Genomic DNA, 57,671 nt, shown 5'->3' on the forward strand with positions numbered 1-57,671 from the left:
ATTACTCGTGAATTTAGCTGTTTTACTCGTGAGATTGAGCACATTACTCGTGAATTCGCACATTACTGATGAGATCGAGCACTTTACTCGTGAATTTAGCTGCTTTACTTGTGAGATTGGTCAATTTACTCGTGAATTTAGCTGTTTTACTCGTGAATTTGCACATTACTCGTGAGATTGGACACTTTACTCGTGAATTTAGCTGCTTTACTCGTGAGATTGAGCGCTTTACTCGTGAATTTAGCTGTTTTACTCGTAAGATTGAGCAATTTACTCGTGAATTCGCACATTACTCGAGAGATTGAACACTTTACTCGTGAGATTGGTCACTTTACTCGTGAATTTAGCTGTTTTACTAGTGAGATTGAGCAATATACTCGTGAATTTAGCTGTTTTACTCGTGAATACGCACATTACTGATGAGATTGAACACTTTACTCGTGAGATTGGTCACTTTACTCGTGAATTCGCACATTACTCATGAATTTGAGCACTTACTTTTGAAATGGTGAGCCCATCACCGATTGGAATTAGCATGGATTCCAGTTGAGGGTGATTGGCCACAGTTTCATTGAATGCCTTCATGAATGCAGTGTAATGTTTAGGTTCAGCATCCGGATCTGCGACACTGCCCCTCGCAAGTACGTTATCCATGACGATTAGAGCATCCGGTTCTGCCAGCTTAATGCAATATTGCAGGTAATTTTCATAATTGTCCTTGTCTGCATCTATAAAGAAAAAATCAAATTTCTTGTTATCACGAACGAGTTTTTCAAGGCTTTGCAGAGCTGCTCCGGTCATATATGATACTTGATCGCCGAAGCCCGCTTTTGATAGATTGCCATAAGCTAACTTTGCGTACTCCTCCTTTAATTCAAGGGAGGTTAATTTTCCTTCGTTGCCGAATCCCCTGGCAAGGCAAATCCCGCTGTAGCCCCCAAGAGCCCCTATTTCCAAAACATTTTTAGCTCCTGAAATGGATATAAGCATTGTAAGAAGTTTCCCAGATGAGGGGGATACCGATATGGACGGCATTCCGTTTTCTTGTATGGACGTAATGACTTCTTCCAAAAGGGCATCTTTGGTATAAAACACTGAATCGATATAACTGTTAATTTGTTTCATTCATTTCCATTCCTTTCTCACCATTATTGGAAGTTTCCTTTTCTTCACTTTTCTTATCGGCTGCTTCATTTTCTTGTATTTCAAATAATTGAATGAATTCGTTGATTAACATATCAATGGCTTTTAATTCACCGACTAAGATTTGATTAATGGATTGAAACTCTGGTTTATCTAACTGTTCCTTAATGGTTGAACGTTTAACATTCATCATTTCTAAAAAAGCAATGGCCCTTCCGCGGCGAAACGTTTTTGGGCCACGATGGTGTGAACCATGGTCTTTTCCTTTGTGATGGCCTTCTTTTTTGAGTTTTTCATTTCTCATGTTAAAACCTCTTTCCGTGTATACATATGTATACGCTTCTTTCTTGTGTTAAATGTATACATATGTATACAAGATGTCAACTGATAATAGAATAGAAAAATCAAATACCGTTTATAAAAAGTTTGTCTAAATTGTGAATTCGTTATTTAGAGAGGCAAAAAAGTACTTACATCCAAAGAATTTTTTTTGTTATAGTAACAAATAGACCGGTTGGTATAGTGGGGGTGTGCTACGGAAATGGATACAAAATCGTTGATAATCGAAAAAGCAACGATTCTTTTCCAGCAAAAAGGATATAAAGGTGTTGGACTAAGCGAAATCTTAAAGGTATGTAATGTTACGAAAGGTTCGCTGTATCACCATTTTCCTAATGGAAAAGAGGAATTATTAATCGCTTGCCTTCATTCTTTGAATGAAGTAATTACGACGGATATAGTGGATATTTTTGAACGGTATCCGACAACGTTAGAAGCGACAAATTACATGATTGAAAAGTTAATCGTCAATTTAGAAAGGGAAGGGACGATTACGGGTTACACATTTAGCAGCATGGTAAGTGAAATGGCCACATTATGTGATCCTGTACGAAGTGCTTGCGCCGAACTATATGTGAAAATTCAAGGGATTTATTTTAATAAGCTTATGGAAGATGGATTTTCAAAAGAGTTGGCTTCCAATATTGCATTGATGATGACAGCCTCTATCGAAGGGGCAATGATGCTTTGTTTGGCCGAAACATCGGCAAAGCCGCTAAAAGTAATTTTGCAATTGTTACCCAATATATTGAAGGAGTTTTAACAAGTGGATAATAAAAATATTAAAACAGGACCGATAATGGCTGCTCTTTTGGTAGCAGGCTTTGTTGGGCTATTTAGTGAAACCGCATTGAACATCGCCTTAGGTGAATTGAGCCATATTTTTGGCGTGGATGCGACGACGATACAGTGGCTTGCAACAGGCTACTTTTTAACGCTTGGTATTTTAGTGCCAGTAACAGGAATTTTAATGCAAAAATTCACAACACGGCAAATGTTCATGGCGTCTTTATTTTTTTCGATCATCGGAACGGTCATCGCTGCAGTAGCACCGGTTTTTAGCGTGTTATTGACGGCCCGTGTCATTCAGGCAGCTGGACTGGCGATCATTTTGCCATTGACGCAAAATGTCATTTTCACGATTTTCCCACCGAATAAACGCGGCGGGGCAATGGGTGTGATGGGCTTAGTCATCTTGGCGGGTCCAGCATTCGGTCCTACATTGGCAGGAATGATTTTAGATACGTTATCATGGCCTTGGATATTCTGGTTTACGATTCCATTCTTGTTATTCTCGCTTATCTTCGGCTATATCTATATTCCGAATGTCAATGAAACTCGACAAGTATCAATCGATATCTTGTCAGTTGTATTATCGACGATTGGCTTTGGTGGAGTTGTATACGGTGTAAGTGTAGGCGGGGATCATGGTTGGACGAGCATGACGGTAATTGGCACGATCATTGTTGGATTAATCGCCCTAATCCTTTTTGCAATCCGTCAGACAAAGATGGAAAACCCGATGTTGAATTTAAAAGCATTCAAATACCCACTATTTGTGCTAGGTCTTGCGATGAACGTGATTACATTCCTTAACATGTTATCGATGCTGGTTGTGTTACCAATGTATATGCAAATGGCGTTATTGGTTTCTGCGTTCGCCACTGGGCTGATCATGCTGCCAGGCAGTCTATTGAACTGCGTTTTTGCCCCGATCATCGGCCGGCTGTTCGATAAATATGGACCTCGTGCCGTAATTACACCAGGAACGATTCTGGTTGTCATTGGCTACGGGCTATATGCAATGTATGGAACGGACACAGCACTATGGATCATGGTTGTTACGCATATCGTGATGATGCTTGGCATTGGCATGGTACTCGCTTCAGTACAAACGAATACATTGAATGCATTGCCAAAACAATTCTATCCGGATGGCATCGCGATTACGCAAACATCACAGCAAGTATCAGGGGCAATTGGGATAGCGGTCATGGTTTCGCTATTCTCTGCGAAGCAAAATGGCTACTTGACTGATGTGGCAAATGATTTACCGGCAGCCGCTGCCTCAGGTTCATCACTTGTATTTAAAATTAGTTTGATTTTCGCCATCGTGAATGTGGTGCTTTCATTGTTCATGAAAAAGCCGAAGTAACAAAGATAAAAAAACAGATCACCATTCTAGCAGGTGATCTGTTTTCATTTTTGAACTTTACTAAGTAAGTCCAAAAGCTGTTGTTTTTCCGTCTCATTCAAGTTGGCAAATTGTGATGCCTGAAAATGCTCTTGTTTTGGAACAACTTCATTAAAAAATTCTTTTCCTTCCTCAGTCAATGAAAGGTATTTTGTTTTCCATTCCTGTTCCCGTTTAATCAATCCCAACTCTTCCATTTTCCTTAATAGTTGAGTGATATTGCCTTTTGTCACAAAAAGCTTGTTTGCCAGTTCTTGCTGAGACAATCGTTCATGGGAACCCACTTGGACCAAGATATCGAATTGGGCTGCCGATAGATTCCATTTCTTTAAATGTTGATTGGACTCCCGGATACTTTGGTTATATATTCGTGTTATTCGGAACCATAACATTAAACCTAGTCGTTCCTCATTATTAGATGCGGAGGGATTCGCTGTGTTTTCTTTCATGAATGTCACCCCATTCTTTCTTCGTCACAATCAGTTTATGAATAAACCAATATGGTGTCAAATGCAAAAACTTCCATCTTCGAATTAAAGAAACCAGTATTATCTATATGATACTGGTTTCTTTGATTCCTTTATTATGTGGTCGTTAGTTTAGCAAAGATGATAAAAAACAGTGTTAATTCGCCTATTATCACAATATTCGGTACCACGACAAACAAATTAAAAATAAAAAAGAATGCTAAAATCCCTAAAAATAGTCCTAAATGATATATTTGCAACCGCTGGTGCTTATGTCTATATTGATGGAAAACAAAAGTGGCCGACATGAAATAGAGCAATACAGAACCGAAAACAAAATATAGGATAAATGTATAATGGACCTCATGTAAAAACAATAATCTGATGGCTGCTGCAATCATGCTTATAGACATTAAAATAAACAGATGACCGTAAATGATGATTTGGCCGGAAGATTGTACAGACTTGTCGACTTTTTTCTCCATGTTATCGAAATATTGCCACCACATGGCTATTATCAGGGCAAATGAAATGATGGAAAAGGCTATCGAATCCCAATTTCCTTGTTTAGGTTGAATGACCGCAAGAGTGCTTACAAGAGCTTCCCCAAAGAGAATGATGGTAAATAGACCAAAGCGCTCCAACAAGTGGGCCGTATTTGTAGGAACCTTTTCTAAGCACTTTCTTCCAAGGATTGGGATAATGATATCGATGAGGATGCCCAAATACAGCACTGCATATCGAAGCCAGGAATCAAAAAGGACGGAGAATAATGAAATGGCGATTCCAATCCAAAAATACCTTCCCAAAAAGAGTGCTGCCTTTTTTCGAACTCCCTCTTCTATCCGCTGTACAACAAGATATTGGATGGCGGTCACGGCTCTTAAGCCAATATAACCAATTAAAAAAGAAAGATAATAAGGATCAAAATCAACAGATAAGCTTGATGTCATAATGAGGACAAAAAACATTTGCAGTATCAAAAATAGCCGTTGATGAAAAACATCCTTTCCAAACCGGTTAATAAATATGGTTTGCCCTACCCAAGCCCACCAGATAGGAATAAAAATCAACACGAACTTTAATAAATATTCTGGATGGATATATCCATCTTCAACATGCAGTAAAACATGAGTGGCGCCCGCAACGGCCGCCACAAATAACAAATCATAAAAGAGCTCTAGCCATGTAACTTTCTTTTCATCCATTTCCGCACTCCTCCCAATCGCCTTATAGTTTATAGTATGTTGTAAATATTCAGAAAATGGAAGGGGGACTTTGGTGCATGCAATTTAGAATTCATGATCCATTTTAGGAAGTTCTTTTTACCCAGCTATTATGTTTTTCCATATTTAGTGATTAGGAATAACGTCACTTTTTTGATATTGGTAGATTATGGTACTATAGGAGATGATTTCAAACAGGGAGGGAAGTAGATGACCAGAACCATCGGCCTTATTTGCGGCAGTTTACGGGAAAATTCTTATAATCGAATCATTGCTCAATCATTGACAGATATGGTTGATTCTTATCAATTTCGCTGGATCGAAATTAATGATCTTCCGTTGTTTAATGAAGACTTGGAAATAAGTGGCATTCCAGAAACAGTGACGTCATTTAAATCCGACATTCAGGACGTTGACGGGATCATTATCGTGAGCCCAGAGTACAATTCTGGAATACCAGGCGTATTAAAAAATGCATTGGACTGGGCATCAAGACCTCGGGAGTCCGCTGTTCTTACCAAAAAACCAGTTGGCCTGATCGGAGCTACTCCTGGGGGAATGGGCACTGCATTTGCTCAAATGCAAATCAGGCAAATACTGGAGGCCATGCAAGTTCATGTTCTTCCATTTCAAAAAATGCTGATATCGCAAGTACATAAAAAGATTGATTCTGATCGGAAAGTGCTTACTGATGAACAAACAAAACGTTATCTTGAGCGTTATTTACAACAATTCATTCATTGGATCGATCACACTCCAGTTCTAGATTAATTAGCCATAATCAATGAATCTTATTATATATATGATTGACAGGCTATAAGTTTATAGATAAACTTATAAATAACAGTCAGTTAAGTTATAAACTGATTGCAACCAACGAAGGGGTTGGGGGAATTTCCCTACATATGAACTTTCTTCGATAGCTTTAATAAAAGGAGGACTTTAAAAATGTCTGATCTCTATTCTCGTATTTCCAAAGATGATGCTGCCGTTCTACTAGTGGATCATCAAACCGGTCTTATTTCAGGGCTAGTGCGTGATTATGGTGTTGATGAATTCAAGAACAATGTTATGGCTCTTGCCAACACGGCAAAGTTTTTTGATTTGCCAGTCATTTTAACAACGAGCTTTGAAAACGGACCAAACGGACCGCTCATGCAGGAATTGGAAGAACTCTTTCCGCACGCACCCAAAATAGCTCGGCCTGGACAAATTAACGCATGGGATAATGAAGATTTTGTTAAAGCAATCGAAGAAACTGGAAAAAAACAACTAATCATCGCGGGCGTGGTTACGGATGTCTGCGTTGCTTTCCCGGCACTTTCCGCTTTGAACGCTGGTTATGAAGTATTTGCTGTCACGGATGCTTCTGGAACTGTCAGCAAACAGGTAGCTGATGCGGCTTTAGCGCGTATGGCCCATGGCGGTGTGCAGCTTATGAACTGGTTTAGCGTAGCGTGCGAATTACAACGTGATTGGCGCAACGATGTCGAAGGTTTTGGTGCTTTACTTTCCAGCCAGCTTCCTGGTTATCAAAATATAATCGGAAGCTATAGGGGAGCTCAGCGCGATTTCAGCAAGATATAAAGATAACGCACTGATTGAATGAAGGAGGGGACATTTGTCCTTTCTAGTTTGTAGACAAAAAGGTTTCGGAATGTTATCATTCCGAAACCTTTTTAATTTTTTACCGGATTTGAGGCAAGACTGGTTGTCCTACCCGTTCGTAATCGCAGGTGTTTAATAAGCTGCAGCATTCAAACAAAAATGAATGTACCATTCAAAATCTCATTTGAATAGTTAGAGGATCACCTTTGTAAAGTCTTCTTTTTGTTTATCGTTCTTTGAACCACTTTCTTGTCATTATGCATTCTCCAATTAATAAACCTACTAGAACACAAGTAATACCTATAAAATAATCTGGGTTTTCAAATAGAATTTCGGCAAGTATTGTACCAATAAAAATCCCTAAAAGAATAATAATATATGATTTATATCTAAACCTTAGGTAATTAAACATGAAAATACAATTCTTTACTTTTTTATTTTGTATATTACATATTATAGTCAAAATATTTTGAATTTACAAATAAAAAGAGGTGGTTTTACCTATGGTAAAAAAGATTTTTAGTCTATTGGTTGCCTTTTTCATTATTTTCAAGTAGTACTATAGTATTTGGTTCTCAAGAACATGAAAAGCAAGAAGTATTGTTTGAAGGAACTAGCGAGGAGCCTCACTTTAATAGTGTTGAAAACGATAACTTCATCATTTCAACAGTTACAGATGCAGAAGGGAATCAGATTACTGAAGTAAAGATTAATAAAATAACAAATCAGTTAGAAATTGATGGTATGAATTTGTCTGAAGAAGAACAGGTAGAACTTAATAATTATGTTGAATTTGTTAATAATGAATATATTTCAAATAGTGAATACTTCGTTTCAGCAGAAAATGAGGTTCCAGTTATAGAAATGGCCTCAGCTAATGCGTGTAAGTATAAAAGTATGGGGACGTATTATGGTAGCTCAGCTGTACCTAAAATAGGTGTTTCAGCATTTGCAGCATATCTATCTACTATTACGAAAGCTCCATACAGTTCAGCATTAGCAGCTGCAAGTGTTGTTGTTGGTGCTGTTCCAAATATATATTACTCTTTGAATGATGCTCAATGCACATCTGGTAAGTACTTATACAACAAAAGAACTGTGAAATTTTTCAAAGACAAGGCACGTAAAATACAAATAGGAAAAACAAGTGTTAGTTATCAAAAAAGAGCTAAGTAAATTAGTAATCTGGAACTTTACTTGTGATTTATAAACAGGCCCTGTTAGCATATTTCTTAATAGTTTATAAAAAAGTGGTGGACGTTTAATCTCAAAACTTTCACCACTTTTTTTGTTTGTTTTAAAGAGTGTGTGCAATTTCATTTTAATACTGCATAATGCACTTTTAATTCACCCGCTTTTCTACAAGGCAGAATGGTAATTGACCTAGCAAGGATGCGGTATTGTGCACAAATGTTTAAAGAGTATATTATTGTGCAGTACCTATGACAACATTCGGACTGAGAAACGCTACATTTTTAATAAGAAGTGAGATATCGTAGAAGCAGGGAGAGGGATTGAGAATGTTTTTAGATGAAAGAAGCGCCAATTTACTAAAACTATTACAGCATTCGCCCATTTCAAAAATGAAAGAACTTGAAGCCCAAACAGGTCTGACGAGAAGGCAAATCCAATATGGTCTGAGCAAAGCGAATGACTGGCTCCAATTTCATGGATATCAACCGATTCAATATAATCGTGAAATGGGCTACTCCTTTTCTGAAACGATCAGGGATGAAGAATTGAATGTAAAACTGACAAAACGCAATTATATATTTTCAGAGACAGATAGGGAAAAAGTTTTTTACCTCATGATCTTGTTAAGCCCAGAAGAATTGTCCGTCTATCATTTCCAGACGATCACCGGGCTTTCACGTAATACGGTGTTGAAGGATTTAAAAAGACTTAAAGAGAAAAACAGGGACATATCGCTCAAAATCCAGTATTCCAAACAAGATGGCTATGTGGTGATTGGGGAAACCCGAGTAAAGAGATATATCATTGAACGTCTCGTGCATGATGTACTGAACAGTCCCAATAGTGAATTGATCATGGAGTGCATATGGGGAAAACATGAAAAGCAAATCAGCTCGATCCGGTTACAGCTTGAAAGGATCGAACGTAAATTAGGCATCACCTTTACGGATGAACGGCTTCATGAACTGAGCTATTTATTTCTATGTACTGATCAGCTCATAGGAAAAGGGGAAGAGTTACAGGCAGACCAGAGCTGGGCGCCGTTTGTTGCGACGGAAGAATACAAAATGGTTGAGGAAATGACCAGAACGAATGCCTTTCAATCAGTATGGAGCGAAACGGAAAACTTATACGCCACCTTACATTTACTGAGCATGAATCGAACGAAGGATATTTCGCCTCTTAAGGATGATGAAGCCATTCAGCACCTTTTGCAGGAAATCGTGGCAGAGTTCGAGAGGCTGGCATTTGTTCACCTGAAAGACAAAGAACAGCTATGCCAACAATTATACGTTCATTTTAAACCGGCATATCATCGCCTGCGGTATGGTCTCCCGCAAATGAACCCGATGACGGGACGGGTGCAGAAGGTCTATCCTGAATTGCATCATTTGACAAAAAAATCCCTATGGGTGTTGGAGAAAGAAATTGGCTGTCCGGTATCAGAAGAGGAAGTCGCATACTTCACGGTCTATTTTGGCGGATGGCTGCGCAGGCAAGGGACGACATTGGATGATCGAAAACGGGCAATTGTCGTATGCCCGAATGGCATTGGCATCAGCAATATCCTCATTTATACATTGAGGGAATTATTTCCGGATATATTGTTCCTGGACGTTCTGTCCGTAAGAAATGCGGCTGAATACCCACTGTCGTACGATCTTGTTTTTTCAACGGTGCATATGAGAACAAAAGCGGCATTATTCGTTGTACCGCCCATTTTGGAAATGCAGGACAAACATACATTGCGCCAGCAGGTCATGCAGGAATTGTATGGATATACGACGGAAAGTGTGGATGTTGCTGCTTTATTAAAGATCATTTCCAAGTATGCAACCATCCATGAACAGGATCAGCTTGAAAAGGCTTTGAAGTCGAATGTGTATACCCATACACCAAAAATAACCCAATTTTCTTTAAAGGAGGCAGAGAAGCCTGTGTTAGAAGAACTCCTCAATATGCAAACGATTCAATTACAGCCGCATGTTTCCGATTGGAAAGAAGGCATTCAAGTCGCGGCCAAGCCTCTCGTGGACTTAGGAACCGTAGAGGAACGATATGTGGATGCCATGATCGAGGCGATAGAAACGAATGGACCATATGTAGTGATTACGCCTGGAGTGGCGATTCCCCATGCACGTCCGGAGCAGGGGGTCAGGTCTTTATCCATGAGTTTGCTGAAATTGGATGAAGCCGTGGACTTTGCGCCGGATAAACCGGTACGGCTGATTATCATTTTGGCGGCAGTGGATAACGATTCGCATCTGCGGGCATTGATCCAGCTCACTCAATTATTGAATGAACCAGCCAATATAGAAGAAATTTTAAGCACTTCAGATAAATCGGTCCTTATGGAGTACGTTCATAAATATTCGAAGGAGGAAGCGGAATGAAAATCATGGTAGTATGCGGGAACGGATTGGGAAGCAGCTTCATCATGGAGATGAATGTGAAGAAAGCATTGACGGAAATGGGGAAGACGGCCGAGGTGGATCATACGGATCTGGCATCCGCAAAAACGGTTCAGGCGGATATTTACCTGGGAGCGGCGGATATTGTCGGTCAGCTGGGTGATGGAACCCGGACGATTGTCACATTGGAGAACATGATGAGCATCCCTGAAATCAAATCTAAATTGGAAATGCATGTAGGATAAAAAAAGGAGAGATTGATATGAAGAAAATCATGGTAGTATGCGGAAACGGATTGGGAAGCAGCTTCATCATGGAGATGAATGTGAAGAAAGCGTTGACGGAAATGGGTAAGACAGCCGAGGTGGATCATACGGATCTGGCATCCGCAAAAACGGTTCAGGCAGATATTTACCTGGGAGCGGCTGATATTGTCGGTCAGCTGGATGATGGAACCCGGACGATCGTCACACTGGAAAACATGATGAGCATTCCTGAAATCACATCGAAATTGGCTTCACATCTATAAGAAGGAAACATAAAGAAGAGGGGGAGAGGCAATGCTGGAACTTATCATGAATGACATCTTGGGTACACCTTCCATACTTGTGGGGCTGTTTGCCCTCATTGGACTGCTGTTACAGCGGAAATCCAGTGCGGATGTTGTATCTGGAACGCTAAAAACCGTCATGGGCTTCATTATCATTGGAGCGGGAGCGGCAGTGCTCATTGGCGCCCTTGATATATTCAGTAAAATGTTCGATCATGCATTCAATGTACAAGGCGTCATACCGAATAACGAAGCCATTGTCGCAGCCGCCCAAAGTGATTTTGGGACTTCGACTGCACTAATCATGGTTTTTGGTATGGTTGTCAATGTTTTGCTGGCTCGTTTCACGCCATTTAAATATATATTCTTAACGGGACACCATACCTTATTCATGGCTTGTTTACTTGCAGTCACGCTATCGGTCGGCGGGCTCAACGGATTTCCGCTTATCTTGGTCGGTTCCATTCTATTGGGAGTATGCATGGTGATGTTCCCAGCCCTCCTTCAGCCATACGTACGGAAGATTACCGGAAGCGATGATTTTGCCATCGGCCATTTCGGGACAATCGGATATTTTGTATCCGCGACAGTTGGAAAATGGTTTGGAAATAAGGAAAAAACGACGGAGCAAATCAAGGTTCCTAAATCTTTAGGATTCCTGAGGGACACATCAGTTGCTGTATCGCTTACGATGACGATGTTCTTCGTGATCGTCGCATTGTTTGCCGGACAGAACTATATTGAAACGGAATTATCCGGCGGTTCGAACTTCATCGTATTCTCTTTCATCCAGGCGATAACATTTGCTGCAGGAGTCTACATCATTCTTGCAGGGGTACGGATGTTAATTGCTGAAATCGTCCCTGCATTCAAAGGGATTGCCGATAAAGTGGCGCCGAATACAAAACCTGCATTGGACTGTCCGACTATCTTTCCATTCGCTCCAAATGCAGTGATCATCGGGTTCCTATTCAGTTTCTTAGCTGGACTATTATCCATGTTCCTCCTTCCGGTACTTGGATTGAAAGTAATCGTTCCGGGGCTCGTACCGCATTTCTTCACCGGAGCTGCAGCAGGTGTATTCGGAAATGCCACAGGAGGCAGACGCGGAGCGATGCTTGGATCCTTTGCCAACGGGCTCATCATTAGTTTCCTGCCGGCAATACTCCTGGTCTTCTTGGGGGATGTAGGGTTTGAAGGTACCACATTTGGTGATTCGGACTTCGGTGTGGTCGGTCTCTTGATCCTAAGCGTCATGAAACTTTTAGGATTATCCTGAACCGTTATACTGATAAGGTAAAGAAACAAAAATAAATGAATGAAACCAACAGCCTAAGATCTTTATAGATAATGGGCTGTTGGCATTTTCATCATCATTTGGATTTTTGAGGTGATTTGCATGAACAACAAAGCAATTGTGCTCGATTTGGATGGCACGACATTGAACGAAAGAAATACTGTGAATGAAACGCTGGAACAATACATAGGCGAACTTAGGAAAAGTGGTAAGCTGATTTTCATTGCGACAGGAAGAACACTGGAAGAAGTGAGGGACGTTTTACCGTCCGGCATGGAAGCCGATGGAATGGTGACCGCCAATGGAATGTCCGTTTTTATCGGAAAGAAACAGATTGTCGAACACGCCCTGTCGACGGAACTTGTGGAGGAATTGGTCGCCAAAGCAGGAGCGGAAGAGATTTTTTACGAAGTTCATCCGAACGATGGAACACGGATGGCATTACTAAAAGATAAAGACTATATGGTTAAACAAGGTTTGATTCCAAAGCCTGAGACAGTCGATGAAAATGAATGGCTATCAAGACAGGATGCAGTGGAAGACAAAATAAGATGGTCAGAACAACTGGATATAAGCAGCGTAGCCAAAATTTACTTCTTCAGCAATGAAATGAATACGATTCGAAAATGGAAAGCGGAATTGGAGAAAATCAAGCAGTACAATGCCTTTACCACAGCTTCCTCCACCCATCATAATGTAGAAGTGACCGTGGAAGGCATCACAAAAGCAACAGGCGTTCAACTGCTGCTGAAGCATTTCCAGCTAGCACCGGAAAATATCCTGGCAGTAGGCGATGGCGAAAATGACCTCCCGCTATTCCAACTCGCCGGACATTGCGTTGCCATGAAAAACGCCACGGACCTGGTCAAAGAACAGGCGGATGAAGTGACGGATCATTCATATAGAGAAGATGGACTGTATCGCTTTTTAAAGGGAATGTTTCACTAAAATAACCTGGAAGGCACGAAGATCCAATCTTGTTTGTGAAATTTGAACGTTGAATGGAAGAAATTTGCGACACTCCTGCCGAATAACTGGCTAGCCGAGACCCCACAGACGCTTGCTTCGAGGAGGCTTGGCAGACAGTCGGCGGAAAGGGAGCGGATTTCGAAATCAACAACGAACTTTTTTAAAATTGTATGCATGTATACAGTCTGGAGCCCACTTTAGAGATGGGCTCTTCTTTCTATAGGAAGCTAAGATAGGCAACAAACGCTGTTTCATTCAATTTAAATCCTCCCATTTTGGGAAAAGAGCATGCTGACGCAACTCAAAACCCAAAACAGTTCCATAACTGGAAGTAAAATTTTAAATATTATGATATATTAAAGGGAAATCATAATGTTTATATTGATATAAATACGTTATTTTAGTTTCTTAGGATAACAATTTCTAGACGTAGAAAGGATTAATGAAGCATGAAGAGAGTGACGACAGAAGATGTGGCAAAAATAGCGGGTGTTTCGCAATCAACAGTTTCCAGGGTTTTAAATGATTACCCCTATATTAAGAAAAATACGCGTGACAAGGTTCTTGCTGTAATTAATGAGCTGGGATTTACAAGGGATGAAATTGCCAGAAGCCTCGTAGAAAAAAGAACCAAATCAATAGGTTTAATTTTAGGGAGCATTTCAAATCCATTCTTTGCCGAAACGGCGGAAGTCATCATAGAAAGGGCACAAGAATTAAAATATGATGTCATCGTTTACAACACTGGGCATAAAGATGAAAACTTGGAACAAGCCATTAATTTGCTGATTGGCAAAAGGGTAGAGGGAATCATCCTTACAAGCGTTAGTAAAAATTATACTGATAAAATCAAAAGGCTACATGATAATGGATTTCCCGTATTATTATATAATAGTTTCCTCGATATCAAGGACGTTAACTTTATCGTAATGGACAATAATAAAGGTGCCAGGCTCGCTGTTCAGCACTTAATAAAATTAGGACATAAAAAAATAGCGAAAATATCCGGACCATCCAAATACTTGGCGACTTATGAGCGAACGGTTGGTTATAAAGAAGAGCTGATGGAGAACGGATATGAAATTGATGAAGGTTTGATTTTCAACAGCGAATTTTCCTATGACAAGATTTATTCATTTACAAAAAAACTGCTGAAGAAGAAGGACAGGCCCACTGCAATCATAGCCGCATCCGATCAGATGGCTCTCGCAGTCCTAGATGCAGCTTCAAGCCTGAATTTGAAAATCCCTGCTGATTTATCCGTTGTTGGGTTTGATAATATAAGATTGTCCGCTAATGAATTTATAGGACTGACCACAATATCTCAACAAATGGATCAAATGTCTTTAACAGCATTGGAAAAATTAATCTATCTCATAGAAAATAGAGAAACAACATCTTCATCGATACAAATTTTCCTTAAGCCTGAACTGATGGTCCGTAAAACAACAGGGCCAGCTCCCATAGAAGAATAAGGGTAAAGGCCGGTTTTGGATTGGACCTTAAGTGTTTTAACACTCCTTTAAAAAAATCGGTCATTTTTAAAATTTTTAGGCTTATTATTATTTTTACTATTTACAAAAGTCAGAAAGTTGTTTATATTTTAATTTGTAAACGCCAACAAGCATTTTGTTCCATTTTGAATACGTATTCAAAATAAAAATGCAAAATGCCTGAATGTAAAAAAATCGCCTCGATGAGGTAAAGATAGGTGATAGATTGGATATAAATCATTTATTTAATTTAAACGGTAAAGTGGCCATCATTTCAGGAGCAAGTAAAGGAATCGGTAAAGACTTAGCCCATTTGCTTGCGCAGGCTGGGGCCGATATAGCGATAGTTGCCCGCAATAAAGAGCAACTCGAAGAAGCGGCACATGAAATTGGGCAAACCGGTGCAAATGTTTTACCCGTTTCATTTGACTTAACAAAGGTTGATGAAACGGCGGAAGTAATGGAAGGCATATACAAACACTTCGGGAAGATTGATATTTTAATAAATAATGCAGGAATAAACGTAGCAAAGCCAGCTGAAGTGTTGACATCGCAAGATTGGGATACAGTAATGGACATTAATTTAAAAAGTGTATTTTTTACGAGCCAAGCTGCAGGGAAGTATATGATCGACCAAAAAAAAGGCAAGATCATAAATATGTCTTCACAAATGGCATTCGTCGGTTATTACAAACGGGCTGCATACTCCTCCAGCAAAGGAGGAATTACACAGCTGACGAAAGCGCTTGCTATAGAGTGGGCTCCGCATCAAGTCAATGTCAATGCCATTGCTCCAACCTTCATTGAAACACCGATGACCAAGCCGATGTTTGAAGATGAAACGTTCAAAGAGGAAGTATTGAGCAGGATTCCGCTTGGCAGACTTGCTAAAACGGAGGATTTATTTGGCGGGGTGGTATATCTGGCATCAGATTGTTCAGATATGATGACAGGTCAAACATTGGTGGTTGATGGCGGTTGGACTGTCTGGTGAGTTTTTTGAATACGTATTCAAAGGAGGGTGAAAAATGTCTGCTGCTCAAAATGTAATCCATGATTTTCGAATGCCGACAGTTTTCCGGGTTGGTGTTGGTGCATTTACGACGTTAGTAAAGGAAATAGAAGAGCTGGGAGCAAAGAAGGTTGCGATTGTAAGTGATATAGGTCTTGAAAAAGTGGGCGTTGTTCAAAAAGTTTTGGATCACATTATGCCCCTTTCCATACCAACCATCACATATACGGAGATTTCGGGAGAGCCGACGTTTCAGCTATTGAAGGATGCCGTACAAACGCTAGATGCAGAAAAATGTGATTTAATCATCGGAATCGGCGGGGGAAGTGCACTGGATGTAGCGAAAGCAACAGCAGCTTTATGCGGGAAAGGCGATATAACAACTTATATAAACGGCGAAAAAGTGGTTGAATCAAGAACGGTCAAATGCATTCTTTTGCCGACGACTTCAGGAACAGGTTCGGAAGTGACGATGAATGCCATTTTCGGTGATGAAGAGCAGCAAGTAAAAAGAGGGATCGTAAGCCCGGTATTCCTTCCGGATGTAGCGATCATCGATCCAGAATTGACCATTTCCTGCCCGGCACGAGTTACCGCAGCATCAGGGGTGGACGCCTTTACACATGCTATTGAATCTTATATTGCCATCAAGGCTACACCGCTCACGAAAGTTTATTCAGAGAAAGCGATGAAACTATTTCCTGCGAACATTACGAGAGCTGTCCATAACGGAAATGATTTGGAATCTCGAACCGGGATGAGCTGGGTAAGCTCGTTAGCGGGTGTGGCTCTAGCAAATGCAGGGGTTGGAGCGGTTCATGCACTGGCATACCCACTAGGTGGTAAATATCATATTGAGCATGGAGTCGCAAATGCCCTTTTAATGCCATTTGTTTTCGAAGTGATTGGGAAAACATGTACGGAAGAAATGATGGATGTAGCGTCCTTTTTACAGCTGGGTGATTTCAAGACACAACCAAGCGAAGCGTTAAAGGCAGTTGTTGATTATATGTATCAGCTTCTGGAAGATCTTGATTTACCTACATCGTTATTAGAACTTGGGATTGAAGAGGACTCATTACCGATGCTGGCGGAACAGGCTGCAAAAATTGATCGCTTGCTATCGAATACTCCTTATAAGCTAAATGAACAAAAGATTCTCGGAATCTACCAAAGCGCCTTTAAAGGAAGGGTGGGAAACTAATTGATCACGACCAATTCCGATAAAAAGAGATTATACATTGGCGGAGAGTGGCTGGTAGGAAAGAATCATTACGATCTTCTATCACCTTATTCCGGAAAAATGATTGCGCAAGTGCCTTTGGCAGAAAAGGAAACCGTTCTAAAAGCGATAGAATGTGCTGAACAAGGTGCAAAAGAAATGAAAAAGTTAACTGCCCTTGAGCGCTCAAATATATTAGAACGTGCAGCAGGAATTTTTAAGGAAAGACTTGAGGAATGTGCACTAATACTCGCCAAAGAAAATGCTAAGCCCTTGAAAGCTGCAAGAGGAGAAATTTTACGCACGATTGAAACATACAAGTTCGCAGCAGAAGAGGCAAAACGGATCCATGGTGAAACGATTCCGATGGATGCCGCTAAAAATGGCAAAGGCCGTTTTGCTTATACAAAGCGTGAACCGCTTGGAGTTATTGCGGCCATCACACCATTTAACTTTCCATTTAATTTAGCGGCACATAAACTTGGTCCTGCCTTTGCTGCAGGCAACTCAGTCATTTTAAAACCAGCTTCACAGACACCGCTTAGTGCGTTAGCCGCAGCTGAAATTTTTGAAGCAGCAGGTTTACCTAAAGGCGCCCTGAATGTTGTCACAGGTAAAGGAAGCGTCGTCGGCGATGTATTGGTCACTGACCCGAGAATTAAAATGGTTACATTTACAGGAAGTGTCGAAGTCGGTTTGGGGATCAAAGAAAAAGCGGGCTTGAAAAAGGTGACATTGGAGCTTGGTTCAAATTCAGCTGTCATTATTGACAGTGCTGATGACTTAGATGCGGTTGCACTGCGCTGTGCAGAAGGTTCCTTTGCCTATTCAGGCCAGGTTTGTATCTCTGTCCAACGCATTTATGTACAGGAAGATTTATATGAGGCATTTTTGCAAAAGTTTACAGAAAAGACGAAGCAACTTAAATTGGGGGATCCGGAGTCCGAAGATACAGACCTTTCCTCGATGATCACGATTAATGAAGCAAAACGAGTGGAAGGGTGGATCGAATCGGCTAGGAAGGCTGGAAAGGAAATCGCATATGGCGGTCAAAGAACAGGTGCAATCCTTCAGCCAACCATTATCAAAAATGCAGGGCCAACACAGGAAATAAGCTGTCAAGAAGCATTTGCCCCAATCGTTTCAGTGAATTCCTATAAAACATGGGATGAAGCAATTGACCGTGTGAATGATTCTTTATACGGTCTTCAAGCAGGTGTATATACGACTTCGATGCCAAAAGCATTTGATGCTGTTGAAAGGCTTGAAGTCGGAGGTGTCATCGTAAATGACATACCATCCTTCAGGGTTGACCAAATGCCATATGGCGGTGTGAAAAACAGCGGGACTGGCAGGGAAGGTGTTAAGTATTCAGTCGAGGAAATGACAGAATTAAAACTAGCCGTCTTCACCCTCTAAATAGATATGTCATGCAAATTGAGAAATGAAAAAATTAACGAACACGGAAGGGGAAACTAAAATGTCAGTACAAGAGCCTAAAGTAAAAAAAGCAGTAACGAATGAGGAAATGGAAAATAATTGGATTGTTCGTTTTGATCAAATGAAATCAAAGGGAATACCGTTAATGTTCATTGATAGTATCATTCCGGGTCACCAACGCATCAACTATACATTAATAGGCGATACAGCAAGTGAAAATGATAATTTCACACCTGAAATTACCGAGCCGCATGGTTTTCAAATTGGAATGGTGAAAGCCCAAAAAGGAAACGGGCCTGCTTACCATACGCATGATTACATTGAATCCTTCCTACCTCTTTCAGGAAAATGGCGTTTCTACTGGGGCAAGGGTCCAGATGAAATTGATGGCGAAACGATCATCGATCAATGGGACTTAATTTCATTACCGCCAGGCTTATGGAGAGGTTTCGAAAACATCAGTGAAGAAGATGCTTGGATCTTCGCCGTTCTTGAACAACATAAAGTATTTGATGGAAAAGACCCTTATTGGTCGCCAAAAGTGATCAAGGATGCAGCTGAATATGGATTTTTTGCCAATGATTTAGGCAAAATGATTAAACCGGATAACTTTGAAGAACTTGAAAAGGAAATTGCCGATAAATTGAAAATGGGTGAAAAATAAGGATGGATAAAGTACCGCTCATTTTGCTTCCGGGTACACTTTGTGATGAACGTCTATGGGAAACTGTGAATCTAGCAGATCTTGCCGATGTGAAAGTCTGTGATGTGTCGAAGGCTGATACTATAGAAGGAATCGCAAAGTCGGTATTGGAAGAGGCCCCTGATAAGTTTGCACTTGCAGGCTTATCACTTGGTGGCATCATTTCTCTGGAAATCATGCGCCTTGCACCGGAACGGGTCATGAAATTGGCATTGCTTGATACAAACCCAAATCCTCCAACCCTGGAACAAATCGAAGGTTGGGAAAGGTTCATCAATATGGCGAATAACGGTCAATTTCTGGATATTACAATCAATCACCTTCTGCCGGTGTTAATCCATCCAGACCGTAGAAATGATGAAGCATTAGTTTCCAAGATTATCGATATGGCTGAAAAAATCGGTATTGAAGGGTATATCAATCAGCTAAAAGCAGTGATGACGCGTTCGGATCAACGTCCCATCCTTCCTGCCATTGAATGTCCGACCATGATTTTGGCAGGAAGGGAAGACAGGGTATGTCCCCTGCATATGTCCGAGTATTTAACGGAAAACATCCCGACGGCGAATCTTGAAATCGTAAGCCATTCAGGACATTTGAGTCCTATGGAACAGCCTGGAAAAGTAAGCGCTGCATTGAGGAAATGGTTGTCAGGTGATTGAAATGCCGGGAAATGGATGTGATCTTTACAGCATTGAACGAGTCAGTGGAAAGAGAGGGAAGACGATGAAGAATAATGCCATAAAGGAAAAAATCAAACGTGGGGAACAAGTTCTTGGTGCCTTTTTAGGGATAAATTCCCCGCCATTAGTCGAAATGCTCGGTTATGCCGGCTTTGATTTCGTCGTAATAGATGACGAGCATGGTGCATTCAGTCCATCAGAGCTTGAAAACATTATCCGTACGGCAGATTCTGTTGGGCTTGTCCCGATCGTCCGGGTTTCATATGACCCTTCCAGTATTCAAAAGGCTTTGGATCGCGGGGCAAAAGGTGTACAAGTACCAATGGTCAATACAAAGGAAGAGGCTCTTGATGTAGTTAAGCGGGCTAAATTCCCTCCATATGGAAATAGAGGGGTATCGTATTCAACCAAACCAGCGCGTTACGGAAAAGATAGCGGAAAACCCTATTTAGATGAGAGTAATGAAAATGTTATGATAATTGTGCATATTGAAACGCTTGATGCAGCAATCAATTTTGAAGATATTGCAACAGTTCCTGGAATTGATTTGGCATTTATCGGTTCCACAGACCTCTCGGTGAACATGGGTTATCAACTGGAAGGTGCAAGTCATCCTGAAGTGCAAAAGGTCATCAATGAACTGTTCATAAAAGGTAAAGAACTCGATGTGCCAATTGGTACCGTAGCCAGTAACAGCGATGCTGCTAAAGGGGCTTTTGACAAAGGCGCAAAGTTTGTTTGCATCGTGTTAAATAATGTTATTACTACTGCGTTATCGGATGTTATCTCTGCAAGCAAGGCCACTCAATCTGTTAAATGACTTTACAAGAAGTCCTGCATTTTGACGAATTTACTTTATACGAAAAGGATGGGTATTATGGCGGAAAAGAAGACAGGTTCAATTGAAGTAGCTCCAAAAGAAGAAAAAACAGCAAAGAATACAATCCAACCGGTCAAGAAATCAGCAAACTTCATCTTCTATGCTGATGCTGAAGACGTTAATATGCTCGATACGAAAGATGATTATGATTACATTAATATAGAAGAAACGAATCAAAAGAAACAGAGGATGAACGGTTTTAATCCAGAATACAATAACATCGTTGATTATATTGTGAAAATCACACGGCAAATCTGGAAAGAGAAAGACATCGGGCTTATTTATGATACGTATAGTACAAGCATATCTGTACATAAAGGGTTGATTAATAGCCATGGGGTTAACGAAGTCATTTCAGGTACGCTGCAAACATTGCACGCTTTTCCGGATCGGAAAGGGCTGGGATGGAGTGTAATCTGGTCAGGGGATGATGAAGCAGGGTTTTTCACTTCACATCGAGGACGTTCTGTTGCAATGAACCTTGGAGATAGTTTATACGGTCCTGCCACCGGAAAGAAAGTGATGTTCAGAACAAGCGCCGATTGTATGATTTTAAATAATAAGATTTACGAAGAATGGCTTGTGATGGATACATATCATCTTGTCCTGCAACTCGGATTGGATCCGGTCGAGTTTGCTAAAAAAATGGCTAAAAGTACGCAGAAGCTTGCTCCGGCTATACATTTTGGATTTAAAGAGACAGCAGAAACGGGACTTCCTCCAAAACTATTCACTCCATCTTCTGATGAGTTCGAAATAGGGGAGTTCATGCAGCTTGTATTCAATCGAATTTGGGCTCGGCGCTCATTTAATTTTGTTCGGGAATTTTATGAAGAAAATGCAGTCGTTCATTATGTCTGCAACAAGGATGTAATCGGAGTAAGTGAAATTCAAGGAATGTTCATGAGCCTCTTTGCCTCCATTCCGAATGGGAAAGTGATTCTTGAAAGGGTAACTTGTAATAGGCGCGGATCTGATAGTGATTGGGATGTAGCGGTTCGCTGGAGAATACAAGGAGTGCACGAAGGAACAGGATACTTCGGAGCCCCTAGCGGAAAAGCCATTGATATTGCGGGCATCAGCCACTATAAAATCCGTAATGAAAAAATTTCGGAAGAATGGCTATTGTTTGATGGAATGGAAGTGTTGCGTCAGATCTATTTGCCTGATGAAAATGAATCACAACAAGATGGTGAATCCACAATCGATGATGGGAATTTTACCGGCGTATCTTGATAGACCAGTTGACGGCTGTGCTGCAGCCGTCTCTTCACTAAACAACGATTAGGGGGAAAATAGGATGGAATATATAAAGAAAGCGGACGTATTTGAACAGACCTCTTCACATGAAGTAGAACAAACGGTGAAGTCCATTATTGAAAATGTAAAAGCAGGCGGGGATGATGCCGTCCGGGAATATGAAAAAAAATTCGGTGATTCCGATCGTCCGGTCCGGGTTAGTGAAGAGGAGATCGAGCGTTGTATCAGGACTCTTCCTGAAGAGGTAAAAGTGCTGATTGACCGGGTCGTGGAAAGAGTATCCGATTTTGCTAAAGCACAGTTGAGCTGCCTAACTCCATTCGAAAAGGATTTTGGCGATGGGATCAGGATGGGGCATAGAATCGTACCGATCGAAAAGGTGGGGGCTTATGTTCCAGGAGGAAGATTCCCGTTATTATCATCAGGACCAATGGTCGTTGCCCCAGCAAAGGTAGCAGGAGCAAAAAGGATCGTTGCAGCAAGCCCGGCCAATTATGAAGGCGGCATCCATCCGGCAGTTTTATACGGCTTGCTCCGCTCCGGTGCTACAGACATTTTTGCAATTGGCGGGGCGCAGGCCATTGCCGCCATGGCATATGGAACCGAATCCATCCCGGAAGTGGATATCATCGCTGGACCAGGAAACCGGTTTGTAGCAGAAGCAAAACGACAAGTTTTCGGTAAAGTGGGCATAGACCTTATTGCTGGACCGAGTGAAGTGATGGTCTTTGCTGATGATTCAGCGTCACCTACGAAAATAGCAGCCGATTTACTAGCACAGGCTGAACACGATCCGTACGCACGGGCCATTCTTGTCTCAACGTCCCGAACAGTTGCCGAAGAAACTGAAAAAGAAATCGAAGGCTTTTTGAAAACCTTCTCAGCATCTTCCCCTGCACACGAATCATGGGAAAAAAGAGGGGAAATCATCCATGCTGATTCATTACAAGAAGGACTGGATATTTGCAATGAATATGCCATTGAACATTTACATTTGCATATCAAAAATAGCCGCGAATTGATGGATAAACTAAATAACTATGGATCATTGTTCCTTGATGAAGGCAGTTCCGTCGTCTTCTCTGACAAAGTCTCTGGAACCAACCATACATTGCCGACTCAAAAGGCAGCAAGATATACGGGGGGACTTTGGGCAGGAAGTTATGTGAAAGTCATGACACATCAAGAAATCACAGGCCAAGGCATTCGATTCCTGGCATCCCATGCGGAAGATCAATCTGAAATTGAAGGCTTGGAAGGCCATAAATTATCGGCCACTGTCAGGTTGACATGAATGTGCTTCTAAATGATAGGGATTATGATAGGGATTGCTGAAAACGCATTCAATTAAGGGCATGCTTCTGGTGCAGCCGCTTGGAAGAAATAGATACTCCCATTCTGCCTGAAATGTCGGGTGGATGGGCTGTATCAACCCTGGAAAGTATATGAGAATATGTGTAAACATTAATAGCATCGCCTTTCTGTCTGGTGGGACGAAAGGGAGGGGGATTGAAAGGATGGAATATATGAACAAAACTAATAAAATTAATAATCGGAAAGAAACCATCTTATTCTTTATCATTAGCTTGTTGTTCTTTGTCACTATTACGGCATTTGATCCATTTATCTCCTCTTATGCTAAAGATCTTGGGTTCGATTCAGTTGTGATAGGCAGTATTATTGGAATTTCAGGGATTGTTGCTTTATTGACACGACTTCCGATAGGTGTATTTTCGGATATGCTGCATAAACGAAGATTGTTTATCCAAATGGGGTTGCTGATAACCATCGTAATGTGGACGCTGGCCTTTTTCATACCAAGTTCAACAACATTGTACCTTGGGAAAATTTCGGACGGTTTAACTGGTTCCACCTGGGTTATTTACAATGTTATGTTCGCCTCATATTTTGGTGTGAAGGAAGCGGCAAAAGCAGTGGCGATATTGGGTGTTGCATCGCCGGTTGGTTCCATACTTGGGACAACCATCGGTGCAGTGGTGGCCAATAGTTATGGGTATCGGTATAGTTTTTTAGTTGCGGTGGCCGCCGCCATACTTGCGCTTGTTTTAACCTTTTTCACAAAAGATCTAAGTATTAAAGGGGTAAAAGTTAAATACGATAAGAAAATACTTGTCGAGCAAATCACCGATAAAAAAATCTGGGTCATTTCTGTTTTGGCAACGATTGCTTTGATGGTCACCATTGGAACAAGGGATACGTTCACACCTTTAGTTGCAACCGACCTTGGAGCAAATCCACTATTGATTGGCATGCTGGCAAACACTCATCTGATCATTTATGGTTTAGCTGCAGGATTATGTGGAGCCCTTTTTTATAAAAAAATCGGTTTAATGAATACAGCGATTTTGGGAGCGGTTTTACAAGGGGTCATCATCATATTGATTCCTTATGCTGAAAATTTAACGATGCTTTTTCTATTACAGGCATTTCAAGGCTTCGGTTACGGATTAATCTTTACGGTCGTCACTTCCTGGGCTGTTGAAAATATCCCAGAGATTAAACAATCCACGAGAATGGGCTTGTTCCAAAGTTTATATTCTGCTGGAATGTTTTTAGGACCCGTCATAATCGGCATCTTGATTGAAGTGTTTTCAAGATCGACAGGCTACCTGATCATGGGTGCATTATCAATTGTTTCTACCATTCTTATTAAAACCTCCATAAAACGCCCAAAAAAAGAAGCTACAAATGAAGAATATCCTCTTGAAGAGATGCTGATTGAAAGAAAATAGTTTCTTTGAAAAGGCAAGGCAAGGAGAGCAGACCTTAACGGGTTTGCTCTTTTTTTACTTTTTTTAAAGTTCAACTTCACGTAAACAATAAAATTCATGCAGGTTGCCTTAATGGCCAAAATGATTTTTATTCACAAAATTTTATTAATATTGACGGTATCAATCTATGACTTTATCATAACAGCAGGATAATGATAATCATTTTCAATTATGAAGTATTCGTTGGGTAAGAAGTTAAATAGGTATAGATGACGGAAAGGGTGCGAAAAATGAGAGAATCTAGAAAAGCAAGAACGTTTGGGGGAGGAGGATTGATCCTGTTATTCACGATTATGATGATGTTATCAGGATGTAATAATTCTCAAAAAACAACAGAAGCAGAGAAGACATCTGCCGAAACAAGTAATCAAGAAACAAGGACGATTAAGCATGAAATGGGAGAAACGGAAATTAAAAATACTCCTAAAAAAATCGTTACGCTTGAGTTATCTTTCGTTGATTCTTTAAATGCCCTAGGGATAAAACCTATCGGGATTTCAGATGACAACAAAAAAGATATGATTACAAAACTTGTAGGTCAAGAAATGGATTATACTTCTGTAGGAACACGTGAGCAGCCTAATTTAGAGGTGATCAGTTCTTTACAGCCGGATTTAATCATTGCAGATGCTGAGCGGCATAAAGGGATTTATAAAGATTTACAGCAGATTGCTCCTACCATTGTCTTAAAAAGCCGGGAATCTACATATCAAGAAAACTTGGATTCTTTTAAAACGATTGCAAAGGCAGTGAATAAGGAAGATGCTGCAGAAAAAAGAATGAGCGAGCATGAAAAAACGATTAAGGAACTTAAATCGAAACTTACTGTTGATTCAAATATGACGGTTTTACCTGCAGTTGTACGAGATACTTCATTCCAAGCTCATACTTCTTCTTCTTATGATGGAGAATTGCTTGAACGCATGGGATTGAAAAATGCCATTCAGCAGGAACAGCCACATGCCGAGATGAACTTGGAACAGCTTGTCGAGATTGATCCGGATGTGTTGCTTCTAGCGAATAATGAGGGTAAGTTACTTACTGATGAGTGGAAAGACAATCCTCTTTGGAAAGACCTGAAGGCTGTAAAAAGCGGACAAGTGTATAGTGTTGATCGAGATTTATGGACGAGATACCGTGGTGTTGTATCAGCGGAGGCCATTGCTAAAGACACTTTAAACATGCTTGGTGAAGAATAAAGGAACAAAAGCGAAGTAAGAGATCCCATTCTTACTTCGCTTTCCATTAGGTTTAAATTTAGTTAGGAAGTGTGTTGTATAGCGATGGAAACTGTAGCTAGAAGTAAACTGAAAGTGTATTGTACCGCTATCGCTGGAATCGTTTTGCTGATTTTAGGAGTCCTGACGAGTATTTCTGTGGGAGCGGCCGATATAGATGCATCAATGGTTTTGAAGTCCTTTTTTGATGCCGACTCGTCCAAGGAACAAACTATTATAAGGACCCTTCGATTGCCCCGGGCTTTAGTTGGAGCATTGGTCGGTGCCAATTTAGCGGTGGCGGGCGCTCTCATGCAGGCTATTACCCGAAATTCATTAGCTTCTCCACAAGTGTTTGGTGTTAATGCCGGTGCCTCATTTTTTATTGTGTCCGCGTTCGTTTTCTTTCCTAACCTTTCTTCCGTATCTCTAGTTTGCGTTGCATTCATTGGTGCAGCAGTGGGAGGGATGGCAGTCTATTCTTTTGCTTCGGGAGGAGGTATGACCCAAGTAAAGCTGGCATTGGCCGGAATGGCTGTTCACTTTTTTTTATCTTCTTTAACGCAAGGCATGATCATCTTTAATGAACAAGCGAAAGATGTGCTCTATTGGTTAGTCGGGTCTATTAATGGGAAAACATGGACACACGTTAACATGATTCTTCCTTGGTCTTTCTTCGGGCTACTTGTCGCTGCCTTGTTCTCTCGATCTGTTTCTATCCTTGTTTTAGGAGAAAATATGGCGCAGGGACTTGGGCAGCGGGTGTACCGAATCCGTATTTTGGCAGGAATATTGGTGATCATTTTGGCAGGATCTTCGGTTGCCGTCGCAGGACCGGTGGGCTTTGTAGGATTGATCATTCCTCATATCGTCAGGAGACTGGTGGGCGGGGATTATCGGAGAATCATTCCTTTTTCTGCATTATTCGGCGCTTTACTCTTGGTTTACGCAGATATTCTCGCCCGGTTTATCGCTTATCCTTTTGAGTCGCCGGTTGGCATCGTAACAGCTATAATCGGTGCGCCATTCTTCCTTTATTTAGCGAAGAGAGGGAGGAATATTAAGCAATGAAACTAAAACGGACATTTGGGTTGAAATCAACTTTGCACCCTTATTCAATTCTCCTGATGCTGACGGTTACCATGCTGATTTTAGCATTGGTGAGCCTGGGCTTAGGGGCCATTTATATCTCACCTTTAGAAATTCTCCAAAATTTCCTTGGAAATGGCATGCAGAGCCAGGAGTTCATTCTGCACAACTATCGCATACCACGTATTTTAATTGCCGTGATAGTGGGGGCCGGATTGGCAACGGCTGGAGCCATTCTGCAAGGGGTCCTTCGAAATCCGTTGGCTTCTCCAGATGTGATTGGGGTAACAAAAGGGGCCGGTTTGGCAGCTGTTATAGTCATCGTTTTATTTCCGCAATCGCCCATTATCATTCTGCCTCTTTCAGCTTTTATCGGAGCGGCGGTCATGGCGGCAATTTTGATGATATTTGTTTATAAAAAAGGAGCTCAGCCAAATACAATAGCTTTGGTAGGAATTGCTTTAGGGGCCATATGTCAAGCGGGGATAGAGTATTTCATGGTCAAGTTCCCGGATGATGTAAACACGACGCTGCTGTGGTTGACGGGCAGTCTATGGGGAAGAGGATGGGATCAAGTATTCATTTTGCTTCCATTTCTTGTCCTTGTCCCGGTATTGATTGCGTTAACTTCTAAAATGGATGTACTTAGCCTTGGCGACGATATAGCTACTGGTCTCGGTGAAAGATCAAAATTACTGCGTTATATGTTGTTAAGTGTTTCTGTCATATTAATCGGAGTCTGTGTAGCTGCGGTTGGTTCCATCGGGTTCATAGGTTTAATTGCCCCCCATATCGCACGGAGGGTGGTAGGATCAAAATTCAAGCTTTTGCTTCCTGCTTCAGCTCTTTTCGGTTCCATCTTTCTACTCGTTGCCGATAGCCTGGGAAGAGGATTATTCCCTCCAATAGAAATACCCGCGGGAATCATCACTGCGGTGATTGGAGTGCCATATTTTTTATATCTATTACGCCGAGAACGAAAAATAACATAAGGAAGGCTGAATATCATGACAACATTATCAGCAGAGCATCTTTCCCTCTCTTATGGATCAACTCAAATCATCGAAAATATCGATTTGGAAATTCCTGAAGGTAAGATCAGTATAATCATAGGTTCCAATGGTTGTGGCAAATCTACCATTCTACGGTCTCTAGCCAGATTATTAACACCTCAGCAAGGCACGATCTATTTAGATGGAAAAGCCATTCATCTTCAATCTTCCAAGGATGTGGCAAAGAAATTGGCTATCTTACCCCAAGCTCCGGAAGCTCCTGAAGATATAACCGTTAAAGAACTATGCTATTATGGCAGGCATCCGCACAAAGGCTTATTTTCCAGACAAACCTCGGAAGATCATGCCATTGTCGACCGTGCATTATCCGCAACAAAAATGACGGAATTCGCTGATCGGACATTGGATGCATTATCTGGAGGACAAAGGCAAAGGGCATGGATTTCGATGGCTTTGGTACAAGAAACCGACCTATTACTGTTGGATGAACCGACTACCTATCTGGATTTAGCGCACCAAATTGAAATATTGGAATTACTGCGCGATTTAAACCTCACTCATGGGCGCACGATCGTCATGGTACTGCATGATTTGAATCAAGCGGCACAGTATGCCAATCATCTGATCAGCATAAAGAAGGGGAAAATCTATAAAGAAGGACCGCCTGAAACGGTCTTTACAAAAGAGATGATCAAGGACGTCTTCGGACTGGAATGCTGCATTATTGAAAATCCTGTTGATCAAACGCCCCTATGCATTCCAATTGGTTTATCTCAAGATCAGTGAGATGCATTTAGAGTCAGACTATCGAGGCAAAAAAACATCAGGGGGATTTCAAATCACCCTGATGTTTTTTTATTTATCATGTATCTTATTTATTCCCTGGAGCAGGTTGGTCGACCCCTTTAATTCTATGTCTATGCCCATCTTCTTCTGTTGTGTAAAAATCGTAATAGTGAACGTGCATTCCATTTCCAACCGGAATGGGTGGTCCCGAATAAGCCTTATAATAATGGGTATGTCCATCCTCAAATAACACATATCCTTCAGTATAATGAATATGTTCTCCCTCTTGTGATGGAATTGGCGGGGAAGTTACATCTAAACATTGATGGACATGGCCGTCCGCTAGGGAAGTATAATCAACAGATCCATGATTATGATGTGGTACGAACCCAGATACAAAATCATCTTTTCCTACTTTATTCAATCTCTTCACCCCTTGTATAAACAAACGTTTTATAAACCATATGCTTGGAAAAATAAGAAGATCCATAACGACAAATTTATGGAAAGAGGATTAAAACGTGGAAAACCACAATGCATCAACATAAATCCAGAGTTAAAAGCTCTTTAAGTGCCAGGTGGGATCAGTTTAAATGATAAAAAATAGAAAGACTTATATATTAAAGGAGGCTTATTATCTTGGAAGCCAAATGTGTTAAATTCTATGAGTTCGGGAATCCGCAAAAGGTTTTAAAAGTTGAAAATAAATTTATTCAAAGTCCTTCCGAAGGGGAGGTCCTCGTTCGGATGACTACACGTCCCATTAACCCGTCTGACTTGCTGCCCATTCGCGGTGCATATTCCCACCGAATTCCCTTGCCTTCCATACCTGGTTATGAAGGGATCGGCATTGTAGAAGAGGTGGGTCCATCGGTTTCGAAAGAGCTGATAGGCAAGCGTGTTCTGCCTTTGCGCGGTGAAGGGACCTGGCAGGAATATGTTAAAACATCTGCGGATTTGGCCATCGTCATTCCCGATTCGATCGAGGATTATATTGCAGCGCAATTATATATAAATCCGATAACCGCATGGCTAATCTGTACAGAAGTATTGGCATTGAAACCGGGTGATGTATTACTTGTAAATGCTTGCGGATCTTCCATCGGCCGTATCTTTGCCCAGTTATCCAAGATACTTGGATTTAAGCTGATTGCTGTAACGAGAAACAGTAAGTATACGGAAGAACTGCTTAAGCTTGGTGCTTCATATGTGATCGATACGTCCCGATCATCATTGCATGATACCGTGATGGAATGGACGAATGGGCGCGGAGCGAAAGCGGCCATAGATTCAGTGGGCGGCATCGATGGTTCAGAGCTAGCTTTTTGTGTTCGGCCTAATGGCATCTTATTAACGATTGGCCTTTTATCAGGACAGTCTGTAAATTGGGCAAAAATTTCACAAAGGACAAAAGTGAATGTTCAAATGTTTCATCTTCGGCATTGGAATCAGCAGGCTTCCATTCAAACTTGGCATGAAACGTTTAACCTTTTGATGGGTTTCATTAATGATAAAAGATTGAAGTTCATGATGCCGGCTTCCTACTACAGCCTTCAAGATGTGCAAGAAGCCATTATTGTCCCGAGCAATGGAGGGAAGATTTTCTTAAGCAACTGATTGCGCATGCTCAATTGCAAAGGCGGTTTGCTGATTGAACGGATATATTGAAGGGGTCATTCATCTTGGAGCTCTTCCAATAGGTTCCTAAGGTAAATGGAAATGGCCCCTGATAATATGGAATTACTTGATTACCTGTGAGGTACTAGTTTAGAATGCGGAATAGAACATGTTGCTACATGATACGACTTTGGAGGAACTACTTATGAAAACAATATATGTGAATGCTACATTTTTTACTATGGACAAGGAAAATCAAATCTTTGAAAACGGCATGATGATTGTACAAGATGATACCATATCCTACGTCGGCCAGCATGATGAACAACAATTGGCTGATGCAGATCAAGTGGTCAACCTTGGCGGGAAATGGATCATGCCAGGCCTTGTGAATGCCCATTCGCATATTGTAATGACCCTTTTACGCGGTATCGGGGACGATATGCTGCTGAAGCCATGGCTTGAAACGAAAATATGGCCGCTTGAAAGCCAGTTTACAACGGAAATCGCCTCTGTAAGCACTCAGCTTGGCATTATGGAAATGATGAAATCGGGAACCACGACATTTTCGGATATGTTTAATCCTAATGGAATAGATGCAGGTGCTGTCATGGAGACGATAGGCGAAACAGGAATGCGCGGAGCCTTTTCCTACACGATCTTCAGCTTGGGTACCGAAAAAGACCAAAAAGCGAACCTCATGGGGGCAGAAATGTTTTCAAAAAACTATAAAACGTTTGCCGATGGCCGCCTGACTACCATGGTCGCACCACATAGCCCATATGCCTGCACACCTGAAGCAATCATGGAAAGTGCGCGGATTGCAAAAGAGAATGATTTGATGGTGCACATCCACGTATCGGAAACGGACTTTGAAATCCTCGACATCGAAAAACGTTACGGATCCCGTCCTGTCGAGCACCTTCGCCGTTTAGGTCTGTTCGACCAGCCTACCGTGATGGCACACGGTGTAGTTCTCAATGACGAAGAGCGTGCGATACTAAAACAGCATGATGTTCGCGTTGCCCATAACCCAATCAGTAACCTGAAGCTTGGATCTGGAATTGCCGATGTCGTCAGCCTTCTTGATGCAGGCATTAAAGTGGGAGTAGCAACAGATGGCGTCGCCTCCAATAACAACTTCGATATGTTCGAAGAAATGAGGACAGCTGCATTACTGCAAAAAGGAATCTATAAGGATGCCACTAAATTTCCTGCCCAAACAGCACTCGCCATGGCCACAAGAATGGGAGCCGAAGCGATAGGCATGGGCCATACAGGATCACTGGAAGCTGGTAAAAAAGCAGATTTCATCACCATTTACCCATATGACAAAGAACACCTGCAGCCGTTGAGTGAAGCCTATTCGCACCTGCTTTATGCAGCACGCGGAAATGATGTATGTGATGTATACATCGATGGCAAAATGGTCGTGAAAGAAAGGCGCTGCTTAACGATCGATGAAGAAAAAGTAATCGCCGAAACGAATCGTCTGCAAGGTACCCTATCACGATAACACTGATGGGAAAACAAACGTATGCACAGAAAAAGGAGCTGCCATTTGCAGCTCCTTTTTTTATGGACTCAATGATGCAGATGGGGTGTGGGAGTGATGTAGGACGGAATGATCTTTTTTGAGGCCATTATTATTCGGTTTTAGTAAGGAATAGTTCGCATCGAATGGCAGTCAAAAAGGAATTACCGCTAGTATTGTGGAATAAATTGTTCTTAACACTTAGAAATCCGTCGTGAGTCCAGTTTCTTGGAAATATGGAAAAAAAGTAAGCCAGTTAAAAATATTAATAAGAAAATAGGTATGGCAAAAACGGTTAAAAACGAAAAAAAGAAAAAAATGCTGCTGACCGCAAATATTAACCAACTGGTAATCAGCAAGCAACTGGATAAAAAATCTTTGACAGCATGGATCATAGAATCACCACCGTATGAATATCGACGTATTAATTATACGCTATTTTCCTGATTTGTTACTTAGAGGGAAAAGGGGGACAAGATGAATGGAAAGTGAATCTTCGTTGTTAAAAGAGCATTTGTATGAGCTGGAGGAGAAATTGTTAAAAACTGAAGTCCGTACATCACCAGAAGAGCTTTCATTATTATTGATAGATGATTTCCTTGAGTTCGGCAGTTCGGGTAACATATGGTCTAAAAGCGATTTTTTGGGGCAAGAGGGAGCCGGAGCGGTGAAAATGACACTAAGTCAATTTGATATGCATCCATTGTCTGAGGATACCGTGTTAACTACGTACCGGATTTTTGATGAAGATAAAGAGGAACATACCTTAAGGAGTTCAATCTGGAAATGTACGAATGGAAGGTGGCAAATGTTTTTTCATCAAGGCACAAAAACGAAAGGGCCCAGTTAAGCCTATTATTTATGAAAAAAATATCATAAAAATGCGTAAGTAAAATGAGGTTTGCTTGCTTAAAAACTATTTTACTAAAATGATAGGGGTGGATGAAGTTGATCTTCCGTACCATTGATACGGACAAAGATAAAGATATTATCATTAAATTCAGGAAAGATTCCTATGTTGTAAGTTTTGGATCTGAAGATGGTTTTGGAGATGAAAATACATATTTGCAACGAATGAAAGAACGGGTCCGCAAATTTCCGGATGGACAGGTGATCATTGAAAAGGATCAAGAACCGATTGGACAAATGGAACTTCAAATTCGTGAGTATGAAGGAACGGAGATTGGCTATGTGAATCTTTTTTATCTTATTCCCGATTACCGCAGTAAAGGCCTTGGCAAGGAATTGGTTCACTACGCAGAAAACTTTTTCAGGCAATTTAATGTATCCGAATATCATTTAAGGGTTTCTCCGGAAAATGGAAGGGCGATTCGTTTATATACGAAATCAGGCATGATGAAGATAAGGGAAGAAAATGAAAAATACCCTGTATGGAGAATGAGTAAAACATTATAAAAACGAAATAAAATTATATTAATATAATTTAAAGAGCATCAATTCACTATACTATGAAAATGTTTAGAACGAAAAAAATATGGTTGACTTTAGAGAAATTAGAATATATAGTGAAGGACATAATTAAATATAACGTTAATTCTTATCAAGAGATGTGGAGGGACTTGGCCCTATGATACCTCGGCAGCGGGTTTTTACTTTTGTAAAAATACTGTGCTAATTCCAACGGACGAAAGTTTGAAAGATAAGAAGGAGCTTTTCTTAGATAATTAATTTAAGAGTTTACTCTTTTTTATGTCTAAAAGAGGCCTCTTCTGTCTGATGACGGAAGAGGCCTCTTTTGTTTATTCAAAATGTATATGGTTATTTGGATTATTGGTGCATTTAATCGTGAATTCCAAAAATTTAACCCTAACATTATGAAACTTTGCAAAGCTCTTCTCTGGATAATGAATTCGTACAAATAAACAGCATGGGGGGAGATTGGATGATTGAGTTTCAAAATGTCAAAAAGGTTTATCAAACAAAGAAACAGACTGTCGAGGCTTTGAAGGGCATTAATTTGACAGTTGAAAAGGGGGATATATTCGGTGTAGTCGGTTATAGCGGGGCCGGGAAGAGTACGTTGATCAGGTTGGTCAATTTGCTTGAACATCCTTCAGATGGTTCGGTGATTGTTGGGGGCAAGGATTTAACCAAATTGAACGCGAAGGAATTGCGGGCAGAAAAGAAAAAAATTGGGATGATCTTTCAGCATTTCAATTTGCTAAACTCAAAGACCGTTTTTGATAATATCGCCATGCCGCTGATTTTATCGGGAACCCCTGGTAAAGAAATCAAAAAGCGGGTAGGCGAGCTGTTGGAGTTCGTTGGCTTATCAAGCAAAGCAAAGAGTTATCCGGAACAATTATCCGGCGGTCAAAAGCAGCGGATCGGCATTGCGAGAGCATTGGCTACAAATCCATCGATCTTATTGTGTGATGAAGCTACATCGGCATTGGATCCACAAACAACTAGTGCTGTTCTGCAACTCTTAAAGAAAATCAATAAAGAATACAATATTACCATTCTGCTAATCACTCATGAGATGTCTGTCATCAGGGAAATTTGCAATAAGGTAGCGGTCATGGAGGGCGGATGCGTCGTTGAACAAGGTTCGGTTTTCGAAGTGTTTGCGAAGCCGCAAACGGATATTGCAAAAAACTTCGTGAGAACGGTCATACATGACGAAATTCCACAAAGTTTCCTAAAAAGCATAGGGTCCCATATCCCGATTATTTGGAAAATTAATTTTATTGGGACTACTTCGGGTACTCCTTTACTTTCAACCATCTCGAAGAAATATGATGTACATTTAAGTGTCTTATCAGCCAATATTTCTGAAATTCAGGAAACGCCTTTCGGGAATTTGATCATCGAAGTGACCGGGAACAAAAATGAGGTGGACAAGGCTTATCAATATATTAAAGATGAGGGAATTCTCGTCCAGGAGGTGCAGATAAATGGGTAATACGCTTTGGGGAATGGAAATAACGGCAGATCAGCTGTCGACAGCTTTCGGTGACACACTTTATATGGTAGCCATCTCATTGGTATTTTCCGGATTGATTGGGCTTCCGCTCGGTATCCTGCTTGTCATTACAAGAAAGGGTCACATCCTGGAGAATAAATGGGTCTTTAATGTATTGAACCCGATCATCAATATATTGCGGTCGGTTCCTTTCATCATCTTGCTTGTAGCACTTATTCCGTTTACGAGAATGATTGTAGGCAGTGCGATTGGAACGAATGCGGCCATTGTTCCGCTAATCTTTTACGCGGCTCCTTATATCGCCAGGCTTGTGGAGAACTCCCTGTTGGAAGTGGACAAAGGGATCATCGAGGCAGCTCAGGCGATGGGGGCGACGACATGGCAAATCATTTATCGCTTTTTGATTCCCGAGGGACTCAGTTCGTTGATCCTTACATTTACAACAGCGACAATCGGGCTTGTTGGATCTACGGCCATGGCAGGTGCCGTCGGTGCAGGCGGGGTCGGAGATTTAGCTTTGGCTTACGGTTATCAAAGGTTTGATACGATGACGATGATCGTCACAGTGGCGGCGCTCGTGATCATCGTTCAATTATTGCAATCCACCGGGAATTTTGTTTCAAGAAAAATCAGAAGAAGATAAAAATAACAGGAGGTAGGAGAAATGAAGAAAATCTTATTAACGATCATAGTATTGGCATTGGCCATCGTGTCTGCAGCATGCGGGAAAGAAGAAGGTGCATCAGGCGGTTCGGATGATGTGAAAACAGTAAAAGTCGGTGTCAGCAGCGGGGATACAAGAACATGGGAATACATTGTCGACATAGCGAAAGAGGAAGGGCTTAATATCGAACTGGTCACTTTCAATGATTATATCCAACCGAACCTTGCTTTAAGTGAAGGTGAAATTGATGCCAATTCATTCCAAACGGTCGCTTACTTCGATGAATTCGTTCAAGATCAAAATCTAAAATTAGAGGCCATCGGGTCGACTGTCATTGCGCCTATGGGCCTTTATTCGAAAAAACATAAAAATCTCAAGGATCTTCCGGATGGCGCTACGATTGCCGTTCCGAATGAAGCAACAAACTTTGGCCGTGCACTACTTCTTCTTCAGGAAGCTGGATTGATTACATTGAAAGAGGAATTCAATGGATCGGGATCATTGGAAATCATTAAGGAAAATCCGAAAAACTTGAAAATCCAACCTGTTGCTGCAGGCAATACACCGCGTCTATTGGATGATGCCGATGCTTCAGCCATCAATAATAACTTTGCCGTCGAAGCAGGCCTTACTTTAAAAGATTCTTTATTCCATGAAAGTAAAACGGCGAAACCATATATTAATATCATTGCAGTTAAAAAGGGTAATGCCGATCGTCCTGAACTGCAAAAATTAGTGGAGCTTTATCAATCGAAAAAAGTGGAAGCGTTCATTGAAAAAACGTTTAAAGGAAACACCATTCCTGCATATGTTACTGTAGATGAATTATTGAATTACCAGGATGCTTGGACAAAACCAGCTAATGAAAAATAATGATTTAGAACAAGTGAAGGAATGCCGGATGGATTCAAGATGCCTATCCGGCATTTTAAACCAAAAAGGGGAGATTAGAATATGGCGAGAGAATTAGTGCAGAAGCAGCATCAGCAGATCATTGAAGATCACATCGACCTTCATTCCAAATTATATATCGAAACGAGTCAAGCCATTCATGCCAAACCCGAAATTGGAAATCAAGAATTCTTCGCTTCGGATACATTAACCGGAATACTTCGAAATGAAGGATTTGAAGTGACCCGCAATATAGCCGGATATGAAACAGGATTCATCGCCAAAAAAACCTCTTCGAAGAAAGGACCCACAATTGCCTTTTTAGCCGAGTATGATGCATTGCCGGGTTTAGGTCATGCTTGCGGCCATAATATCATCGGCACAACGAGTGTTGCAGCGGGCATTTCCTTGGCTCAAGTGCTGGAGGAAACGGGCGGAGAGGTGATTGTTTTCGGAACGCCGGCAGAAGAGGGCGGCCCGAATGGAAGCGCAAAAGGCAGCTTTGTGAAGCACGGTCTATTTGATGGGGTGGATGCGGCCATCCTTATCCATCCAGGCGGGCAAACGCGTGTTACAAGCCCGTTTTTGGCAGTCGACCCCCTTGATTTTCATTTTTACGGGAAGTCAGCACATGCAGCAGCTGCACCTGAAGAAGGCGTGAATGCACTTGACGCGGTGATTCAGCTGTTCAATGGCATAAATGCTTTGCGTCAGCAGCTCCCAGCCGAGGTCAAGATTCACGGAATCATCACCAATGGCGGGGAAGCGCCTAACATTATTCCTGAATATGCTTCGGCCAGGTTTTACATTAGAGCAACAACATGGAAACTTTGCCAAGAAGTATCCAATAAAATACGTGCTGTTGCCGAAGGGGCAGCACTTGCCACAGGAAGTACGGTTAGAGTTGAACGTTTCCAAAATGAAGTACTCGATTTTGTCATTAATCCAGTCCTGGATGAACTGTTAAAAGAAGAGCTGGCTCAATTAGGGGAAGCAGTGGGTCCTCGAAAAGAGAGTGGCTTTGGTTCGACGGATGCTGGTAATGTAAGCCATGTAGTGCCGACAGCACATCCTTATATAAAAATTGGCCATGATGAGCTGATTGCCCATACGAATGAATTCCGCGACTGTGCCAAATCTCCTGCTGGAGACAAAGCCATCCTGACCGGAGCAAAAGCCCTTGCACTTACAGGGTATAAATTGATTTCGGATAAAGACCTGTTGGGTAAAGTGAAATCAGCATTTCATGAAGCGAAGCAAAAATAAATAAGATACAGGAAAAAAATTGTTGACTGCGGATCACAGAGTTAGTATTATAAAAATAACAATACCTAGTAATTAAATAGGAATTATAGGTTAATTGACCGGAAAACCGGAGACTTTTCTTTCATGTAAAGAGGTGTCTCCGGTTTTTTTGTGAATGGGCAAGTCGAAAGATTCTCTTTCAATACATCCTATAAAGGGGGATTTATCATGGGGATATTATTACGTAAAGCGATTGAGAAAAAAAGAAACTTTCTAATCAACAAGTTGATTAACAAGGGAGTTTATAAAAAGAATGACATCCATCTTTTTGAATTAACCTTAACCGATTTAGAGAATGAATATATTAAAATAAGTAAAATCGAAGAGAAGGAATCCGATGATCATTCCCCCTGTCTGAGGATACATCATTTCATATAAAATCAGAATAAAAGGAGAGGGTGAAATGAAGAAGGGCGTGGAAGAAAGGCGGAAAGAATTGATCTATAAACTTATGATCCATACTGTAAATAAGAGTGTGGAACAGCTGATGAAGTTAACCTTAAAAGAATTGGAAATAGAATATAAAAAGGTTCAAAATGACTGTCATCCCCATAGTGATGCAGGTTCGATACAATGGATCAATGCAAAACGGCATTAGGCTGAATGTGGAACCTCAATTCATCATAAAAAATTTCATCATTTTGCTAACGGCTTTCTGTGCTGATTCTGCATGATAGTTTGAGTTGTAAGGGTCGCTGAATCCGTGTTTTCCGCTGAATTTATGAACTTCGACATTCTTTATTTCCAAAGCTGAAATTAACTCGTCCACATTAAATGATGGCTCCTCTAATGGGGAAAATAGCAATGCAGGGCATTGTGGCGCTAATTCTGCATAATTCCTAATACGCGAACCGTAGTAACCAACTATTCCATCGACACACTCTTCCTCACTGCACAGCCAAGCTACAGTTGCCCCTGCACTGAATCCAAGAATGAAAATCTTTTGATATACATCTTTTATATCCGCTAATATTTCCTTTATTTTATGTAAGGCGCCTGTGAAACCTACGTTCTCCATAAAATGCCGATAAGCAGCTTCCTCTTGGGAATAATCAAAAGGCGTCTCACGTTCTAACAAATCCGGACAGATCACATCAAAACCCTGTTTTGATATTGACTCACAAAAACCCTGCATATGTAGGTTCAGTCCATATATTTCGTGAATGACAATAATGACAGTATCGGACTTTTTCTGTATGTGCAGCATGTTTACCCTCCCTAAAATAAAAGCCAACCAATTTTCATCCTTAACAATTACAAATCATAAGTACATTACCATCAGGATCTTGAAAGTTAAAATATGCAAAATCCCCAATACGCTCTATTTCTTTAGCAATAGATATGTTATTACTCTTAATGAATTTATAGGCTTCGTCTATATCCTTTACGTAAAAATTAAACAATACATTGCTGGATGGTTCGAATCTAAAATCAGGATCAAATGTATGGTCGTCTAACGTTAATCCAGTTTCAGTTGTTATAGGAATATTGTAAACAGGAGATTCTACAGAATCACTATTATGAGGAATGCCAAGGAGATTACAATACCATCCAGCTGATTTCTTTAAATCTTTAACATGAATGAAAACATTGTTAACTTTAGGGTAAATAGGAGAATTTATTGATTTCATACTTTACCACCTTTCGTTGAACCTTACCTAAGAATTCAACGAATCTCCATAAAAAACCTTTTTTAATCATTTAGTAGCTGCACAGAAACGCCCATTTTTTTTAATGCGTGTCAGCCTTTTCCCCCTGTATATTACATAAAGAAAAGGCTGCCATAAAACAGCTCTTATCGTTAGCTATATTCCAAATGCGTAGTACTATTTAAAAATCTTATAAGTTTGTATGGATGATCAGTATACTCAAGAAGATGTATTCCTGTATTATGAGAATTGAACCACACATCATTAATTGCGGGTGGTAATTGAAGAAAGCTTTCAATTATTTTAGTAATCACCCCTCCGTGGGATATAATGGCAATTCGTTTATAATTTGCACTGTTCTCTCTAATATAAGAAAGAACATTTTCAGCTCGTAATCTAAAATCTGAATTTTTCTCCCTATCCTGCATCTCTCGTAAATCTTCCAAGAATGTTACTGGACATTTGATGGTATTTGATAAAGTTTCGGCAGTTTTACTAGCACGAAGCAAGGTACTTGACCAAATGTATTCTGGTGGAAACTCTTCAGAGACACGTCTGCACATTTTTTCTACTTGTTCAATTCCTTTGATGGTTAGTGGCAAATCAGTAGTTCCTTCGTAATTTTCTTCTAGAAAATCGTCTTCTGACTCACCATGCCGAATTAATAATATCTGCAAGATATCACCTCGATTTTGTTTATTTATTCCAATTTATAATTCTATTCAACTTTAATAAAACCTTTAAAAGAATAAAACTTGAGCTATTAGTCATAACTCTAGTTATAAGATCGTATCATGTCCTTTTTTTACACGAATATATGATTGTGGTGCTTTTAACAAGTAAACTTCCTCACTCCATGAAGATAAGTAAAGCCTCCTAGTTTAATTCCACCTTGAACAACCATAACAACCACGTTACAAAAATGTAAGATAATGGATTAAACTGTTAGGAAGAACGATGGAGATTTACTTCCTTTCTCTTTAATATGTAAGAAAAAGAGGAAGGTTGGGTATGAAATGGATTTTTTTGAGCTGAATATCAATGTATTTAGAATGATCAATGACTTAGGGAAACAATACGCTTATTTAAACCCTTCTGCCATTTTCATTGCCGAGTACATGGTTTTTTTATTAGCTTTAGCTGTCATCGTATTATGGTTCACTCGAAATGAACAGAGTAGAATGATGGTTGTTTGTGGGATGGTTACGTTTGTAATAGCTGAAATGATGGGGAAAATGGCAGGGAAATTGCATTCAAACAATCAGCCATTTGCAGAATTGACCAATGTTAATAAGTTAATTGAAAAGGCAGTGGATAATTCATTTCCAAGCGACCATACCATTTTGTTTTTCTCGTTTTGTGTCTCCTTTTGGCTTTTCAAAAGAGGTTGGTGGTTGTTATGGATCATGCTGGCTTTCCTTGTTGGCATTTCCCGTATTTGGGTAGGTGTCCACTTTCCGGCGGATGTGCTGGCAGGAGCTATCCTAAGCACCATTTCAGGATTGGTGGTTTACCTTGTTGTTCCTAAAATAAGCTTGATTCATAAATTATTAGGGGGTTATGAGAGGTATGAACAAATGGTTCTAGCCCCGTTAACTAAATCAAAGGAAAAAAAATCAAAGGATTTGTAAGCGGAATCAAAATAAAAGGGTTGCTCAGGCAGCCTTTTTTTATTGAAAGAAGTGTAGTTTGGTAAATACAAAAATATCCACATTATGATACTGGTGGTAAAATAAAGCGAAAGCAATCTATCGCAATGGGGGACGTAATATTGATTGATATCCAAGAAATCAAAGACATTATCAGGCATCGCTATCCGTTTCTTTTAGTTGATAGAGTTTTGGAATTGGAAGAAGGAAAGAGAGCGGTGGCCATTAAAAATGTCACAGCAAATGAAGAGTTTTTCAATGGGCATTTTCTAAATTACCCAGTGATGCCAGGTGTATTGATCGTGGAGGCATTAGCACAGGTAAGTGCTGTTGTTATGCTTACAAAAGAAGAAAATAAAGGGCGGATCGGGCTTTTGGCTGGTATCGATGGATGTCGCTTTAAAAAGCAGGTAAGGCCAGGGGACCAATTACGTTTAGAAGTAGAGATTACTCGCTTGAAAGGTCCAATCGGTAAAGGAATAGGAAGGGCTACTGTCGATGGAGAAACTGTATGCGAGACAGAGCTCATATTTGCTTTTGGTGATTGATCTATCATTTGCAATAACGGGGGAATGATGGTGATGCCGATAAAAAAAGCCTACGGGTATGTGACAAGAATCAAAAATGGAGAAACACAGGTATTGGTTTTTCAACATCCCATTAGGGAAGCGGGGATTCAGATACCAAAGGGATCAGTGATGCCTCAAGAAGATCCTTACCAAGCAGTGATTAGGGAAATGAAAGAAGAAACAGGTCTGGAAAAATTTCATGTGGAGAAATTGATTGCAGAAGATTTTTGGGAGAACGTTGATGGTGCCATACATAATAGATATTTTTATCAAATACGTGTATACAATGTTCCTGATGAATGGGATCATCAGCCAACGGGTGGAGGAGATGAAGAGGGGCTGACATTTCATTTCTTCTGGATCTCATCCGAACATGAAGTGCAACTTATTAAAGGGCATGGAGATTATTTAAACCTGATATTCAATTAACCCTTCAGTGCGCAGCAGTTTATCACAACTGGCCAAGGTCATTATTGATCTTGGCCGGTTGTTTTTTAATGGTCAGGTTTGTTTTTCGGTAATGAAAGTTTTTACGGTTGGCGGTTCATATGTATTAAATTGATCAAGCAGTCCATTTGGGTCAACATCTACCAGCGCCATGGAACGGAATTTTTCATGCAGGAACTGTTCGTCGGACATATGATTGAATAAAGCGACCAAAGGATCATAATAGTGATTGATATTTAAGAGTCCGCAAGGTTTTTGATGAAGACCAAGCTGAGCCCAAGTGAAAATCTCAAAGAATTCTTCCAATGTTCCTGGTCCGCCTGGCAAGGCCATGAACCCGTCTGCAAGCTCAGCCATTTTTGCTTTTCTTTCATGCATGGATTCCACGACGATCAATTCAGTTAAGTTCTTATGGGCTATTTCTTTTTTTTCTAGAAATTCTGGCATGACTCCAATTACATTTCCGCCTGCTTCCAAAACGGAATCTGCAACTGCACCCATGATTCCTACACTTGAGCCTCCATAGACAAGGGTAATATTACGTTTTGCCAGTTCCGCACCCAGTTTTTTAGCCTCATCTACATAGACAGCAGATGCACCTTTGCTTGATCCACAAAATACAGCTAGACTTTTCAAAATATCACATCTCCCATTTAGTAATCTTCCCTTCTTATCATACAAAATTCAGGAAGATTTGTTAAACTTGAATTATCTAACTGAAAGGTGGATGAATATGAACGTCACTGAATTTCAACAATGGGTAAAAGATTATTATGAAGCACGAGGATGGTCAGAATTGGACATTTTCATTCGCATCGGCTTTTTGGCAGAAGAAACCGGCGAGGTGGCACGAGCCATTCGCTCCCTTGAAATTGGCAGGGATAGACCTGATGAGGTTATTGGTTCGTATGAAGAAAACAAACAGGAGTTAACCGAAGAATTGGGAGATGTGCTAGGAAACTTGATTGTGATTGCGAACAAGTACAATATCCCATTGGAAGAAGTGTTCAATGCCCATAAAAAGAAACTATCTGACCGCTATTATCATGCATAAATTCCTTTGATTCAATTGATTAACATGAAAATCATCCTGTTTTTAACTTGAAGAGCTGTGACTATCAGCTTTTTTTTTATGGGCAAACAATAGTTTGTAGTACCCATTTAATTCCTCAAAAAGAAATAATTTCAGACTTTTATCCCCCTCCGTTAATAAAGAATTCACAAAATATGGGTAGTATGCGCGATTGAGATGGGATTTTATTGGGTATACACTTACACTAAAGAGGAATGAACATTCATTCCGCATCTTGTGAAAAAAGGGGTGAATCATTATGATCACTGCAGTAAATAAACGAGACAGTATAGTATCTAGCGCTTTAGTGCTATTCGCAGAACGGGGATATGATGCGACAACGATCCCGATGATTGCTACATCGGCAGGAGTTGGAGCGGGTACCATTTATCGTTATTTCGAGAATAAGGAAGTGCTGGGCAACAAGATTTTTCAAGAGTACTTGGATATTTTCACTGAAACGGTCAAGAATGGATTTCCTCATGATGATTCAATTCGCAATCAGTTTCACCATATTTTTAAATCAATGGTTCACTTTACAACCGAGCAGGACCAAGCACTTTATTTTATTAAAATACATAGTGGAGCCCATTTTTTAAATGAAGATAGTCATGCTAGCTTTCAAGGGCTATTGGATATATTTAAAAATTTCTTTGAGTCAGGAAAAGAGAAAAAAGAAATAAAGGAGCTTCCTTCTTCAGCTTTGATTGCCATCATTTATGGAGCTTTTCTTGAGCTTGAGCGACTTGTTCGCATCGGGGAGTTAGAACCTGAACCAAAACTTTTGGCAGATGTGGAAGAAAGCTTTTGGGATGCAGTCCGATTGCACGCTTGAAAAATTTTTAACATGTAAACGGAATGAACGTTCATTCCGCATTCTAAACTATTGTAAAGAGGTGCTAATAAAATGGAAAACACAACTCAGTTTCCACAGCCAAAGACATATGGCCCCCTAGGCAGCCTGCCTATCATTGATAAGGATAAGCCGCTTCAGTCTTTCATGAAGCTGGCACGAGAACTTGGGCCGGTTTTTCAGTTTCAATTTCCGGGTCGAATCACTACATTCGTATCAAGTGCTGCCCTCGCAAAAGAAATTTGTGATGAAACAAGGTTTGATAAGAAAGTCGGTCCAGCCCTACAAAAAGTGAGAGCATTCGGCGGCGATGGCCTTTTCACAAGTGAAACGACGGAGCCGAATTGGAAAAAGGCCCATAACATCCTGCTGCCCAGCTTTAGCCAGCAAGCAATGAAGGGATATCATGCCAAAATGGTGGATCTTGCTACCCAACTCATTCAAAAATGGGCCCGCCTGAATCCGGCTGATGAGATAGGTGTTCCTGAAGATATGACACGATTGACCTTGGATACGATCGGACTCTGCGGGTTCAATTACCGTTTTAACAGTTTTTATCGGGAGACCACCCATCCTTTTGTCACCAGTATGGTGCGTGCGTTGGATGAAGCGATGAGCCAAACGCAGCGGCTTGGCATCCAAGATAAACTGATGATCAAATCTAAAAAACAATTCAGGGAAGACATTCAATATATGTTCTCTCTAGTGGATGAATTGATTGCTGACCGAAAACAAAATGGTGATCAGGGAGAAGATGACCTCCTTTCCCATATGTTGAAAGGAGTCGATCCCGAAACGGGCGTATCACTGGATGATGAAAATATTCGCTTTCAAATCATTACCTTTTTAATAGCTGGGCATGAAACGACGAGCGGTCTCCTATCGTTCGCCATCTATTTCCTCATGAATAACAGAGACAAGTTAAGAAAAGCGCAGCAGGAAGTCGATGAAGTGCTGGGTGATGATGTTCCTGATTACAAACAAGTGAAAAAGCTGAAATATGTCCGAATGGTGCTAAATGAAACGCTTCGTCTGTGGCCGACAGCTCCAGCGTTTTCCGTTTATGCGAAAAAAGATACCATGCTGGGTGGAAAATATAATGTGAAGAAAGGTGATGTGTTCTCGCTGCTTATTCCCGAGCTTCACCGTGATCCATCTGTTTGGGGTGATGACGTTGAATCGTTCATTCCTGAGCGGTTCGAGGATTTGGATTCCATCCCTTATCATGCTTATAAACCGTTTGGAAACGGGCAGCGCGCCTGTATCGGACAGCAGTTTGCCATTCATGAAGCGACACTGGTGCTCGGCATGGTTTTACAGCACTTTGACTTGATTGATCATGAAGAATATCAATTGGATGTTAAAGAAACTTTGACTCTCAAACCGGACGGATTGACCATGCGCGTTTCACCGAGGAAGCCGACGATGTCATTTACCGCTGCTTCTCCAGAATCAAAGTCAGCGGACAAAGGAGCCACGGTATCTCCAATCGAATCAGCACATGGGACACCATTACTCGTCCTGTTTGGATCAAATATGGGAACAGCGGAAGGGGTTGCTCGTGACCTTGCCGAAACAGGGAAGCGACAAGGCTTCAATGCCGAGGTTGCCCCTTTAAATGATTACACCGATCGGCTTCCCAAAGAAGGAGCTGTTCTTATAGTCTCGGCATCTTATAATGGAAATCCCCCGGATAATGCAGGTGACTTCGTTTCATGGCTGAAGGAAAGCAAGAACACATTGGATGGTGTTCACTATGCGATCTTCGGCTGCGGGGACCGCAATTGGGCCAATACGTACCAACGCATTCCAATCTTCATTGATGAGCGGCTGGAACAAAAAGGAGCAGTGCGGCTGTCAGAAACAGGCTATGGAGATGCAAGCGATGACTTTGAAGGGGATTACGAGAAATGGACAGAAGCCCTTTGGCCGAATCTTGCCAAAACCCTGAACATTGAAGTGAATAGGAATGATCGGGTAGTCAGCTCGATTACGATGACCTTCGTAAGTGATGTGAGCGGAACACCACTTGCCCGCACCCATCATGCTTTTACTTCCATTGTAAAAAGGAATTTTGAATTACAACATATAGATAGCGGAAGAAGTACACGGCATATAGAATTAACTCTGCCAGAGGGAATACATTATCAGGAAGGCGATCATCTCGGGGTTCTTCCGCAAAATCCATCGGAACTTGTCGAGCGAGTGCTCAGTCGATTTAACCTAAAAGGCCAAGATTACGTGAATCTGACTGGGGATTCCGGAAAAGCTGCTCATCTTCCTACAGGAAAACCGGTAAAACTAGAAGAATTACTATCAAACTATGTGGAGTTCCAAGAACCCGCCACCCGGTCTCAAATTCGGGCGCTTGCCACTTATACGGTATGTCCTCCACATGTAAAAGAACTTGAAGATCTTCTTTTGGACAGTACCTATAAACAAGAAATCCTGAACAAGCGCATAACCATGCTTGACCTTATTGAAAAGTATCTTGCATGTGAAATCCCATTTGAACGTTTCCTGGCTTTACTGCCACCTTTAAAAGCAAGATACTATTCTATCTCAAGCTCACCGCTCCACAACGAAGGAGAAGCAAGTATCACCGTCAGCGTCGTCCGTGGAGAAGCTTTGAGCGGAAACGGGGAATACAAAGGAATTGCATCGAATTATTTGGCAGAACGCTTCCAAGGAGACAAAATAGCCTGCTTTATCACTACGCCGCAATCCAATTTCCAACTTCCAGAGAAAACAGGAAAACCAATCATCATGATTGGCCCTGGAACAGGAATTGCACCATTCAGGGGATTCATACAGGCACGTCGCGTTTTGAAAGAAAAAGGTGAAACTTTAGGGACTGCTCACCTTTACTTTGGATGCCGTAATCCGGAACACGATTTCCTCTATCAAGAAGAACTCGTGCAAGCCGAACAAGAAGGCCTTGTAACACTGCACACCGCTTACTCAAGATGTCCCGGTCAAGAAAAAACATATGTCCAGAACAGATTAGCGGAAAACGCCCATGACATCCTTCCTTTATTAAAAGAAGGAGGACATCTATACATCTGCGGAGACGGAAGCAAAATGGCACCTGATGTTGAACGAACACTAATCGAAAGCTATATGCATTTCTATCAAACATCGAAAGAAGAAGCCACAGTATGGCTGCAACTATTAGAGGAAAATGGCAGATATGCGAAAGATGTTTGGGCAGGAGCATAAATAGGAGGTGCAGCGATTCTTAAGGGAATCGCTGCTTTCTTTATGCGGTAATGATAAAAAAACGAATCCACGAGTAAAACAGCAAAACTTACGAGTAAACAATGTAAATTCACGAGTAAAACAGCAAAACTCACGAGTAAATAGCGGAAATTCACGAGTAAAATGCGAATTCACTAGTAAACAGCGCAAACTCAGGTATATATCGCTCGAATTCACGAGTAAATGCGCTGAAAATAGAAGAATTGGAACTAATGGGGAGTGCATTCATACATTGGCGGAGAGCGTTTACGGATTCTTTATTCATTGTTAATGTTGAGAAAAGCTAAAGTTTTTATTAGTGGACAAATTGTATTAAAATGTTTGGTTAAGATCTTTCCTACTTATATAGACCGAAATATAGTGGGAAATTCACGAGTAAAACAGTACACGGCCATGTGGTTAAATTGAAGATAAAGGGGTCACTTTGAAAAATGTTTAAGTATACGGTTTGTTTTGTTAAGAAGAATAATGAACTACTCATGCTTAACCGGGAGAAAGCTCCTATTATGGGTGTTTGGAACGGGGTGGGGGGCAAAATCGAGAAAGGTGAAACACCTGATATAGGAGCACAGCGTGAGGTATTTGAGGAAACGGGCATAGAGGTAGAGACCTTTTTTTCTAAAGGAACGGTTACCTGGGTAACTCCAGAAGGTGAATTGGATGGAATATATGTATATTTGTATATGGCGGATGAGGATTTAATATATGAAACACCGAAAAAAACGCGGGAAGGCATTCTTGATTGGAAATCCATTGATTGGATACTTCACCCGCTTAATCTCGGAATTGCTGAGATGGTTGCGCAGTATTTGCCGGTTTTATTGAAAAAAGAAGGAAACTATGCATTCACTTACAAAAATGGCCAGACATATATTTCATGAACCAGCCTTACTTAAAAAGGGATACTACCTACCTAGTATCCCTTTCAATAAGTTAAAGCTCATTCTCGAATAAAAAGCCAGTCGGCTTTTTATTGCAGAAAAGTGGGTTAGTGAATGAAGGAAATTCCATTTTCTACACAATGAAGAGGTGTTAACTGGTATGATTTAAAAAAATAGTACTTAAGGGGAAATATTCTTGAAAATAGTTAAACTCATCTTAGTAATAATCGTTCTTGCTTTATCAGCCTATCAACTAATTACTAGAAATTTCGAGTTGATGCCGTATTCTATGTTGTTCTTGGGCGCACTTATGTTAGTAATGGGATTAGCCGAATTTCAAAAAGATAGAAAAGGAGGATTTTTGGGGTGCGTTGTTGTCTCATTGTTTCTTTTCTTTGTTTCCATACAGGGTTTCTTTTTGAACTAACAGGTTCTTTACTTCAATAACTAGGTCGTTGCATCGCCCTTTTTGTTACGCAATTAAAGGGAGATTTTGTTAAAATTAATAGTTGGATAATATATAGAATATTCGGTTATCACAAACGGGAGGTTGGATGAGGAAATGAAGATAATAGAACTGCCAATTGAATTTGAATTTAATGGGCAAAAAAACTACATTAATCCTAGCTTGATTATAAGGAAAAATGAACTAACTTTGGTCGATACAGGTTATCCTGATTTTTTACCTTTAATTGAAAATGAAATTATAAAAAATGGTTATGAAATGAAGAATTTAAAGAATATAATCATTACTCATTATGATATTGATCATATAGGTTCCTTATTTGATTTCAAGGAGAAGTATCCTCTGATTAACATTATAGCTAGTGAAGTAGAATCGAAATTTATTAGTGGTGAAATGAAGTCAGAGAGATTGGTTCAAGCCGAAGGAATGGTAGAAAATATGCCAAATCAAGAATTCGGTAAATGGTTTATACAACAATTAAAGAAATTGAAGCATGTTTCAATTGATGAAAAGGTACATGATGGTGATTTGATTTTAGATAACGAATGTAGAGTAGTAGCAACACCAGGTCATACCTCAGGGCATATTTCATTATATTTTCCAAGTTTAAATAGTGTAATATCAGGTGATGCAGCTGTTAAAGAGAATCATGAATTGGGCATTGCTAATCCACAATTTTGTTTAAATGTCGAGGAAGCAGAGCAGTCTTTAAGAAAGATTAAAGATCTTAAAGCTGAAAATTACTATTGTTATCATGGTGGGACATTCACTTTACTTTATGACGGTTATAAAATTTGATTTCCACTTCAGGCACTCGCTTTCCGCGGGCGGTCCGGGCTTGGCAGACAGTCGGCGGAAAGGGAGCGGATTTCTGAAATCACCTGGAACGTTTTTTTAAAAGATTCGATTTTTCGATCTTTGAATCAGTTGAGATACTGTTTTAATATGTCCAATCCTATTTTTAGCTCATCAAATGAGTTTGTAGAAGATAATGCAATACGCAAGTACATATCAGGGGTGGTCTGCCCGCTTTGGAAACGATTGGAATGAAAAACTCGAATACCGCGCCTTTTCAGATCCGTTTCCAGCTGTAATGCATCGTTATGTCCATGGATTGGAAGCCAACGATAAAGACTGAGAGGATGTCCAACATCCTTTCTTAAATGAAAATATTCCGAATAAATATCATTTGCAGTCTGTGAAAGCTGTTTCTTTTGAGAAACAATTTCATGAGCCTTTCCTGATAGGATAAGCTCTGTAATAACCTCTGCATCAAAAGAAGAGGTCTTTACATTTATGTTGAAAATGGCCTGGGAAATTTTCTCGCGCAATACATCCCCATAGACCATATAGGCAACCCTTAATCCAGAACATATTGACTTAGAGGTGCCGCAAATATAAACGCTCTGTTCTGGAAGCAAATGGTACATAGGCTGCCGGTAATCGGAGATAATGCCTGCCGTCAGAAATGCATGGATATCATCCTCAATCAAAATTAAACGATGCTTACGGATGACCGCAGCTATTTCTTGCTTTCGAATATCTGACATCATGATTGTGGTTGGATTGTTGCAAGAGGGCATCAGAAAAATGCCGTTAATATTTATTTGGCAACACTGCTTTTCAAGTTCGTCTGGCAGCATTCCGAACTGGTCTCCGGGAATGGGCACTAACTTAATATGGAACATCTTTGCCAACTCGATGAAGTTTGAATATGTGTATAAGTCGGTTGCAATTCTATTACCAGGCTCAAACAATGCAGCCAAGGCAACTGCCAATGCATTTTGGGCACCGGAAACGATTGCCATATGCTCTTGATCCGCGTGAATGCCGAAAGATTCCATCCAGTTTAGGGCTGCTGTTTTTTGATGTGGAATACCAGTCGGATCGTTGTAATTCAGCAGCTGCTCCAAATAACTTTTGTTCACAGTTTTTTGAATAGTTTCTGATACAATATCATTGGTTTGCTCAAAAGATGCCACAAAGCCAAGATCAATGCTGTTTGCCGTTTTATCCGCGGAAATGGTTATAGAACGAGTGGCATTGGGAGCCACAAAGGTTCCGCTTCCCGTAACGGCATATATTAATCCCTTTGCCTCGCATATTTTGTAGGAGCGGGTAATGGTGGTGAAGTTTAAATCAAGAAAATCTGCCAATTCTCGTTGCGGTGGCAACTTTGTTCCAGGTGCTAAAAAGCCATTTGTTATATCTTGTTCAAGTAATGATGCAAGAGATTTATAAAAAGGACGCTTTAATGCTTTCTTATCAGGTTTCCAAGACATTGGATAATTGTCAAATGAATTTACTGGCATACTTCACCTCAACGATCTTATTCCATACAATCATATCATTTTTTGTATGGAATTCTAATAATGAAACGGGATGATTTATATAAAGGAATATCTATCGGTACCCACATTTTGATGAAATGGGGGTATTTTATTTTAATTGTAATCCATACAATTAACTTGTTTTTTGTACGGATTTTGTATGTTAAATTTAAATAAATTTAGCCATCAGGATGTGAAATATATGAAAAAAAGAACTCAAATGCTAACTGCATTTCGTGCAGCCTTTCCGTACACAATGCCCATTTTTGCAGGCTTTTTATTTTTAGGCATCGCTTATGGAATCTTTATGAATTCATTAGGCTTCAGTGCTATTTACCCGATATTGATGAGTCTAACAATATTTGCAGGATCAATGGAGTTTATTGCAGCCAATTTATTGCTTGTCGCATTCAATCCGATTAACGCCCTTTTTCTAACTTTAATGGTGAATGCACGGCATTTGTTTTATGGCATTTCCATGCTGGATAAGTACAGGGGGACCGGGAAGAAAAAGCTGTATCTGATTTTTGGGCTTTGCGATGAGTCTTTTTCCATCAATTGTACCGTTGATGTTCCGAATAATGTAGACAAGGGCTGGTTCATGTTCTTCGTGACATTGCTCAATCATTCCTATTGGGTGATAGGATCGGCGATTGGCGGCATTTTTGGATCCCTTGTCAAATTCAACACAGAAGGACTCGATTTTGTTATGACGGCTCTCTTTGTAGTCATTTTCATTGAACAGTGGATGAAAGAGAAAAACCATCATAGTGCCCTCACAGGGCTTGGACTGTCAGCAGTCTGTCTTATTATTTTTGGCGGAAGCAATTTCATCATCCCTGCTATGTTTTCAATTTTGGGGGTACTCACCTTACTTAGAAAGCCATTAGAGAAAGTTGAGGTCAAGACCATATGACAATGGATTTAACACAGCAAATCATTACAATAGCAATGGTTGTTCTTGGCACAATGCTTACAAGGTTTCTTCCATTCATCGTTTTCCCATCAGGTAAACCCACACCGAAGTATGTACAGTATCTCGGTAAAATACTGCCATCCGCGGTAATTGGGCTTTTGGTCATTTATTGTTTAAAGGATGTAAGCTTACAATCCGGAAGTCACGGCATCCCTGAATTTATGGCGATAGCGGTAGTTGCCCTGCTTCACATTTGGAAGAAAATGATGCTCCTTTCCATAGCGGGGGGAACGATTGTCTACATGATGTTGGTGCAATTGGTTTTTTAAATGGATAATAATTAGCACTTCCAATACACGTCACAATTACTGATATCGATGGTACTGAAAAGGGGTAGGTAATGGTGAAGAAAAAAATTGATGAATATCAAATTCATGAAAAACATTATGAACAAATTCATGCGCATGTGAAAAACGATCCGTATGCTCAGTCGTTAGGCATTCAGTTAACGAAATTCGAGGCAGGTACTGCAGAAGCAACTTTAGAAGTGCAAAGCACTATGGTAAATGCATATGGAACGGTTCACGGGGCAGTCATTTATGCTTTAGCAGATCATGCTTTTTCAGTAGCCTGTAATGCATATGGCAAAACATCATTAGGCCTCTCGACAACCATCCAGTTTATTGAATCAGCTAAACCCGGAGACAAGATAGTAGCCCTTGCAACGGAAATTAAACGAAACTATCGGACAGGATTTTATCGAATAGACGTCTTTCATGAGGAAAACCTGATTGCAACCATGGAGGCAGTGTCATACCGTAAGGATCATTATTTTATTGAACTTGATGAACAAGATTAAGCAGTTCAATAGTTATTGTTCAGAGCTGTCCTCAAGACAGCTTTTTCTTATGGAGCTAAAGATTGCTGTTTGTTCTTTGTTCAACAATTGGGCCAGATTGTTTAGCAAAGGAATCTCCAATAATATATATTTTGAACGTTGGTAACTTTGTGAAAAAAGGGGTATTGTACCAAATCATTTACATTGCTTTTATTTTGCGAGAAAATAAAGGTACAATTAATACTTATTTAGCTTATGGATTATAGACTATAAACGATTTGAGGTAGGAAAAAATGATTGCAAAAACAGAAGAGGATTTTAATGGTTTGAAGGAAATTGGCAAAATTGTTGCCTCCATTAGAGATGAATTGGTACAAAGAACAATTCCAGGGATAACGACCAAAGAACTTGATGATATAGCCGGAGAACTTTTAGAAAAGGCAGGTGCAGTTTCAGCTCCAAAAGGTGAATATGATTTTCCTGGCTATACTTGCATTAGCACTAATGAAGAAGTGGCACATGGTATTCCAGGTCTTCGGGTTATTCATGAAGGGGATCTAGTGAATATAGATGTATCTGCTTCAAAGAACGGTTATTTCGCAGATACAGGAATCTCATTTGTAGTAGGGGAGGGTGACGAAGTATTAACGAAATTATGCGACGTTGCTAAAAAGGCATTTGAAGCAGGTCTTAAGAAAGCAAAACCAGGTTCCAAAAAAAGCAGAATCGGAAAAGCAGTATTCGAAACAGCGAGACAGCATGGATTCACTGTTATCAAAAACCTTACAGGACATGGTGTTGGACGTAGAATACACGAAGCACCTGACCATATTTGTAATTATAATGATCCATGGGATAATGAACTATTAAAGGAAGGGATGGTTATCGCATTCGAACCATTTATCTCAACCTTTGAAGAAGAAGTATTCCAAAAAGAAGACGGTTGGACCTATGCTACAGAAAAAAGCTATGTAGCTCAATTGGAACATACGATTATCCTTACTAAAAATGGTCCGATTATTGTCACACTTTAATTCAAGCATAGACGAAAAGACTCGTATAAACATAAGTATTTCGTATACTGTGTAGGAAATTTAAATGGGGTAACGTATAAATTCGTAGAATGTTACTCGCTTTAAAACAGGAAGGATTCGATTGGTGAACCCACGCTAAACAAGGGAGTTGCTTTAGCAGCTCTTTTTCTTATGGAGTTAAAGGGGCAGGGAAACCCGGAAACTTTATTTGGAAACTATGTTAAGATTAGGGCATTGTTGTTTTGAAAGGCGTTGGAATAATTGAGTCGAGTCAATCGAAAAACAAAGATCTACTTTTGGCTATCTGTTACACTTTTACTCTGTGGAATTGTTTCTTGGATACCTTATTTGGTCTTTAAAATGGAAGAATCTTATGGGATGTTAACATTTGTTCTTAACCCAATTGGAGTAGTATTAGGTTCTTATTCAAATAACAGATTAATAGCTTTAAGCAATTTATTTATGGTCTTTAGTTTTATTCCCGTTATGATATTTGTATATCTAACAAAAGGGTACATTCCTATGTGATTGTTGGGGGGGCTGACACTCCATCAAACGTTCAGGTGCAATAGCAGTAAATTAGATCTGTCATATAGGCAGATTTTTCTTATGCAACTAAGAGGCAGGCTAGCATTCCTGCAGTCTACAGTACATTTTTTTGAGGAAAATTCGAACGTTGATTGGAACGTAGGGCACGCGCTTTCCCCGCAGGAGTCTCGAGCCTTCCGTTCCAATCAACTTTGTTTTACATTTAGCCACATGTAATTGTTGGGCAAAGGTAAATTACTTCTGTTTCTCTAACGCTATTTTCAACCCTTTTTGATAATATTGCTTCATCATTTCTTCAGGAACCATGCTTCCGCCAGTCCCCCAAATAATATGTGTACCATTACTCATCTTTTCCGTTAAATGATGCTTCTGTAAATAATCGATACCCTCTTTACATAATTTACTTGGTCCTATCATGCCTGCTAGTGCTGAAGGTTCTAAATGGATCCCTTCTGTATCAACTAGTTCTTTTAGCAACTTATACAACTGTTCATCGCTAACCGTATAATTGCCGCTTAAGAAGGGTTCCATCGTTTTACCGACAAACCCGGATGGCTTTCCAACAGCTAGTCCATCCGCGTCTGTTACATTATCGATGCCAACATCTTGTACAGAAACTTTATCATGTAGTCCAGTCATTAAACCGAGTAGCATGCATGGCGAGTGGGTAGGTTCTGCGAAGAAACAGTGAATATGGTCTTGATACAATAATTTCAAGCCAAAAGCTACGCCTCCAGGACCACCACCTACTCCACATGGGAGGTAAACAAACAAAGGATGATTTTCATCTACAATTATCTCTAGCTCTTCTAATTGTTTCTTCAAACGGGATGCAGCCACTGCATATCCTAAAAATAGGTCGTGAGAATTTTCATCATCCACAAAATAACATGTTGGGTCACTATCTGCTTGGATTCGGCCTTCCTCTACAGCTTTACTATAATCAGCTTCATATTCAATGACATTGACATTTTTGCTTCTAAGCAAGTCTTTTTTCCACTGTTTTGCATCAGCTGACATATGAACGGAAACGTTAAAACCTAACTTTGCACTGATGATGCCAATACTAAGTCCTAAATTTCCAGTCGAGCCTACTGCGATTGAATATTTTGAGAAAAGGGTTCGGAACCTATCACTATCTAAAATCGAATAATCATCTTGAATTGTTAACAATTGATGTTGGAAAGCTAGTTCTTCCGCATGTTTGAGAATTTCATAAATCCCGCCTCTTGCTTTAATGGATCCTGATATAGGAAGGTGACTATCACATTTTAGTAATAATTCTCCTAATATAGGTTGTTGATGATCCTGTTCCAAGGACTGCTTCATGGCAGGAATTCTCACTAAAGGTGATTCTATGATTCCGTTCGTTCCTTTTGTCTCAGGGAAAACTTTGGCGATATATGGAGCAAAACGTTTCAACCTTTCCTCTGCATCTCTTACATCTTCTTGAGTAAGGGGGGATTTTTTTATTCCTGTTTGAAATTTTTCGACATTTGGATTGAGCCAAAATACTTCTTCCGTCGAAATGAGCTTATTTAATAAAGGATATTTGTCTTTCCATGATTGTAATTCTTTGCTTTCAATCTCTTTCATCTGTTTGATCCTCCTCATTTTCTTGTAACAAATTGTTTGGTAAATTATAATTAAATAAAATTTAGTACAGTTTAACACACAATCATCTCGATGTTAATTTATATTAATTTTATTTAAGTGTGATTTAATAAGTCGTTAAGGAGTAGCAGTTATGGAAAATATAGATATTGGCAAGAAAGTTGAAAAATATAGAAAAGCTAAAGGATTGAGTAGTAGAGAGTTAGCAAAATTAGCTGAAATTACACCTTCAATGTTAAGCCAGATTGAAAGAGGTTTGGCGAATCCTTCTATTCAAACCTTAAAGGTCTTAGCTAAAACCTTGAATGTTCCAACATTTAGTTTTTTGCTTGAAGAAACGATTACGGAGGATTTAATCGTTAGGTCCAGTAAACGTAAGAAAATGATCATTGATAATTTGTCTTATGAGTTATTGTCACCTGATTTTACGGGTAATTTGGCAACAGCGATTATGAAAGTTCCTCCGAATATTTCCTCGTCAGAAAGCCCTATAGAACATAGAGGAGAGGAAGTAGCATTTATTTTGGAAGGGAAAATCAAGCTGTATTTAGGTGAAGAAGAATATATATTGGAAGCTGGTGATAGTGTGAAAATACCAGCAAATTTCAAACATAAATGGGAAAATAATTTTAGTCAGAATGCAGCTGTATTATTTTCAGTTACCCCGCCTGCGTTTTAATGAAAAGATTTTAAAATGTAATGTTTTTTCACAATTGGGCGCGATTCTTTAATGAGGATCGCTTTTCTTATGGAATAAAAGGGACAGATCAGGTGTAGAAGGACTATTACATGAATAATAGAATAATAATAAATGGAATAAATATTGAACTGTAGGTCCGGGTTTCCTTAAAAGTTGCTTGATTTTAATAATTTTGAATCAATAAGGAGAATTTTAGTATGAAAATAAAATGGTTTGGACATTCTGCCTTTTTACTAACATCCGAAAGTGGAACCAGGATTCTTATTGATCCATATCATCGCTTCATCCGTTACCGTATGCCGAGTGTTGAACCAGATATAGTTGCCGTTACACATAATCATTTCGATCACAATAAAATTCAAGCTGCAACAGGTGAATACTTGCTTGTTAATGAGCCGAAGGAATACATCCGCGAAGATGTAAGAATTAGTGGATTTAAGACATTTCACGATAAGGTAAATGGCGAGAAGAGAGGCCCCAATATTTTATATCTTTTCCAAATGGATGGACTAACTATCTGTCACTGTGGAGATTTAGGGCATATATTATCAGAAGAACAAGTAAATGAAATTGGAAAAGTAGATATTCTAATCATTCCTGTAGGAGGTACATTCACGATTAATGCAATAGAAGCTGCTCAAGTGATGCGTCAATTGAAATCCACTATTACAATTCCCATGCATTATAGAACTAAGGCATTGCCGGTTGTTGGCCTGATGTTTTCAAAGGTAGATAAGTTTTTTCAGATCTCCGGACAGCGAACAACCGAAGTTAAGACATTGGATATTTCCAAAGAAAATTTGTCAGAATATGCTGGGGTCGTAACTATGCTGTATGAATGAATGGATAAGAAATCCTGTTTATGCATTTATTATTTATAACGAGGGCAGGTTAGTTCAA

At 40.2% G+C, this 57,671-nt stretch carries 61 protein-coding genes, 1 pseudogene and 1 riboswitch; of the genes and pseudogenes, 51 read left to right on the forward strand and 11 right to left on the reverse strand.

What is annotated here, in order from left to right:
- Positions 1-474: 474 nt before the first annotated feature.
- Entirely contained in the window at positions 475-1,125 is a 651-nt protein-coding gene (locus tag FNK51_RS01640; RefSeq protein ID WP_141992234.1) for an O-methyltransferase, read from the reverse strand.
- Entirely contained in the window at positions 1,112-1,447 is a 336-nt protein-coding gene (locus FNK51_RS01645; RefSeq protein WP_141992235.1) for a hypothetical protein, read from the reverse strand. Before FNK51_RS01645 ends, FNK51_RS01640 begins: the two co-directional genes overlap by 14 nt.
- A 237-nt stretch (positions 1,448-1,684) precedes the next feature.
- Here FNK51_RS01645 and FNK51_RS01650 point away from each other — a divergent pair, with 237 nt between their 5' ends.
- Both FNK51_RS01650 and FNK51_RS01655 read left to right on the forward strand, forming a co-directional pair.
- Positions 1,685-2,245 carry a TetR/AcrR family transcriptional regulator gene (locus FNK51_RS01650; protein WP_141992236.1) on the forward strand — a complete coding sequence of 187 codons (561 nt, stop codon included), beginning with the start codon at positions 1,685-1,687 and terminating at the stop codon, positions 2,243-2,245.
- Positions 2,246-2,281: 36 nt separating this feature from the next.
- Positions 2,282-3,637 (forward strand): DHA2 family efflux MFS transporter permease subunit, encoded by a 1,356-nt coding sequence (locus FNK51_RS01655; RefSeq protein ID WP_141992286.1) that lies wholly within the window; start codon positions 2,282-2,284, stop codon positions 3,635-3,637.
- A 44-nt stretch (positions 3,638-3,681) separates the two neighbouring features.
- Here the strand turns inward: FNK51_RS01655 and FNK51_RS01660 are convergent, their stop codons facing one another.
- Together FNK51_RS01660 and FNK51_RS01665 are read right to left on the reverse strand one after the other, a co-directional pair.
- Positions 3,682-4,125, reverse strand: a complete 444-nt coding sequence (locus FNK51_RS01660) for a MarR family winged helix-turn-helix transcriptional regulator (RefSeq protein WP_141992237.1) — start codon at positions 4,123-4,125, stop codon at positions 3,682-3,684.
- A 134-nt stretch (positions 4,126-4,259) separates the two neighbouring features.
- Entirely contained in the window at positions 4,260-5,351 is a 1,092-nt protein-coding gene (locus FNK51_RS01665) for a low temperature requirement protein A (protein WP_141992238.1), read from the reverse strand.
- A gap of 228 nt (positions 5,352-5,579) precedes the next feature.
- On the opposite strand from FNK51_RS01665, the gene FNK51_RS01670 reads away from it, so the two are divergent.
- From FNK51_RS01670 to FNK51_RS01775, 22 genes are all read left to right on the forward strand, one after another.
- On the forward strand, positions 5,580-6,140 hold the full coding sequence (locus FNK51_RS01670) for an NADPH-dependent FMN reductase (protein ID WP_141992239.1): 561 nt from the start codon (positions 5,580-5,582) through the stop codon (positions 6,138-6,140).
- Between the two features lie 177 nt (positions 6,141-6,317).
- Complete coding sequence (ycaC, locus tag FNK51_RS01675; RefSeq protein WP_076372250.1) at positions 6,318-6,956, forward strand: isochorismate family cysteine hydrolase YcaC; 639 nt, start codon at positions 6,318-6,320, stop codon at positions 6,954-6,956.
- Positions 6,957-7,508: 552 nt separating this feature from the next.
- Entirely contained in the window at positions 7,509-8,153 is a 645-nt protein-coding gene (locus tag FNK51_RS01680) for a hypothetical protein (RefSeq protein WP_141992240.1), read from the forward strand.
- A gap of 344 nt (positions 8,154-8,497) precedes the next feature.
- Positions 8,498-10,564 (forward strand): BglG family transcription antiterminator, encoded by a 2,067-nt coding sequence (locus FNK51_RS01685; protein WP_141992241.1) that lies wholly within the window; start codon positions 8,498-8,500, stop codon positions 10,562-10,564.
- Entirely contained in the window at positions 10,561-10,827 is a 267-nt protein-coding gene (locus FNK51_RS01690; RefSeq protein ID WP_141992242.1) for a PTS sugar transporter subunit IIB, read from the forward strand. The genes FNK51_RS01685 and FNK51_RS01690 overlap by 4 nt, the downstream gene beginning before the upstream one ends.
- 17 nt (positions 10,828-10,844) lie before the next feature.
- Positions 10,845-11,111: a PTS sugar transporter subunit IIB gene (locus FNK51_RS01695; protein WP_076372257.1), complete on the forward strand. Its 267-nt coding sequence runs from the start codon at positions 10,845-10,847 to the stop codon at positions 11,109-11,111.
- Positions 11,112-11,142: 31 nt separating this feature from the next.
- Positions 11,143-12,411 carry a PTS ascorbate transporter subunit IIC gene (locus FNK51_RS01700; RefSeq protein WP_141992243.1) on the forward strand — a complete coding sequence of 423 codons (1,269 nt, stop codon included), beginning with the start codon at positions 11,143-11,145 and terminating at the stop codon, positions 12,409-12,411.
- A 120-nt stretch (positions 12,412-12,531) separates the two neighbouring features.
- Positions 12,532-13,377, forward strand: coding sequence for an HAD family hydrolase (locus tag FNK51_RS01705; protein WP_141992244.1), 846 nt, complete (start codon positions 12,532-12,534; stop codon positions 13,375-13,377).
- 470 nt (positions 13,378-13,847) lie between these two features.
- Complete coding sequence (locus tag FNK51_RS01710; protein ID WP_141992245.1) at positions 13,848-14,873, forward strand: LacI family DNA-binding transcriptional regulator; 1,026 nt, start codon at positions 13,848-13,850, stop codon at positions 14,871-14,873.
- 244 nt (positions 14,874-15,117) lie between these two features.
- Positions 15,118-15,885, forward strand: coding sequence for an SDR family NAD(P)-dependent oxidoreductase (locus FNK51_RS01715; RefSeq protein ID WP_141992246.1), 768 nt, complete (start codon positions 15,118-15,120; stop codon positions 15,883-15,885).
- A 34-nt stretch (positions 15,886-15,919) separates the two neighbouring features.
- A complete protein-coding gene (locus FNK51_RS01720) occupies positions 15,920-17,107 on the forward strand; it encodes an iron-containing alcohol dehydrogenase (protein ID WP_141992247.1) in 1,188 nt (395 codons plus the stop codon).
- 3 nt (positions 17,108-17,110) lie between these two features.
- Positions 17,111-18,544 carry an aldehyde dehydrogenase family protein gene (locus FNK51_RS01725; protein ID WP_141992287.1) on the forward strand — a complete coding sequence of 478 codons (1,434 nt, stop codon included), beginning with the start codon at positions 17,111-17,113 and terminating at the stop codon, positions 18,542-18,544.
- Positions 18,545-18,605: 61 nt separating this feature from the next.
- On the forward strand, positions 18,606-19,229 hold the full coding sequence (locus tag FNK51_RS01730; protein WP_063594732.1) for a cupin domain-containing protein: 624 nt from the start codon (positions 18,606-18,608) through the stop codon (positions 19,227-19,229).
- Positions 19,230-19,231: 2 nt separating this feature from the next.
- On the forward strand, positions 19,232-19,930 hold the full coding sequence (locus FNK51_RS01735) for an alpha/beta fold hydrolase (RefSeq protein WP_141992248.1): 699 nt from the start codon (positions 19,232-19,234) through the stop codon (positions 19,928-19,930).
- A 64-nt stretch (positions 19,931-19,994) separates the two neighbouring features.
- The gene (locus tag FNK51_RS01740; RefSeq protein ID WP_141992249.1) at positions 19,995-20,771 is read left to right on the forward strand and encodes an HpcH/HpaI aldolase family protein; all 777 of its coding nucleotides are present in this window, start codon (positions 19,995-19,997) and stop codon (positions 20,769-20,771) included.
- A gap of 57 nt (positions 20,772-20,828) precedes the next feature.
- The gene (locus tag FNK51_RS01745; RefSeq protein WP_141992250.1) at positions 20,829-22,067 is read left to right on the forward strand and encodes a nuclear transport factor 2 family protein; all 1,239 of its coding nucleotides are present in this window, start codon (positions 20,829-20,831) and stop codon (positions 22,065-22,067) included.
- A 64-nt stretch (positions 22,068-22,131) separates the two neighbouring features.
- Positions 22,132-23,385: a histidinol dehydrogenase gene (gene hisD, locus FNK51_RS01750; RefSeq protein ID WP_141992251.1), complete on the forward strand. Its 1,254-nt coding sequence runs from the start codon at positions 22,132-22,134 to the stop codon at positions 23,383-23,385.
- A 223-nt stretch (positions 23,386-23,608) separates the two neighbouring features.
- Complete coding sequence (locus FNK51_RS01755; RefSeq protein ID WP_286178537.1) at positions 23,609-24,844, forward strand: MFS transporter; 1,236 nt, start codon at positions 23,609-23,611, stop codon at positions 24,842-24,844.
- A gap of 269 nt (positions 24,845-25,113) precedes the next feature.
- The gene (locus FNK51_RS01760; protein WP_141992252.1) at positions 25,114-26,082 is read left to right on the forward strand and encodes an ABC transporter substrate-binding protein; all 969 of its coding nucleotides are present in this window, start codon (positions 25,114-25,116) and stop codon (positions 26,080-26,082) included.
- Positions 26,083-26,166: 84 nt separating this feature from the next.
- Positions 26,167-27,171, forward strand: a complete 1,005-nt coding sequence (locus FNK51_RS01765) for a FecCD family ABC transporter permease (RefSeq protein WP_098372055.1) — start codon at positions 26,167-26,169, stop codon at positions 27,169-27,171.
- Positions 27,168-28,181, forward strand: coding sequence for a FecCD family ABC transporter permease (locus FNK51_RS01770; RefSeq protein ID WP_141992253.1), 1,014 nt, complete (start codon positions 27,168-27,170; stop codon positions 28,179-28,181). The genes FNK51_RS01765 and FNK51_RS01770 overlap by 4 nt, the downstream gene beginning before the upstream one ends.
- Positions 28,182-28,196: 15 nt before the next feature.
- A complete protein-coding gene (locus FNK51_RS01775) occupies positions 28,197-28,988 on the forward strand; it encodes an ABC transporter ATP-binding protein (protein WP_141992254.1) in 792 nt (263 codons plus the stop codon).
- A gap of 85 nt (positions 28,989-29,073) precedes the next feature.
- On the opposite strand, the gene FNK51_RS01780 is transcribed toward FNK51_RS01775, so the two are convergent.
- A complete protein-coding gene (locus FNK51_RS01780; protein ID WP_141992255.1) occupies positions 29,074-29,412 on the reverse strand; it encodes a YmaF family protein in 339 nt (112 codons plus the stop codon).
- A gap of 215 nt (positions 29,413-29,627) precedes the next feature.
- Here FNK51_RS01780 and FNK51_RS01785 point away from each other — a divergent pair, with 215 nt between their 5' ends.
- From FNK51_RS01785 to FNK51_RS01835, 12 genes and pseudogenes are all read left to right on the forward strand, one after another.
- A complete protein-coding gene (locus tag FNK51_RS01785; RefSeq protein WP_141992256.1) occupies positions 29,628-30,605 on the forward strand; it encodes a zinc-dependent alcohol dehydrogenase family protein in 978 nt (325 codons plus the stop codon).
- 205 nt (positions 30,606-30,810) lie between these two features.
- Positions 30,811-32,121: an amidohydrolase family protein gene (locus tag FNK51_RS01790; protein WP_098372060.1), complete on the forward strand. Its 1,311-nt coding sequence runs from the start codon at positions 30,811-30,813 to the stop codon at positions 32,119-32,121.
- A gap of 246 nt (positions 32,122-32,367) precedes the next feature.
- Positions 32,368-32,586, forward strand: a complete 219-nt coding sequence (locus FNK51_RS01795) for a hypothetical protein (protein ID WP_141992257.1) — start codon at positions 32,368-32,370, stop codon at positions 32,584-32,586.
- A gap of 34 nt (positions 32,587-32,620) precedes the next feature.
- The gene (locus tag FNK51_RS01800) at positions 32,621-32,989 is read left to right on the forward strand and encodes a nuclear transport factor 2 family protein (protein WP_141992258.1); all 369 of its coding nucleotides are present in this window, start codon (positions 32,621-32,623) and stop codon (positions 32,987-32,989) included.
- Positions 32,990-33,087: 98 nt separating this feature from the next.
- Entirely contained in the window at positions 33,088-33,555 is a 468-nt protein-coding gene (locus tag FNK51_RS01805) for a GNAT family N-acetyltransferase (RefSeq protein ID WP_141992259.1), read from the forward strand.
- A 139-nt stretch (positions 33,556-33,694) separates the two neighbouring features.
- A riboswitch (SAM riboswitch) is annotated at positions 33,695-33,806 on the forward strand.
- A gap of 236 nt (positions 33,807-34,042) precedes the next feature.
- Positions 34,043-34,565 (forward strand): annotated as a pseudogene (locus FNK51_RS27690) (methionine ABC transporter ATP-binding protein); the annotation flags it as partial.
- 116 nt (positions 34,566-34,681) lie between these two features.
- Positions 34,682-35,065, forward strand: coding sequence for an NIL domain-containing protein (locus FNK51_RS27695; protein ID WP_483295545.1), 384 nt, complete (start codon positions 34,682-34,684; stop codon positions 35,063-35,065).
- Between the two features lie 13 nt (positions 35,066-35,078).
- On the forward strand, positions 35,079-35,729 hold the full coding sequence (locus FNK51_RS01815; RefSeq protein WP_053537357.1) for a methionine ABC transporter permease: 651 nt from the start codon (positions 35,079-35,081) through the stop codon (positions 35,727-35,729).
- Between the two features lie 21 nt (positions 35,730-35,750).
- On the forward strand, positions 35,751-36,623 hold the full coding sequence (locus FNK51_RS01820) for a MetQ/NlpA family ABC transporter substrate-binding protein (protein ID WP_141992260.1): 873 nt from the start codon (positions 35,751-35,753) through the stop codon (positions 36,621-36,623).
- Positions 36,624-36,704: 81 nt separating this feature from the next.
- The gene (locus FNK51_RS01825; protein WP_141992261.1) at positions 36,705-37,907 is read left to right on the forward strand and encodes a M20 family metallopeptidase; all 1,203 of its coding nucleotides are present in this window, start codon (positions 36,705-36,707) and stop codon (positions 37,905-37,907) included.
- 207 nt (positions 37,908-38,114) lie between these two features.
- Positions 38,115-38,324: a Fur-regulated basic protein FbpA gene (locus tag FNK51_RS01830; RefSeq protein WP_098372066.1), complete on the forward strand. Its 210-nt coding sequence runs from the start codon at positions 38,115-38,117 to the stop codon at positions 38,322-38,324.
- Between the two features lie 25 nt (positions 38,325-38,349).
- A complete protein-coding gene (locus tag FNK51_RS01835) occupies positions 38,350-38,544 on the forward strand; it encodes a Fur-regulated basic protein FbpA (RefSeq protein WP_098372067.1) in 195 nt (64 codons plus the stop codon).
- A 15-nt stretch (positions 38,545-38,559) separates the two neighbouring features.
- Here FNK51_RS01835 and FNK51_RS01840 read toward each other — a convergent pair whose 3' ends face one another.
- The 3 genes from FNK51_RS01840 to FNK51_RS01850 all read right to left on the reverse strand — a co-directional run bounded on the left by FNK51_RS01840 (position 38,560) and on the right by FNK51_RS01850 (position 40,272).
- Positions 38,560-39,153: a dienelactone hydrolase family protein gene (locus FNK51_RS01840; RefSeq protein ID WP_141992262.1), complete on the reverse strand. Its 594-nt coding sequence runs from the start codon at positions 39,151-39,153 to the stop codon at positions 38,560-38,562.
- A 40-nt stretch (positions 39,154-39,193) separates the two neighbouring features.
- Positions 39,194-39,577 carry a VOC family protein gene (locus FNK51_RS01845; RefSeq protein ID WP_141992263.1) on the reverse strand — a complete coding sequence of 128 codons (384 nt, stop codon included), beginning with the start codon at positions 39,575-39,577 and terminating at the stop codon, positions 39,194-39,196.
- Between the two features lie 170 nt (positions 39,578-39,747).
- Positions 39,748-40,272, reverse strand: a complete 525-nt coding sequence (locus FNK51_RS01850) for a histidine phosphatase family protein (protein ID WP_141992264.1) — start codon at positions 40,270-40,272, stop codon at positions 39,748-39,750.
- Positions 40,273-40,611: 339 nt separating this feature from the next.
- On the opposite strand from FNK51_RS01850, the gene FNK51_RS01855 reads away from it, so the two are divergent.
- The 3 genes from FNK51_RS01855 to FNK51_RS01865 all read left to right on the forward strand — a co-directional run bounded on the left by FNK51_RS01855 (position 40,612) and on the right by FNK51_RS01865 (position 42,242).
- Complete coding sequence (locus FNK51_RS01855) at positions 40,612-41,226, forward strand: undecaprenyl-diphosphatase (RefSeq protein WP_141992265.1); 615 nt, start codon at positions 40,612-40,614, stop codon at positions 41,224-41,226.
- A gap of 140 nt (positions 41,227-41,366) precedes the next feature.
- Positions 41,367-41,792 (forward strand): 3-hydroxyacyl-ACP dehydratase FabZ, encoded by a 426-nt coding sequence (gene fabZ / locus FNK51_RS01860; protein ID WP_141992266.1) that lies wholly within the window; start codon positions 41,367-41,369, stop codon positions 41,790-41,792.
- Positions 41,793-41,825: 33 nt separating this feature from the next.
- On the forward strand, positions 41,826-42,242 hold the full coding sequence (locus FNK51_RS01865) for an NUDIX hydrolase (protein ID WP_286178539.1): 417 nt from the start codon (positions 41,826-41,828) through the stop codon (positions 42,240-42,242).
- A 72-nt stretch (positions 42,243-42,314) separates the two neighbouring features.
- Here FNK51_RS01865 and FNK51_RS01870 read toward each other — a convergent pair whose 3' ends face one another.
- The gene (locus FNK51_RS01870) at positions 42,315-42,896 is read right to left on the reverse strand and encodes an LOG family protein (protein WP_141992268.1); all 582 of its coding nucleotides are present in this window, start codon (positions 42,894-42,896) and stop codon (positions 42,315-42,317) included.
- 97 nt (positions 42,897-42,993) lie between these two features.
- Between FNK51_RS01870 and FNK51_RS01875 the strand changes: the two genes are divergently transcribed.
- The 6 genes from FNK51_RS01875 to FNK51_RS01900 all read left to right on the forward strand — a co-directional run bounded on the left by FNK51_RS01875 (position 42,994) and on the right by FNK51_RS01900 (position 49,588).
- Positions 42,994-43,314, forward strand: coding sequence for a MazG nucleotide pyrophosphohydrolase domain-containing protein (locus tag FNK51_RS01875; protein ID WP_098372074.1), 321 nt, complete (start codon positions 42,994-42,996; stop codon positions 43,312-43,314).
- Between the two features lie 277 nt (positions 43,315-43,591).
- The gene (locus FNK51_RS01880; RefSeq protein WP_141992269.1) at positions 43,592-44,167 is read left to right on the forward strand and encodes a TetR/AcrR family transcriptional regulator; all 576 of its coding nucleotides are present in this window, start codon (positions 43,592-43,594) and stop codon (positions 44,165-44,167) included.
- A gap of 72 nt (positions 44,168-44,239) precedes the next feature.
- Positions 44,240-47,404, forward strand: a complete 3,165-nt coding sequence (locus FNK51_RS01885) for a bifunctional cytochrome P450/NADPH--P450 reductase (protein ID WP_141992270.1) — start codon at positions 44,240-44,242, stop codon at positions 47,402-47,404.
- A 470-nt stretch (positions 47,405-47,874) separates the two neighbouring features.
- A complete protein-coding gene (locus FNK51_RS01890) occupies positions 47,875-48,324 on the forward strand; it encodes an NUDIX hydrolase (RefSeq protein ID WP_141992271.1) in 450 nt (149 codons plus the stop codon).
- Positions 48,325-48,520: 196 nt separating this feature from the next.
- Positions 48,521-48,751 (forward strand): DUF3953 domain-containing protein, encoded by a 231-nt coding sequence (locus tag FNK51_RS01895; RefSeq protein WP_141992272.1) that lies wholly within the window; start codon positions 48,521-48,523, stop codon positions 48,749-48,751.
- Positions 48,752-48,886: 135 nt separating this feature from the next.
- Entirely contained in the window at positions 48,887-49,588 is a 702-nt protein-coding gene (locus FNK51_RS01900; RefSeq protein WP_141992273.1) for an MBL fold metallo-hydrolase, read from the forward strand.
- Positions 49,589-49,713: 125 nt separating this feature from the next.
- On the opposite strand, the gene FNK51_RS01905 is transcribed toward FNK51_RS01900, so the two are convergent.
- Positions 49,714-51,102, reverse strand: a complete 1,389-nt coding sequence (locus FNK51_RS01905) for an aminotransferase-like domain-containing protein (protein WP_141992274.1) — start codon at positions 51,100-51,102, stop codon at positions 49,714-49,716.
- A 178-nt stretch (positions 51,103-51,280) separates the two neighbouring features.
- Here FNK51_RS01905 and azlC point away from each other — a divergent pair, with 178 nt between their 5' ends.
- The 4 genes from azlC (at position 51,281) to map (ending at position 53,908) form a co-directional block, all read left to right on the forward strand.
- Positions 51,281-52,036, forward strand: coding sequence for an azaleucine resistance protein AzlC (gene azlC / locus FNK51_RS01910; protein ID WP_141992275.1), 756 nt, complete (start codon positions 51,281-51,283; stop codon positions 52,034-52,036).
- Positions 52,033-52,365 (forward strand): AzlD domain-containing protein, encoded by a 333-nt coding sequence (locus FNK51_RS01915; protein WP_141992276.1) that lies wholly within the window; start codon positions 52,033-52,035, stop codon positions 52,363-52,365. Before azlC ends, FNK51_RS01915 begins: the two co-directional genes overlap by 4 nt.
- 71 nt (positions 52,366-52,436) lie before the next feature.
- A complete protein-coding gene (locus FNK51_RS01920) occupies positions 52,437-52,895 on the forward strand; it encodes a PaaI family thioesterase (protein ID WP_286178540.1) in 459 nt (152 codons plus the stop codon).
- Positions 52,896-53,167: 272 nt separating this feature from the next.
- Complete coding sequence (gene map / locus FNK51_RS01925; protein ID WP_141992278.1) at positions 53,168-53,908, forward strand: type I methionyl aminopeptidase; 741 nt, start codon at positions 53,168-53,170, stop codon at positions 53,906-53,908.
- Between the two features lie 783 nt (positions 53,909-54,691).
- Here the strand turns inward: map and FNK51_RS01930 are convergent.
- Positions 54,692-56,053 carry a D-serine ammonia-lyase gene (locus tag FNK51_RS01930; RefSeq protein ID WP_141992279.1) on the reverse strand — a complete coding sequence of 454 codons (1,362 nt, stop codon included), beginning with the start codon at positions 56,051-56,053 and terminating at the stop codon, positions 54,692-54,694.
- Positions 56,054-56,204: 151 nt separating this feature from the next.
- On the opposite strand from FNK51_RS01930, the gene FNK51_RS01935 reads away from it, so the two are divergent.
- Both FNK51_RS01935 and FNK51_RS01940 read left to right on the forward strand, forming a co-directional pair.
- Positions 56,205-56,750, forward strand: a complete 546-nt coding sequence (locus tag FNK51_RS01935) for a helix-turn-helix domain-containing protein (protein ID WP_141992280.1) — start codon at positions 56,205-56,207, stop codon at positions 56,748-56,750.
- A gap of 218 nt (positions 56,751-56,968) precedes the next feature.
- Complete coding sequence (locus FNK51_RS01940; RefSeq protein ID WP_141992281.1) at positions 56,969-57,613, forward strand: MBL fold metallo-hydrolase; 645 nt, start codon at positions 56,969-56,971, stop codon at positions 57,611-57,613.
- Positions 57,614-57,671 lie beyond the last annotated feature (58 nt).

It is taken from the genome of Bacillus sp. B4EP4a (assembly GCF_006680105.1).
Classification (GTDB): Bacteria; Bacillota; Bacilli; order Bacillales; family DSM-1321; genus Peribacillus; species Peribacillus simplex_E.

Bases quoted from the DNA above. Each gene is read 5' to 3' on its own strand.
- FNK51_RS01815 (WP_053537357.1), top strand. From the start codon at position 35,079: ATGGAAATAACGGCAGATCAGCTGTCGACAGCTTTCGGTGACACACTT.
- FNK51_RS01700 (WP_141992243.1), top strand. From the start codon at position 11,143: ATGCTGGAACTTATCATGAATGACATCTTGGGTACACCTTCCATACTT.
- FNK51_RS01770 (WP_141992253.1), top strand. From the start codon at position 27,168: ATGAAACTAAAACGGACATTTGGGTTGAAATCAACTTTGCACCCTTAT.
- FNK51_RS01800 (WP_141992258.1), top strand. From the start codon at position 32,621: ATGGAAAGTGAATCTTCGTTGTTAAAAGAGCATTTGTATGAGCTGGAG.
- FNK51_RS01900 (WP_141992273.1), top strand. From the start codon at position 48,887: ATGAAGATAATAGAACTGCCAATTGAATTTGAATTTAATGGGCAAAAA.
- FNK51_RS01650 (WP_141992236.1), top strand. From the start codon at position 1,685: ATGGATACAAAATCGTTGATAATCGAAAAAGCAACGATTCTTTTCCAG.
- FNK51_RS01705 (WP_141992244.1), top strand. From the start codon at position 12,532: ATGAACAACAAAGCAATTGTGCTCGATTTGGATGGCACGACATTGAAC.
- FNK51_RS01730 (WP_063594732.1), top strand. From the start codon at position 18,606: ATGTCAGTACAAGAGCCTAAAGTAAAAAAAGCAGTAACGAATGAGGAA.
- FNK51_RS01835 (WP_098372067.1), top strand. From the start codon at position 38,350: ATGAAGAAGGGCGTGGAAGAAAGGCGGAAAGAATTGATCTATAAACTT.
- FNK51_RS01645 (WP_141992235.1), bottom strand. From the start codon at position 1,447: ATGAGAAATGAAAAACTCAAAAAAGAAGGCCATCACAAAGGAAAAGAC.
- FNK51_RS01760 (WP_141992252.1), top strand. From the start codon at position 25,114: ATGAGAGAATCTAGAAAAGCAAGAACGTTTGGGGGAGGAGGATTGATC.
- FNK51_RS01685 (WP_141992241.1), top strand. From the start codon at position 8,498: ATGTTTTTAGATGAAAGAAGCGCCAATTTACTAAAACTATTACAGCAT.
- FNK51_RS01875 (WP_098372074.1), top strand. From the start codon at position 42,994: ATGAACGTCACTGAATTTCAACAATGGGTAAAAGATTATTATGAAGCA.
- FNK51_RS01775 (WP_141992254.1), top strand. From the start codon at position 28,197: ATGACAACATTATCAGCAGAGCATCTTTCCCTCTCTTATGGATCAACT.
- FNK51_RS01920 (WP_286178540.1), top strand. From the start codon at position 52,437: ATGGTGAAGAAAAAAATTGATGAATATCAAATTCATGAAAAACATTAT.
- FNK51_RS01710 (WP_141992245.1), top strand. From the start codon at position 13,848: ATGAAGAGAGTGACGACAGAAGATGTGGCAAAAATAGCGGGTGTTTCG.
- FNK51_RS01690 (WP_141992242.1), top strand. From the start codon at position 10,561: ATGAAAATCATGGTAGTATGCGGGAACGGATTGGGAAGCAGCTTCATC.
- FNK51_RS01840 (WP_141992262.1), bottom strand. From the start codon at position 39,153: ATGCTGCACATACAGAAAAAGTCCGATACTGTCATTATTGTCATTCAC.
- FNK51_RS01830 (WP_098372066.1), top strand. From the start codon at position 38,115: ATGGGGATATTATTACGTAAAGCGATTGAGAAAAAAAGAAACTTTCTA.
- FNK51_RS01745 (WP_141992250.1), top strand. From the start codon at position 20,829: ATGGCGGAAAAGAAGACAGGTTCAATTGAAGTAGCTCCAAAAGAAGAA.
- azlC (WP_141992275.1), top strand. From the start codon at position 51,281: ATGTTAAATTTAAATAAATTTAGCCATCAGGATGTGAAATATATGAAA.
- FNK51_RS01880 (WP_141992269.1), top strand. From the start codon at position 43,592: ATGATCACTGCAGTAAATAAACGAGACAGTATAGTATCTAGCGCTTTA.
- FNK51_RS01695 (WP_076372257.1), top strand. From the start codon at position 10,845: ATGAAGAAAATCATGGTAGTATGCGGAAACGGATTGGGAAGCAGCTTC.
- FNK51_RS01655 (WP_141992286.1), top strand. From the start codon at position 2,282: ATGGCTGCTCTTTTGGTAGCAGGCTTTGTTGGGCTATTTAGTGAAACC.
- FNK51_RS27695 (WP_483295545.1), top strand. From the start codon at position 34,682: ATGGAGGGCGGATGCGTCGTTGAACAAGGTTCGGTTTTCGAAGTGTTT.
- FNK51_RS01930 (WP_141992279.1), bottom strand. From the start codon at position 56,053: ATGAAAGAGATTGAAAGCAAAGAATTACAATCATGGAAAGACAAATAT.
- FNK51_RS01720 (WP_141992247.1), top strand. From the start codon at position 15,920: ATGTCTGCTGCTCAAAATGTAATCCATGATTTTCGAATGCCGACAGTT.
- FNK51_RS01865 (WP_286178539.1), top strand. From the start codon at position 41,826: ATGCCGATAAAAAAAGCCTACGGGTATGTGACAAGAATCAAAAATGGA.
- ycaC (WP_076372250.1), top strand. From the start codon at position 6,318: ATGTCTGATCTCTATTCTCGTATTTCCAAAGATGATGCTGCCGTTCTA.
- FNK51_RS01890 (WP_141992271.1), top strand. From the start codon at position 47,875: ATGTTTAAGTATACGGTTTGTTTTGTTAAGAAGAATAATGAACTACTC.
- FNK51_RS01855 (WP_141992265.1), top strand. From the start codon at position 40,612: ATGGATTTTTTTGAGCTGAATATCAATGTATTTAGAATGATCAATGAC.
- FNK51_RS01765 (WP_098372055.1), top strand. From the start codon at position 26,167: ATGGAAACTGTAGCTAGAAGTAAACTGAAAGTGTATTGTACCGCTATC.
- FNK51_RS01885 (WP_141992270.1), top strand. From the start codon at position 44,240: ATGGAAAACACAACTCAGTTTCCACAGCCAAAGACATATGGCCCCCTA.
- hisD (WP_141992251.1), top strand. From the start codon at position 22,132: ATGGAATATATAAAGAAAGCGGACGTATTTGAACAGACCTCTTCACAT.
- FNK51_RS01935 (WP_141992280.1), top strand. From the start codon at position 56,205: ATGGAAAATATAGATATTGGCAAGAAAGTTGAAAAATATAGAAAAGCT.
- FNK51_RS01915 (WP_141992276.1), top strand. From the start codon at position 52,033: ATGACAATGGATTTAACACAGCAAATCATTACAATAGCAATGGTTGTT.
- FNK51_RS01640 (WP_141992234.1), bottom strand. From the start codon at position 1,125: ATGAAACAAATTAACAGTTATATCGATTCAGTGTTTTATACCAAAGAT.
- FNK51_RS01670 (WP_141992239.1), top strand. From the start codon at position 5,580: ATGACCAGAACCATCGGCCTTATTTGCGGCAGTTTACGGGAAAATTCT.
- FNK51_RS01845 (WP_141992263.1), bottom strand. From the start codon at position 39,577: ATGAAATCAATAAATTCTCCTATTTACCCTAAAGTTAACAATGTTTTC.
- FNK51_RS01755 (WP_286178537.1), top strand. From the start codon at position 23,609: ATGGAATATATGAACAAAACTAATAAAATTAATAATCGGAAAGAAACC.
- FNK51_RS01905 (WP_141992274.1), bottom strand. From the start codon at position 51,102: ATGCCAGTAAATTCATTTGACAATTATCCAATGTCTTGGAAACCTGAT.
- FNK51_RS01825 (WP_141992261.1), top strand. From the start codon at position 36,705: ATGGCGAGAGAATTAGTGCAGAAGCAGCATCAGCAGATCATTGAAGAT.
- FNK51_RS01940 (WP_141992281.1), top strand. From the start codon at position 56,969: ATGAAAATAAAATGGTTTGGACATTCTGCCTTTTTACTAACATCCGAA.
- FNK51_RS01790 (WP_098372060.1), top strand. From the start codon at position 30,811: ATGAAAACAATATATGTGAATGCTACATTTTTTACTATGGACAAGGAA.
- map (WP_141992278.1), top strand. From the start codon at position 53,168: ATGATTGCAAAAACAGAAGAGGATTTTAATGGTTTGAAGGAAATTGGC.
- FNK51_RS01820 (WP_141992260.1), top strand. From the start codon at position 35,751: ATGAAGAAAATCTTATTAACGATCATAGTATTGGCATTGGCCATCGTG.
- FNK51_RS01735 (WP_141992248.1), top strand. From the start codon at position 19,232: ATGGATAAAGTACCGCTCATTTTGCTTCCGGGTACACTTTGTGATGAA.
- FNK51_RS01660 (WP_141992237.1), bottom strand. From the start codon at position 4,125: ATGAAAGAAAACACAGCGAATCCCTCCGCATCTAATAATGAGGAACGA.
- FNK51_RS01665 (WP_141992238.1), bottom strand. From the start codon at position 5,351: ATGGATGAAAAGAAAGTTACATGGCTAGAGCTCTTTTATGATTTGTTA.
- FNK51_RS01740 (WP_141992249.1), top strand. From the start codon at position 19,995: ATGAAGAATAATGCCATAAAGGAAAAAATCAAACGTGGGGAACAAGTT.